This window comes from Candidatus Zixiibacteriota bacterium, from assembly GCA_040756055.1.
GTDB lineage: Bacteria > Zixibacteria > MSB-5A5 > GN15 > FEB-12.
Genome location: JBFLZR010000003.1, coordinates 1 through 57,671 on the forward strand (window position 1 = coordinate 1; position 57,671 = coordinate 57,671).

General features: G+C 52.2%; 48 protein-coding genes and 2 tRNA genes (1 of these 50 running past the window's edge). 15 read left to right on the forward strand and 35 right to left on the reverse strand.

All coding sequences use genetic code 11. The features are described 5' to 3' along the window. Positions 1 to 789: 789 nt before the first annotated feature. The 18 genes from AB1483_06370 to AB1483_06455 all read right to left on the reverse strand — a co-directional run bounded on the left by AB1483_06370 (position 790) and on the right by AB1483_06455 (position 18,286). Positions 790 to 1,995, reverse strand: a complete 1,206-nt coding sequence (locus tag AB1483_06370; protein ID MEW6412086.1) for an ATP-binding protein — start codon at positions 1,993 to 1,995, stop codon at positions 790 to 792. 91 nt (positions 1,996 to 2,086) lie between these two features. Then, positions 2,087 to 2,725, reverse strand: coding sequence for a DUF4390 domain-containing protein (locus AB1483_06375; protein MEW6412087.1), 639 nt, complete (start codon positions 2,723 to 2,725; stop codon positions 2,087 to 2,089). 27 nt (positions 2,726 to 2,752) lie between these two features. Further along, the gene (locus tag AB1483_06380; GenBank protein MEW6412088.1) at positions 2,753 to 4,495 is read right to left on the reverse strand and encodes a BamA/TamA family outer membrane protein; all 1,743 of its coding nucleotides are present in this window, start codon (positions 4,493 to 4,495) and stop codon (positions 2,753 to 2,755) included. A 130-nt stretch (positions 4,496 to 4,625) separates the two neighbouring features. Beyond that, positions 4,626 to 5,966: a sigma-54 dependent transcriptional regulator gene (locus AB1483_06385; protein MEW6412089.1), complete on the reverse strand. Its 1,341-nt coding sequence runs from the start codon at positions 5,964 to 5,966 to the stop codon at positions 4,626 to 4,628. Continuing rightward, entirely contained in the window at positions 5,959 to 7,407 is a 1,449-nt protein-coding gene (locus tag AB1483_06390; GenBank protein MEW6412090.1) for an ATP-binding protein, read from the reverse strand. Before AB1483_06390 ends, AB1483_06385 begins: the two co-directional genes overlap by 8 nt. Positions 7,408 to 7,411: 4 nt before the next feature. After that, positions 7,412 to 7,978: an NUDIX hydrolase gene (locus AB1483_06395; protein MEW6412091.1), complete on the reverse strand. Its 567-nt coding sequence runs from the start codon at positions 7,976 to 7,978 to the stop codon at positions 7,412 to 7,414. Beyond that, entirely contained in the window at positions 7,962 to 10,229 is a 2,268-nt protein-coding gene (locus AB1483_06400) for a GAF domain-containing SpoIIE family protein phosphatase (protein MEW6412092.1), read from the reverse strand. Before AB1483_06400 ends, AB1483_06395 begins: the two co-directional genes overlap by 17 nt. Before the next feature lie 26 nt (positions 10,230 to 10,255). Next, a complete protein-coding gene (locus AB1483_06405; GenBank protein ID MEW6412093.1) occupies positions 10,256 to 10,678 on the reverse strand; it encodes an ATP-binding protein in 423 nt (140 codons plus the stop codon). 87 nt (positions 10,679 to 10,765) lie between these two features. Continuing rightward, positions 10,766 to 11,104 carry an STAS domain-containing protein gene (locus AB1483_06410; GenBank protein MEW6412094.1) on the reverse strand — a complete coding sequence of 113 codons (339 nt, stop codon included), beginning with the start codon at positions 11,102 to 11,104 and terminating at the stop codon, positions 10,766 to 10,768. Between the two features lie 224 nt (positions 11,105 to 11,328). Further along, positions 11,329 to 11,766: a 4Fe-4S dicluster domain-containing protein gene (locus tag AB1483_06415; GenBank protein MEW6412095.1), complete on the reverse strand. Its 438-nt coding sequence runs from the start codon at positions 11,764 to 11,766 to the stop codon at positions 11,329 to 11,331. Then, positions 11,763 to 12,539 (reverse strand): 2Fe-2S iron-sulfur cluster-binding protein, encoded by a 777-nt coding sequence (locus AB1483_06420; GenBank protein ID MEW6412096.1) that lies wholly within the window; start codon positions 12,537 to 12,539, stop codon positions 11,763 to 11,765. The genes AB1483_06415 and AB1483_06420 overlap by 4 nt, the downstream gene beginning before the upstream one ends. An 8-nt stretch (positions 12,540 to 12,547) precedes the next feature. Further along, the gene (locus AB1483_06425; protein ID MEW6412097.1) at positions 12,548 to 14,401 is read right to left on the reverse strand and encodes an NADH-ubiquinone oxidoreductase-F iron-sulfur binding region domain-containing protein; all 1,854 of its coding nucleotides are present in this window, start codon (positions 14,399 to 14,401) and stop codon (positions 12,548 to 12,550) included. A gap of 1 nt (position 14,402) precedes the next feature. After that, on the reverse strand, positions 14,403 to 14,858 hold the full coding sequence (gene nuoE, locus AB1483_06430; protein ID MEW6412098.1) for an NADH-quinone oxidoreductase subunit NuoE: 456 nt from the start codon (positions 14,856 to 14,858) through the stop codon (positions 14,403 to 14,405). Further along, complete coding sequence (locus AB1483_06435; GenBank protein MEW6412099.1) at positions 14,855 to 15,418, reverse strand: 2-oxoacid:acceptor oxidoreductase family protein; 564 nt, start codon at positions 15,416 to 15,418, stop codon at positions 14,855 to 14,857. Before AB1483_06435 ends, nuoE begins: the two co-directional genes overlap by 4 nt. Before the next feature lies 1 nt (position 15,419). Beyond that, positions 15,420 to 16,181 (reverse strand): thiamine pyrophosphate-dependent enzyme, encoded by a 762-nt coding sequence (locus AB1483_06440; GenBank protein ID MEW6412100.1) that lies wholly within the window; start codon positions 16,179 to 16,181, stop codon positions 15,420 to 15,422. Between the two features lie 8 nt (positions 16,182 to 16,189). Further along, positions 16,190 to 17,281 carry a 3-methyl-2-oxobutanoate dehydrogenase subunit VorB gene (gene vorB / locus AB1483_06445; protein MEW6412101.1) on the reverse strand — a complete coding sequence of 364 codons (1,092 nt, stop codon included), beginning with the start codon at positions 17,279 to 17,281 and terminating at the stop codon, positions 16,190 to 16,192. Between the two features lie 25 nt (positions 17,282 to 17,306). Next, on the reverse strand, positions 17,307 to 17,540 hold the full coding sequence (locus AB1483_06450; protein ID MEW6412102.1) for a 4Fe-4S binding protein: 234 nt from the start codon (positions 17,538 to 17,540) through the stop codon (positions 17,307 to 17,309). Positions 17,541 to 17,557: 17 nt separating this feature from the next. Beyond that, positions 17,558 to 18,286, reverse strand: a complete 729-nt coding sequence (locus AB1483_06455; GenBank protein MEW6412103.1) for a cobalamin biosynthesis protein CbiA — start codon at positions 18,284 to 18,286, stop codon at positions 17,558 to 17,560. 296 nt (positions 18,287 to 18,582) lie between these two features. Between AB1483_06455 and AB1483_06460 the strand changes: the two genes are divergently transcribed. From AB1483_06460 to AB1483_06485, 6 genes are all read left to right on the forward strand, one after another. Beyond that, positions 18,583 to 19,452 (forward strand): hypothetical protein, encoded by an 870-nt coding sequence (locus AB1483_06460; GenBank protein ID MEW6412104.1) that lies wholly within the window; start codon positions 18,583 to 18,585, stop codon positions 19,450 to 19,452. A gap of 29 nt (positions 19,453 to 19,481) precedes the next feature. Further along, positions 19,482 to 20,246 carry a citryl-CoA lyase gene (locus AB1483_06465; GenBank protein ID MEW6412105.1) on the forward strand — a complete coding sequence of 255 codons (765 nt, stop codon included), beginning with the start codon at positions 19,482 to 19,484 and terminating at the stop codon, positions 20,244 to 20,246. A gap of 38 nt (positions 20,247 to 20,284) precedes the next feature. Beyond that, positions 20,285 to 21,490, forward strand: coding sequence for a Xaa-Pro peptidase family protein (locus tag AB1483_06470; protein MEW6412106.1), 1,206 nt, complete (start codon positions 20,285 to 20,287; stop codon positions 21,488 to 21,490). Beyond that, on the forward strand, positions 21,487 to 22,329 hold the full coding sequence (locus tag AB1483_06475) for a hypothetical protein (GenBank protein ID MEW6412107.1): 843 nt from the start codon (positions 21,487 to 21,489) through the stop codon (positions 22,327 to 22,329). Before AB1483_06470 ends, AB1483_06475 begins: the two co-directional genes overlap by 4 nt. A gap of 210 nt (positions 22,330 to 22,539) precedes the next feature. Continuing rightward, the gene (locus AB1483_06480) at positions 22,540 to 26,226 is read left to right on the forward strand and encodes a S8 family peptidase (protein MEW6412108.1); all 3,687 of its coding nucleotides are present in this window, start codon (positions 22,540 to 22,542) and stop codon (positions 26,224 to 26,226) included. After that, positions 26,223 to 28,373, forward strand: coding sequence for a T9SS type A sorting domain-containing protein (locus tag AB1483_06485; protein ID MEW6412109.1), 2,151 nt, complete (start codon positions 26,223 to 26,225; stop codon positions 28,371 to 28,373). Before AB1483_06480 ends, AB1483_06485 begins: the two co-directional genes overlap by 4 nt. Positions 28,374 to 28,411: 38 nt before the next feature. On the opposite strand, the gene AB1483_06490 is transcribed toward AB1483_06485, so the two are convergent. Continuing rightward, positions 28,412 to 29,524 (reverse strand): hypothetical protein, encoded by a 1,113-nt coding sequence (locus AB1483_06490; protein ID MEW6412110.1) that lies wholly within the window; start codon positions 29,522 to 29,524, stop codon positions 28,412 to 28,414. Between the two features lie 241 nt (positions 29,525 to 29,765). Here AB1483_06490 and AB1483_06495 point away from each other — a divergent pair, with 241 nt between their 5' ends. The 3 genes from AB1483_06495 to gatD all read left to right on the forward strand — a co-directional run bounded on the left by AB1483_06495 (position 29,766) and on the right by gatD (position 34,700). Continuing rightward, the gene (locus AB1483_06495) at positions 29,766 to 31,181 is read left to right on the forward strand and encodes a DASS family sodium-coupled anion symporter (GenBank protein MEW6412111.1); all 1,416 of its coding nucleotides are present in this window, start codon (positions 29,766 to 29,768) and stop codon (positions 31,179 to 31,181) included. A 158-nt stretch (positions 31,182 to 31,339) separates the two neighbouring features. After that, positions 31,340 to 33,325, forward strand: coding sequence for a Glu-tRNA(Gln) amidotransferase subunit GatE (gene gatE, locus AB1483_06500; protein ID MEW6412112.1), 1,986 nt, complete (start codon positions 31,340 to 31,342; stop codon positions 33,323 to 33,325). Further along, positions 33,318 to 34,700 (forward strand): Glu-tRNA(Gln) amidotransferase subunit GatD, encoded by a 1,383-nt coding sequence (gatD, locus tag AB1483_06505; protein ID MEW6412113.1) that lies wholly within the window; start codon positions 33,318 to 33,320, stop codon positions 34,698 to 34,700. Before gatE ends, gatD begins: the two co-directional genes overlap by 8 nt. A 62-nt stretch (positions 34,701 to 34,762) precedes the next feature. Here gatD and AB1483_06510 read toward each other — a convergent pair whose 3' ends face one another. After that, positions 34,763 to 35,041: a hypothetical protein gene (locus tag AB1483_06510; GenBank protein MEW6412114.1), complete on the reverse strand. Its 279-nt coding sequence runs from the start codon at positions 35,039 to 35,041 to the stop codon at positions 34,763 to 34,765. Positions 35,042 to 35,521: 480 nt separating this feature from the next. After that, positions 35,522 to 36,154 (reverse strand): hypothetical protein, encoded by a 633-nt coding sequence (locus tag AB1483_06515; protein MEW6412115.1) that lies wholly within the window; start codon positions 36,152 to 36,154, stop codon positions 35,522 to 35,524. A gap of 386 nt (positions 36,155 to 36,540) precedes the next feature. Between AB1483_06515 and AB1483_06520 the strand changes: the two genes are divergently transcribed. Continuing rightward, positions 36,541 to 37,395, forward strand: a complete 855-nt coding sequence (locus AB1483_06520) for a choice-of-anchor V domain-containing protein (protein MEW6412116.1) — start codon at positions 36,541 to 36,543, stop codon at positions 37,393 to 37,395. A 75-nt stretch (positions 37,396 to 37,470) separates the two neighbouring features. Here AB1483_06520 and AB1483_06525 read toward each other — a convergent pair whose 3' ends face one another. Continuing rightward, positions 37,471 to 38,841 carry a right-handed parallel beta-helix repeat-containing protein gene (locus AB1483_06525; protein ID MEW6412117.1) on the reverse strand — a complete coding sequence of 457 codons (1,371 nt, stop codon included), beginning with the start codon at positions 38,839 to 38,841 and terminating at the stop codon, positions 37,471 to 37,473. A 200-nt stretch (positions 38,842 to 39,041) separates the two neighbouring features. Between AB1483_06525 and AB1483_06530 the strand changes: the two genes are divergently transcribed. Beyond that, positions 39,042 to 40,751, forward strand: a complete 1,710-nt coding sequence (locus tag AB1483_06530) for a C1 family peptidase (protein MEW6412118.1) — start codon at positions 39,042 to 39,044, stop codon at positions 40,749 to 40,751. A gap of 223 nt (positions 40,752 to 40,974) precedes the next feature. Then, a complete protein-coding gene (locus tag AB1483_06535; GenBank protein MEW6412119.1) occupies positions 40,975 to 43,119 on the forward strand; it encodes a hypothetical protein in 2,145 nt (714 codons plus the stop codon). 59 nt (positions 43,120 to 43,178) lie between these two features. On the opposite strand, the gene AB1483_06540 is transcribed toward AB1483_06535, so the two are convergent. From AB1483_06540 to AB1483_06595, 12 genes are all read right to left on the reverse strand, one after another. Continuing rightward, on the reverse strand, positions 43,179 to 43,646 hold the full coding sequence (locus tag AB1483_06540; protein MEW6412120.1) for a hypothetical protein: 468 nt from the start codon (positions 43,644 to 43,646) through the stop codon (positions 43,179 to 43,181). Between the two features lie 26 nt (positions 43,647 to 43,672). Next, on the reverse strand, positions 43,673 to 43,993 hold the full coding sequence (locus AB1483_06545; GenBank protein MEW6412121.1) for a hypothetical protein: 321 nt from the start codon (positions 43,991 to 43,993) through the stop codon (positions 43,673 to 43,675). An 82-nt stretch (positions 43,994 to 44,075) separates the two neighbouring features. Continuing rightward, on the reverse strand, positions 44,076 to 44,912 hold the full coding sequence (locus AB1483_06550; protein MEW6412122.1) for a nitroreductase family protein: 837 nt from the start codon (positions 44,910 to 44,912) through the stop codon (positions 44,076 to 44,078). Positions 44,913 to 45,682: 770 nt separating this feature from the next. Further along, complete coding sequence (locus tag AB1483_06555) at positions 45,683 to 46,792, reverse strand: protein DA1 (GenBank protein ID MEW6412123.1); 1,110 nt, start codon at positions 46,790 to 46,792, stop codon at positions 45,683 to 45,685. Positions 46,793 to 47,156: 364 nt separating this feature from the next. After that, positions 47,157 to 47,513, reverse strand: coding sequence for a cupredoxin family copper-binding protein (locus AB1483_06560; protein MEW6412124.1), 357 nt, complete (start codon positions 47,511 to 47,513; stop codon positions 47,157 to 47,159). A gap of 264 nt (positions 47,514 to 47,777) precedes the next feature. Continuing rightward, positions 47,778 to 48,635 (reverse strand): DUF5777 family beta-barrel protein, encoded by an 858-nt coding sequence (locus AB1483_06565; GenBank protein ID MEW6412125.1) that lies wholly within the window; start codon positions 48,633 to 48,635, stop codon positions 47,778 to 47,780. Continuing rightward, entirely contained in the window at positions 48,632 to 49,222 is a 591-nt protein-coding gene (locus tag AB1483_06570; protein MEW6412126.1) for a YceI family protein, read from the reverse strand. The genes AB1483_06565 and AB1483_06570 overlap by 4 nt, the downstream gene beginning before the upstream one ends. 229 nt (positions 49,223 to 49,451) lie before the next feature. After that, positions 49,452 to 49,525: transfer RNA gene (locus AB1483_06575), tRNA-Arg, on the reverse strand. Positions 49,526 to 49,724: 199 nt separating this feature from the next. Beyond that, positions 49,725 to 50,879 carry a cytochrome c3 family protein gene (locus AB1483_06580; GenBank protein MEW6412127.1) on the reverse strand — a complete coding sequence of 385 codons (1,155 nt, stop codon included), beginning with the start codon at positions 50,877 to 50,879 and terminating at the stop codon, positions 49,725 to 49,727. Between the two features lies 1 nt (position 50,880). Further along, complete coding sequence (gene nrfD / locus AB1483_06585; protein MEW6412128.1) at positions 50,881 to 52,152, reverse strand: NrfD/PsrC family molybdoenzyme membrane anchor subunit; 1,272 nt, start codon at positions 52,150 to 52,152, stop codon at positions 50,881 to 50,883. Further along, positions 52,152 to 53,048: a 4Fe-4S dicluster domain-containing protein gene (locus AB1483_06590; protein ID MEW6412129.1), complete on the reverse strand. Its 897-nt coding sequence runs from the start codon at positions 53,046 to 53,048 to the stop codon at positions 52,152 to 52,154. The genes nrfD and AB1483_06590 overlap by 1 nt, the downstream gene beginning before the upstream one ends. Before the next feature lie 263 nt (positions 53,049 to 53,311). Then, positions 53,312 to 53,388, reverse strand: a tRNA-Pro gene (locus AB1483_06595). Positions 53,389 to 54,123: 735 nt separating this feature from the next. Here AB1483_06595 and rlmN point away from each other — a divergent pair. Genes rlmN through AB1483_06610 form a run of 3 tightly spaced genes read left to right on the forward strand, consistent with a single transcriptional unit; the run spans position 54,124 to position 57,030 of the window. Beyond that, entirely contained in the window at positions 54,124 to 55,188 is a 1,065-nt protein-coding gene (gene rlmN, locus AB1483_06600; GenBank protein MEW6412130.1) for a 23S rRNA (adenine(2503)-C(2))-methyltransferase RlmN, read from the forward strand. Beyond that, the gene (locus tag AB1483_06605; protein MEW6412131.1) at positions 55,188 to 56,591 is read left to right on the forward strand and encodes a hypothetical protein; all 1,404 of its coding nucleotides are present in this window, start codon (positions 55,188 to 55,190) and stop codon (positions 56,589 to 56,591) included. The genes rlmN and AB1483_06605 overlap by 1 nt, the downstream gene beginning before the upstream one ends. A 1-nt stretch (position 56,592) precedes the next feature. After that, positions 56,593 to 57,030, forward strand: a complete 438-nt coding sequence (locus AB1483_06610; protein ID MEW6412132.1) for a hypothetical protein — start codon at positions 56,593 to 56,595, stop codon at positions 57,028 to 57,030. 74 nt (positions 57,031 to 57,104) lie between these two features. On the opposite strand, the gene AB1483_06615 is transcribed toward AB1483_06610, so the two are convergent. Then, positions 57,105 to 57,671, reverse strand: partial view of a S41 family peptidase gene (locus tag AB1483_06615; protein ID MEW6412133.1) — the 3' end only. It continues 1,245 nt past the right edge of the window; 567 of the gene's 1,812 nt are visible here — the last part of the coding sequence; its start codon lies beyond the right edge, outside the window; its stop codon occupies positions 57,105 to 57,107.

Genomic DNA, 57,671 nt, shown 5'->3' on the forward strand with positions numbered 1-57,671 from the left:
AGAATTCAATGGCCTGGCAAATATGACTGGTGAAAGCAGAAAATAAACAGTTTCAGGAGGTTTTGAGATGGTATACGAACTGAAGTTGGAAGAGCTGGAAGCCCGCGTCGCTCCGTCCAAGTACGGCGCCGACGGCTAAGTTGCCGGCGGTCTTAAGGACCGGCGAATGAAAGCTTCAAGGCAGGATTATCATCCTGCCTTTTTTTGTGGCAGGGAGTCGGTGAAAAAGCCTGATGAGTGCAACAAACTCTGTAAGAAAGCGGCTCGAAGTCAAATAGGCTAAGTGAAAAGAGCAAATCGGCTACGCAGCCGCTCGACGTTCACGCTAGTAAACATTACTAGGAGGTTTTGGAATGGTTTACGAACTGACTTTGGAAGAGTTGGAAGCTCGTATCATCCCGTCCAAGTACGGCGCTGGTTGAGATACCGGGCACAGAGGCACCTTAGCCTTTACTGTAAATTCCAAGGGCAGGATCATCACTCTTGCCCTTTTTCTTTTCTCGTCGAAAACATCTCTCCCGGTAAGAAATCCGACTGTGAACAAATAGGGTAGTCGGACGAAGTTAATTAAGGTTCCCGGATAACCACGGCAATAAACACTTTCCGGAGGTTTAAGATGGTCTACGAATTGACACTGGAAGAGCTTGAAGCTCGTATCATTCCGTCAAAGTACGGAACCGGATAAGTTTTTTGCACAACAGGGGCGTTGAGCCCTGAGCCCTATCGGATGCAAAAAAGAGAGGCAGCCTCAATGGCTGCCTTTTCTTATTTCATTACGAGAACTCGTTTCTATTTCTTCTTCGGCTGGAAACGTGGAAGAGTAAGGGCTATCGTGGTTCCTTCAGAGTATACCGAGCTGGCGACAAGGTCGCCGCGATGCTGCTTGACTATCCTTTTGGCGTGATACAGACCCAGACCGTGACCGCTCTTCTTGGTCGAGAAATGCATATTGAAAATCTTGCCCATTGTCTCCTCGGTCATACCCACCCCGTTGTCGGATATTTCGACTGTCACCTTTTCTCTAAGCTTATCGTAAGATGCTCTTATCTCTATTTCCCTCTTAAGCTCCTGTCCTTCGGCCTGATACTCGACTGCCTTTTCTTCGATCGCATCGGCGCAGTTGTTCAAAATGTTGAGTAGAACCCGTTGAATCTGACCCACATCCATTTCGAGGTTGGGAATCTCCTGGCTCATTTCGATAGTGAAATGTGTTTTCTTAAACCCCGGCTGCATCCTCAGCGAGAATAACAGGTCTTCTATCAAGTGTTTGATATCATAGCTGATATAATCCGGACCGGGCTCGGAGAAATCAATAAGACTGTCCACGAACTGCCTGATTCTGACGATGTTCTCGGTAACCTTTTGAATGCTGTCTTTGGCCTTAGCGTATTTCTTGCCTTCGATTTCCCGTTCGGCGTCTTCACTCCCGCGGCTGGCCCCGCGAAGGTACTCCTCGAGTTCTCGGGCTACCGAAGATGCTACCTCTCCTTTGGCCGCGAGTTTTTCCGAAAGTACAAGATATTTCTCCATGAGGACTTTATCCGTGATGTCCTCGACTGTTATAACCAGCCCGCCGCAATCGACGCCCTTGAGCGGCGACATCCTGATGGATATCACTTTTTCCACGTAGCCGGTGTTGTGGTAATACCTGTCATGAGAATAATCCTCCTGCGTGGACAGGGCGATATTGATCATGTACTGCCAGCGAGACTGCTCTTTCTCAGGCAGAAGGTCACAGAAAATTGTCGGCGTGGTTCCCCGTGATACCAGGCTCACGCGGTCCCGGTTGATATCAAGTACTTCCAACGCGGCGGAATTAATCGCCACAACCTGACAATGACTGTCTATCGCGATGATGCCGACCGGAGTCCTGCTGATAATATCGCTCAGAAGACCGGCTTCCGCATGATCCGCGGCCGGTAGAGTGTCGTCTTGCCGAGAATGAGCGACTGTTGCCTTTTTCGCCGCCCCGCTTTTTTCCTCAGTTTTGCGCATAGCTGTGCTCTTCTCCCGGAAAATGCCTTAGTTATATATCGGTAGAAAAGCCGGCTAGATTTAACCAAACTGTCTCGCAGTGGTCGAGTTGTTACTGGCGGGGTGTGATTTCAGACAACAAGAAGTCGCGCGACTTGACTTTCCAGTCTTCGCGGCCGAAATCGGTCAGGTCGAGAAAACCCCTGAAAAGCCACCTGATGGGGGACTCACCGGTCGTATCAGCCCGCTCGATATCAGCAAGATTCAGCCCGGTCAGCGAGATACACGTCACAGCGATCTCGACAAAATAGCTTTTGCCCCGCTCGAGTGAGTCAATGACCGCAAGTCCTATGTTTATGGAATCAACCATGAACTGGTGCAGCCTCGCCAGGGAAAGAAAATTGCGCTCAACAACGCTGTCTGTGGAAAGGTCAGAAAAGAAGTAATCTTCGGTAACGATACGATAGCCGAACTTGTTAACACCTGTGACCTCGGAAATTTCCCTGGACCCCCAGAACTTTTTGGGACGATGCAGCGAGATTGTATACTCAATGGCGTGATCAACGCCCTCCCGCATCAAATCAATCCTTCGAGATGATATCAGCGGAGACAGATTAAGCCAGACTGTCATCCCGCCGTTGTTGTCGAAAATATCAAAGTTAATGACATCCGGCTCCGATGTCTGCGTCCGTGCCACGGAAGCAAGCATAAGAACCAGAGCGATTGCCAATAAACAAAACCTGCTGCTCATCGCCGCCCTTACCGGTGGCCGCGCGGATCAGAAAACATGATCCAGGCGCACATAAAATATCGGGTTGTCATCGTACGAACGATCCAGTCTTTTGGCCAGACTGATCCGGAAGTCATCCTCGAAATAAACGGCCACCCCCAGATCGTGCTTTACGTCGATTTCACCGCTTAGCTTCGTTTCATTGGCGATCTGGCCGGCATCCCAGAACAAGGCCAGCGCTGTCTCGACCCGTGGGAACCTGAGTCGATACTCGAGATTGGCCATCCAGAATCGCGTGCCCATGAATCCCTTGTGATCATACCCCTGCAGGGTTCCCAGGCCACCCAGGAAAAATCTCTTGTACATGGGAAGATATCCATCGCTGCCGCCGTACATGACGCGTGATATGACCATCGCGTACCGGTTAATTTTCTGATAACGTCGCAACCCCAAAGTGTACCGGCGATAATCAAAATCGGAATTGAAATTGTCGGATGACCATTCCAGGTCCGCGGTAGCGTACCACGCGGAGTGGTCAAAAGGTTCTTCGTCATCGCGCGTGTCCCAGATCACGGAAGAATACCAACTGCCGTTTGAAGTGGAGTCTATTTCACTAATGCCCGCCGTTCGAAATGGTTCAGATACGGTGGAGAAGTTCTCCGGGAAAAGTTTGCTGCCGCCGAACAGCGACCAAAGATGGCGCCGGGCGTCGAGCCATTTGGTGTCCTCAAAGCGGTATCCGGTAAGGAGCGTGAGATGTTTAACCGGATGCGATTTCAAATATAACGTGCCGCCCTCAGCTTCATAATAGTCGCGGAAGTCTTCGGTGGCCAGAAGCGCGAAGGTGGTGTTCTCGAGGGTGCCCAGCAGCCACGAATCATCTGTAGCCAGCCGCCGATACAGAGAGCCGCCGACCATGATTGCCGGGTCGCGAAGAAGCGCCTGCTCGGCATCAAAACGATAACGCCATCTTTCCGAGTTGAATCCATAGCCGATCTCGGCGGTAACGCTGGGGAGAAGGGAATCAGGATCTTTGTATGAGACTCCGCCGTAAAGCCCCAGGCCGTCAACACGGTCATATGAAATATTAACGAGGGGATTGAAGTCGCTTGCGTCACGTTCGAAACGCCAGATGCGCTTTATACCGCGCCGGTCGACCTCAAAGGTCTCACCATACACCGAAGCCTCTCCGGCAACATCGATACGACCCTTGACAGTGGCGATATCCCCACGGGCCGTCGCTTTCGGGCCGACATAAATATCCCCGAGAATCGAAACGATATCTTTGTTGACCTCACCGTAAATTTCAATATTACCAGCGAGCGAAAATATGATGCCCCTGATAAAGTCGCCTTCTTCCACGGTAACCGATCCGCTAATCGCGATAAGATTTCCGCTACGGAACTCTGTTACCCTGGTCGAATCAGACCTGCGAGAATAAAATGTCACCGTTACCGTGTTGCCGTCCTCGGTGATTCGGCAGTCGGAAATCTTCTCATACAGGTAGCGCTTGCCGCCCAGCACCAGGCTTGCTTCATCGAACAATACGGTCTTCTCAGACACAATAGTGTTCTTATCAGACTTCAGGCTGCCGCGAGAGACTGCCAGCGTAGTCAACTCGTCTCCATCAAACGCCCGGATTGTGACATTCTCTTTGTCATAACTGATCTCAAAGTACTCTTCAGAAAGCCGGGTTATCTTATAGTCCTTGTAGTCAACGGCAAACATTGGCGAAGCTGCCAGAAGAATCAGAGCCGACATTAACGCAATCACCACGAATGTATTTCTCATTTTATCCTCCGTTTTACAATGGTAGAAAACAAATACCGTGCCGCAAAGTCAAGTTGTGAATTATCAATTGGTTACCAATTCCGTCGGCAGTTGACCGTGTTAGAAATACACACCCTGACACAAAAACGGTTCAATCCTTTTTGAGGCCGAGTTCTTTAATCTTGCGCGAAAGATTGGCCCTATCCACGCCCAATCTGCGAGCGGCAGCCGAGATATTCCAGTTCTGCTCACGAAGCGTCTGTTCTATCAACTGCCTCTCGAAGCGTCCGAGACTGTCTGCAAGCGACAACTCATCGTCAAACCTGACCGGTGGACGTCTTAATGATGAGCGGGTTATCACATCCTCCAGAGCGATCTCCGGTCCGGTGCACAGTATGGTCAGTCGCTCGATTATGTTTTTCAACTGGCGAATATTGCCCGGGTATTCCAGTGTCGTGAGAAATGCTATCGCCTCAGTCGAAAGTCGCTTTGTGCCACCGGGATCAAACCGCCGAAGGAACTCTCCCACAAGAGCCGGAATATCGTCCACCCGCTCGCGCAAGGCCGGCACTTCAATTATTAGGACCGATATTCGGTAATAAAGGTCTTCGCGAAACATCCCTTTCGCGATCAGCTCAGCGAGATTGCGGTTGGTGGCGCAGATGACGCGCACGTTCACCTTTTTTCTATCCGTTGAACCAAGTGTTTCCACCTCGCCTGTTTCAAGTACTCTAAGTAACTTTGCCTGACATTCCAGGGGAAGATCCCCGATTTCGTCAAGGAACAGCGTGCCGCCATCAGCCATGACGAATTTGCCCGGATAGTCTCTGACCGCGCCCGTGAACGACCCCTTTTTGTGCCCGAAGAGCTCCGACTCGAAGAGAGTCGCCGGAACTCCGGGACAGTTAACCTTCACGTATGGCTTATCGCGGCGAACGCTTTCGAGAAATATCCTGGCGGCCACGAGTTCCTTGCCGGTTCCGTTCTCGCCGGTGACAAGGACGGTGGCGTCGGACGAGGCCACTCGCGAGATCAAGTCCCGCAGTTTTTTTACTATCCGGGAATCCCCGACAATTCTCGTGTGAGCATCGAGGTCATCAACCATGATATTGCGCTGCCGTTGAGCGGCTGCCAGCATCAATAGAGATCGAACCGATGAAACAAGCCGCTCCGGTGAAACCGGTTTCTCCAGATAATCAATGGCGCCCAGTTTTACCGCTTTCAGCGCGGTTGGAATGTCGGTCTGCCCGGAAATTACGAGCACCAGCGGACAATGAGGGTTATCTTTGATGTCACGCAGCAAATCGATGCCTGACTTACCCGGCAGATTCAAATCGAGCAGCACCAGAGCGTACGAGTCTTTTCCTATGGCACTGAACGCTTCTTCGGCTGTGGCTGCGGTATCACAAGCATAACCCTCATCGCGCAAAAGTGAGCTGAATGAAAGGGTTATATTGGGCTCGTCATCGACGATTAGAATCCTGTCAGCCATCGCTCCTCCCGAGCGGTATGCTCACCCTTACGGTGGTACCGGCACCGACGATCGATTCTATTGACAGATCGCCCGACATTTCGCTGACTACTTTCTCGACAATGGCCAGCCCAAGACCGCTGCCCTTTTCTTTTGTCGTGAAATAAGGTATGCGTGCCGATGCCATTATCTCCGCCGACATGCCCTTGCCGCAATCACGAACCTCGACTATTGCCTTGTCACCGGACACCGATAATTTCAGAACAATGGTTGCCCCTTCTGTCGAGGCATCCACCGAGTTTTGCAGCAAGTTATTCATGACTTCGCGGAAATAGGTCGTGTCAACCTTGGCGACGATATCTTCAGTGGGGAGTTCGAGCCGGAAGTTAAAACCCGAAAGCATTTCTTCATATAATTTGGCTGTCGTGCTCAGCAGTGAATTGAGACTCGCTCGTTCCAGATTGGGGGGCGGAAGCTTCGCCAGTTGTGAGAATCGATCAGCGAGTTGCGAGAGATGCTTTATCTCTTCGGAGGCGGCCTTTAGGGGTTCCCGAAGCCTTTCGTAGTGCTCGGAACCCTCCATGATTTTTTCGATGCGATATAATGACACCATTATGGGTTGAAGCGGGTTTTTCAGTTCGTGCGCGAACCGTCGGGCAATGTTTCTCCAGGCCGCCACGCGTTCCGTTTGAGCCAGGCGCGCGGTGGTGGTTTTCAACTGCCGGGCCATCGCGTTGAAGTTTTCCACCAGCATCGCTATTTCGCCAGCACCGGTGGTAGTAATGCTCTGGTCGAAATCACCGGCCGCGATCTTCTTCGATGCTTCACTGAGCCTGATCAGGGGAGAAGCCAGATTCTGAGACATCCTCGCCGAGAAATAATAGGCCGCGACGGCGGTAATGATGCCTATCACCACAAGGACTAATGCGGCGAACAGGATATAGTTGGAGATAAGGTCTTGTTCGATAGCTACCGAAGACTGGCTCGTTTGCACCTGCCGAAGAAGTTCGGCGTACCCCGGACCGTGTATGATTCCGCCGAGAACACTGAAAGTATCACCCTCATCAAAACGACAAAACTGGACATATGTCTGTCCGTCAGAAACTATTCCGCTGGAAACGTCGCGCGACGACGCTACCAGTTTTTCGATAAGCGTATCTGACAACGGAGTGCGGGAGAAGAGCATTTTGTGCCCCGGATCGTCAAAACGCAGCAGAAAATCAAGCCCCCCGACCGTGTCCCGGGCCGTCCACATTGATTTCTCCAGTTGAAGCTTGATCCGCGCATAAAGAAAGTCGTTGTAATATCCGGCCAGATCGGTGACCCTGGCGGCTTTGGCGCCGCCGGATGCCAGACGTGATTCTGAAGAGAGAAAATAGCCGGTCAGAGCCAGAACTGTGGCCGGAATGAGCGCGAAAAGAAGAAAGAGACGAAATAACTTTTTGCCGAAAGATGAGTTCATATGACTATCGACGAAACCGGGCGGTATAGTCGGCGAGAGCCTGAATGTGCGACTCGAAGGCGATCTTTTCCGGAAGGTCATTGAAGCTGAAGAATCGTACCTCAGAGGCGTCATCGGAGGCACGCATCTCACCGCCGATAACTTCCCCGAGATACAGCATCAATACCGCGTTGTTTCTGGGGTCGTCATTACCGGAATAAACCTCGAAAAATGACTTCAGCCTGACTTTTAATCCCGTTTCTTCCTCCACCTCTCTTACGGCCGTTTCCGCCGGGTGTTCGTTCCACTCCATAAATCCGGCCGGAATGCACCACCAGTCTACTCTGGGTGGATGCGCTCGTCGCACCAGAAGGATCTTGTCGTCTTCGACTATCATGACGCCTGCCGCCGGGATCGGGTTGTGATAAAAAACAAAATCGCAGTCGTTATCGGAACACACCAGACGCTGGCGACCATCGAGCATTTCAGGTCTCAATTTGAAGGCACAGAGGGGACAGAATGTGTAGCCGGACATCTGCTCTTTGCGTCTGAAAAGTCTTTCAGCATCGAAATTGTCATATTTGTCGGGCATAGCCTTGAAATCCATTGTTGACTTTGAGAGCGATTATGGTCGTGTCGTCTTTCGGCGGATAAGTGGGATCAAACGACCGGACATCTTTCAGTATACCGTCGATCAGGGTCTGCGGGTCGTCGCCTCGGTGCTCCACCACGTACTTACGAATCCTATCCTCGGTGTATTCTTCCTCTTTTTCGTTCATGGCTTCCGATAGCCCGTCAGTGAAGAAGAAAAGCACGTCATCTGAGTCGAGTTGAACCGAGTCCGACTGATAGCGCATCATGGGAAGAGCGCCGATTACCGGTCCGCCCGACTTAAGAAGCTGCATCTGGCCGTCGGATTTCACGAGTATGGGATAATTGTGGCCCGCGTTGGCATAGCAGAAGCTGCCGCTCGCCGTATCGAGCTCGCCGTAGAAGAGAGTGACGTATTTTTCGGCCGACGACGAATCGACGATTTGCTGGTTCATATTCCTTAATACAAGATCAATGGCGTTTCCGTTGCAGACTTCGCTTCGAAGAATCGCCTGCGTTTGGGCGATCATCAACGCCGCCGGCATCCCTTTGCCGGAAGCATCGGCGATGACTATGCCGATACGGTTCTCATCGATCTTAACGAAATCGAAAAAGTCTCCTCCCACGGTTCTGGATGGCGTTGAGTGGGCCGAAATGCGGGCGCACTTCAATTCCGGCGGTCGCGAAGGCAACAGATCGAGCTGAATCTGACGCGCCATGGTGACTTCTTCTTGAAGTCGAATGCGCTCCAGGGACTCAACATAGAGGCGCGCGTTTGTCAACGCGGTCACCATCTGATTGGACAGCACACCGAGAAGATTGATATCCTCGGATGAATAAGTATAACCCGCCGCCTTGTCAGTCAGCGCCACGAAACCGAGCAGGTGATCAGCGTCTTTCATCGGCAAAATGAGCTTGGTCGAACGCTCCTCGAGCAGGGTCGCCAGAGTTGACCCCTCCGCATAATCACTGAGCGAATGGAAATATGTGGGCGTGTCCAAAAGATTTATACCACGCAACATCAAATCATCGCGAGCCACAACTACCCGCTTGGCGTTGTCCTCGCTCTGGAGCATCACGTATTCGCTGACGTGGTCGTCATACAGGACGAAATAAACCTTCTCAACCAGAAGAGTCGTCTTAAGGGTTTCCTCAATTATGTTGCGCAGGCGCACGGGGTCAAACAGCGAAATCACCTGACGCGAAAAGCGTTCAATTACATTACGATGGTCGGTGCGAGTGCGAATGAAGAGTGAACGGATAAACTCGTCTATCCAGTTGTTTATCGGCTGGAAGAATAGAAGCACCAGGATGATAAAAGCATAGCTGATTACCTGTGCCTGTTCGCCGAATATGGGTTCGAGCATCTGCTTCGACTTGACAACGAGCAATACGTACAACCCGACGAGAATGGCCGAGGTGATTGAATATATGAATGACTGGCGGAATATCAGGCGGACGTCGAGGAACTGGTATCGTATCGTGGCAAAAATCAATATCCCCGCACCGGCGGCCACGGCAAGAATCATCAGGACCGATTTAGCGGTGTCCGGAATCGAATATGGCAGGAAAGTCGGGCCGAGGTGAGCTACCAGCAGAAGCCCCAGACCGGCACGGGTTCCCCACAACACAACTTTGGTTTGGGTGAGCAGCCGCGGGTTGTTAACATATCTTTTCCCCGTTTCGAGAAAATAAATCGCGGCCAAAACATATATGGTGCTCACCACCCCGAAAATATTGGTGTCAAAAGACCTGACGTAACTAACCAGCAGATACAACCACGAGACCACCTTCGCGAACGGCTGCAGCACAAGACTGGAGAAACCCTCGGTGGTCGTGTCGATTCTGATGTTGCCGAGGAAATCAATCAGATCGTTGAAAAATAGAACGATCAGGACGTGAAGTAGCTGCGGGACGAATATGATATAACGCAGGCGAGGATGCCTGAAATCTCTCAGGCGGTCGACCGGGAAAATCCATGAGAACAGCAGAAGCGACGGGAAGAAAAATTCCCATATGTAGTGAAGCCCGTAAGTAACGCTGTCTTCAAAACTGGCCTGGGATGTGATGGAAATATCGACCATTTTGCCCAGAGCGATGAAGATTGGTCCAAGACCGGCAAACAGCAACATGGCTCCCGTAACACGGTTGAGCCGGTTGGAGAAATTGTCACGGGTGATCGTTATGGCCAGAAAGACCAAAAACGCTCCGGTCAAAAAGAACAGAAGAGTTTGAAGCAGCTCGACACTCATCTCTGAATCGATTGCCTTTTCACTTTCTAGTTAAGGCTCTTGGTGATTGTAACGGCAGTACCGCCGGCAACATCACCGAATTCAACGCTGTCCATCAGGTTTCGGACAATAAATATCCCGCGGCCGGCCTCCTTTAGTAAATTCTCGTCCGCAAGGGGATCTTCGATATTATGGGGGTCAAAACCACCTCCCTGATCGGTAATGGTGATCGATACCTTACCGCCATTGCGTCCGATCGATACCTGAACCGTCTTTTCGCCCGAGGATTTATTTCCGTGGCAGATGGCGTTATTGACGAGTTCGGATACCGATATGGCGATGTCGGCTATCACCGACTCGTCAGCGCCGTATCCCCGCAGAATACCCTCAATAAAAACATCTACGTCGGTGAGGTATTCCTGGCTTGACGGTATGGTGATGGTGTCCCCAGATATGATTGGTCTTTTCATTGGGGCAAGCTCTCCTAAAAAAACAGGCAGGACTCTGCGAGGCCTACCTGCCAAAATGTGATGTTTCTTCTCAGCTAAACAACATGGTTACTTGAATGACCTTACAGCTTCGTCAACGGACTCGTAGGCCTCAAAAACGGTAACCAGTTTGGTAATTGTGAGCAGCGATTGGATCTTGTCGGTTACATTGGCCAGTTTGAGCTCGCCGTCAGTGTTGCGAAGAGTGGTGTAGCCGGAGATAAGAATGCCCAGCCCGGTCGAGTTCATCCAATCCACCTGAGATAGGTCGATTACGACCCGCTTTTTGTTCTGCTCTATAAATTCGTAAAGCTTATCGTGCAGTAGACTCGCATCTGGCCCCCCCATGATCTTTCCCTTTGGTTCCAAAATCACCACGCCGTCTTGTTCGCGGTCACTGAGTCTCATATATCTGCCTCCGATTGCGAGATATTTTAAATACGTTTCGTTCGAATTCTGAGTTCCAACCCGACGGAATTTGGCTGTTTCCGCGGATCAGGACCGTTGCCCGTAACGCGAAAGCTAAGTCTTTAATTAGCTTATTATTGCCAACAGTGTCAAGACTAATTTAAAGGGCTTCGGTTCCCTCGACAACAAGAACCGTCGCCACCATAAGGACGAACGAGAACCGTTTATCCGGCAACCCTTTTTTGAGTCGGCAAGACCGCCTTCCACTCGAGAGCCTTGGTGGGGCAGAAGTGGGCGCAGGCCGGATCACCACTGCACAGGTCACATTTGACAACGATGTTGTGCTGTTCATCGAGAATCGCGCAACCAAACGGGCAGGCCGCCACACAGGCCATACACCTTACGCACACCTCCTGGTTAAGCTCGATAGCTCCGGTCTGTGGGTTGCGGCGCAAAGCATCAACCAGACACGACTTCACGCAGGAGGCGTCGTCGCACTGAAGGCATACCACCGGGACCCACAGGTCTTTATGCCCACCGGCGAGAGGATATATTCGAGTCTGGCCGCGTAAACCATCGACGGCATGCGTGAACGAGCAGGCTAATTCACAGGTACGGCATCCGGTGCACAAATTCGGTGTTACCATAAACCGGTATTTCATGATTGTGCCTCCCGTTCCCAGACAGCGATTCGGCCCATTGTCGTTGCCAGATCCTTGCGGTGACAATCATCACAGAGCGAGAAATACTCGACCGGGATATTCCGCTCCGCGCTCAACCGCTCGGCGAATTCCTTCGTTATGGTCGGCTTCCCGCACTGGCCACAGGTCATAAGCTCAAAGGTGCGATCCCAGATGGTAAGTTTTGTACCCTTAATCTTGTATTCTATGAAATTCGTCGGGCAGTTCTTGGCGCACGATAAACACCCGACACAATCCACCGGGGCCTGACGAAGGGGAGGAGCCACCTCCTTGCCGTGTCCGCGCCCGACGGTAGATATCGCCTTGAAGCCCATACGATCACATATCCGGGTACAGAGAGCGCACAGGATGCAGTTATTGCCGTCTTTAACCGTTTCATAGCTGGTTTTGATTACCCCGTATTCGCCGGCCAATTGAATAATCTCCGGACACTTCGGGTGTCGAGCCAGAAACAGGTCCAGTATCGTTTTGCGAAGTTCGTTTACTTTCGGCGCGTGCGTATTTACAATCAGACCGGCCGAAACAGGGTAGAGGCACGAAGTCACATAGTCGCACCATCCGTCCCAGGATTCACGGGTAATTTCCACAACGCACAGGCGACAGGCTCCGAAAGGCTCAACCGCCTCATGGTGACACAGCGCGGGAATGTCTATCTTCTCGCGCCGCAGCACCGACAAAAGCATCTCGCCTTCCTCGGCCTGAACGATCTTTCCGTTTATTGTCAAACTGACCATTCTATCTCCTAACTAACCTCTATAGCGTCGAAGCGACAGATGGCAAAGCAAGCTCCGCACTTGGTGCACTTCTTCTGGTCAAGTATGTGTACTTTGTCTTTCTTTCCCGTGATGGCGCCGGTGGGGCAGACCGCCACGCAGGCGGTACAACCCGTGCAGCTGTCCAAAATTTCATATTTTATGAGATCGCGACATACGCCGGCGGGACAGCGTTTGTCCCGAATATGCGCCAGGTATTCGTCTCTGAAAAACTTCAGCGTACTCAGCACCGGATTCGGACCTGATTTCCCCAGCCCGCAAAGCGAACCGATAATCACCATCTCCGAGAGTTTCTCGATCTTGTCGAGATCCGACTCTTTACCCTTCCCCTGGCAAATCTTATCCGTCAGAGCATGAAGCTGGTACAGACCCTCACGGCAGGGAACGCACTTGCCGCACGATTCGGCTACAAGAAAAGACAGGAAATAACGGGCGACATCAACCATGCACGTCTTATCATCCATGACAATCATGCCACCCGAACCCATCATCGAACCGGCCTCGGTGAGCGAATCGAAATCTACGGGAAGGTCGAGCTGTGAATCGGGAAGACAACCGCCCGATGGTCCGCCGGTCTGAACTGCCTTGAACGGGCGATTATCGATTATGCCCCCGCCGATATCGTAAATAATCTCGCGCAGGGTGGTGCCCATGGCAACCTCAATCAAACCGGTGTTGCGGACTTTCCCGACGAGGGAGAAGACTTTCGTTCCCGAGCTTTTCCTGGTGCCGATACTCTTGAACCAGTCCGCGCCTCTATTTATGATCAGCGGAACATTGACAAAGGTCTCAACGTTGTTCAACACGGTCGGCTGATCATACAGCCCCTTTATGACCGACCGGATATACTTGGCTCGCGGCTCACCGACTTCGCCGGCGACAGATTTCATGAGAGCCGATGATTCGCCGCATACGAAAGCGCCCGCCCCCCGGGCAATATGAATCTCGAACGAAAATCCGGTCCCCAGAATATCGTCTCCGAGCAGACCGGTTTCTTCGCAATCCTTAATAGCCTTGGAAAGATGCGTCACCGCCAGCGGGTATTCCTCGCGAACATAGATATATCCCTGCCTCGCGCCAACTGCGAAAGCCGCAATCATCATCCCTTCCAGCACGGCGTGAGGATCACCCTCCATTATGGAACGATCCATGAACGCGCCGGGATCACCCTCGTCGCCATTACAGATTACATACCGGACATCCGACTCGACATCGCGGCAGGTACGCCATTTTTTGCCGGCCGGGAATCCACCGCCCCCTCGTCCGCGCAAACCCGACTTCGTGATCTCGTCTATTATCTCATCGGGCGTCATACCGGTCAGGGCCTTGGCCAGCGCCTGATACCCACCAACGCTGATATATTCCCTGATATCGTTGGCGGCTATCTTGCCGAGATTTCTCAGGGCCAGGCGACGCTGGTGCGAGAAGAATCCGACATCGTCGTATTTCTCAATCTTTTTGCCGCTCTTCGGCTCGGTGAACAGAAGTGATTCCACTACGTTCTTATTTTCAATCGACTGCTCAATAATCGCGTCTACATCTTTGGGCTTGACCCTGGTGTAGAAGATTCCCTCGGGTTCGATAATTACCAGCGGACCCTGCTCGCAAAAGCCGTGACAGCCTGTCTCCTTGATGGCTTCAACCGCGAAATTCTTTATTTCACGTTTATCGAGAGCGCTTTTAAAGGCCTCAACAATCTTCCCGGCTCCGTTGGCAAGACATCCCGTACCGCAGCAGACCATCACCTTGCGGGGGTATTTTTTCTGTCCGGCAAGGTACTTATCTCTGACTTTCGCTAATTGCTGTGGGTCTTTTACCTGCATATCACTTTACCTTCAGAAGTTTCTTGACGTTGGATACCTTGAGAGAACCATGGTACTTGTCATTCACAATCGCGACCGGCGCCATGGCGCACGCGCCGACACAGGCGACCACCTCGATGGTGAACTTGCCGTCCGACGTGGTTTCGCCCGCTTTGATTCCCAGCGAACTCTCAATCTGATCCTGAATCAAACGCGCCCCGCGAATATGACAGGCCGTGCCAACGCAAATCCGAATAACCGTCTCACCGCGGGGATTCAGGCTGAAGGCGTTGTAAAACGTTGATACCGAGAAGACTTTGCTCAACGGCACGTTCAGAACCCTCGAAGTCTCCTCGAGCGCTTCACACGGAAGAAATTGAAATTCCTTTTGAATATCCTGCAGCACGGCAATAAGCGATTCCTGTGACTTGGAATATCGCTCGAATATTTCCGGTAGTTTGCTCATGTCGTGATTCATACTTTTTCCTTCTGAGCCATCAATTCCAGAGCCAGGTCATACCCCTGTTTGAGCACAGCGAGATTGATTTTAAGCAGGTCCTTCTTGGCGCCCATCTTATCAACTACGATCTTGTTGACGGTGTCGTATTTTATCACTTTCGAAGCACCGACAAAAGCTCCGAGCATCACGATATTGGCCGCTTTGGCATTACCCGCCTTCATGGCGATGTCGTTAGCCGGGACCAAAAGCTCGGTGATATCCTTGCGGTCGGAGGTGAGGTTTATCAAAGAACTGTTGACAACCAGCAGCCCACCGGACTTTATCCGCGGAGCGAATTTCTCAAACGATGGCCGATTAAACACGCACAGCGCCATCGGGTTGTTTATAATCGGAGAGCCGATACGTTCGTCCGAAATGACCACCGTACAATAAGCAGTGCCGCCGCGCATCTCGGGGCCGTACGATGGCAACCAGATCACTTTTTTCCCCTCCGCCATGCCGGCGTACGCCAGAAGCTGCCCGGCCGTCATAATCCCCTGACCTCCGAATCCGGCAAAAGTAACTTCAAATTGCTGCATTCTATGTCTCCGAACTGCCGGGGTCCTTTTTGCAGCCCAGCGGATAGTAAGTCATCATCTTGTCGGCAAGCCAGGCCGTCGCTTCAGTCGGGGTCATACCCCAGTTGGTGGGACAGGTGGAAAGCACCTCGACCATCGAGAAACATCTGCCTTCAACCTGATAGGTAAACGCCTTCTTTATCGCGCGCTTGGCCTGAATAATATGCTGCGGGGTATGTACGGCCACGCGCTCAAGATATGCCGGTGTGGCCAGCGAAGAAAGCAGTTCCACCATCCGAATCGGCTGACCCGTGAGTTCCACATCTCTTCCCGCCGGACTGGTTGTCGTGATCTGCCCCTCAAGAGTGGTGGGAGCCATCTGACCGCCGGTCATCCCATACACCGCGTTATTGACGAATATCGTCGTGAATTTTTCACCGCGGTTGGCCGAGTGAATTATCTCACTCATGCCTATCGAAGCCAGATCCCCGTCACCCTGATACGTGAACACTATCATGTCCGGCCGAAGTCTTTTAAAGCCGGTGGCCAGTGCCGGAGCACGACCATGGGGAGCCTCGAGAAAGTCGCAGTTGAAATAGTTGTAAGCCAGCACGGAACATCCAACCGGCGCCACACCAAGCGACCTCTCTCGCACTCCCAGGCTGTCGAGAGCCTCGGCGACCAGACGGTGTATCACGCCGTGTGTGCATCCCGGACAGTAGTGGGTAATGGTATCTTGAAGAGCTTCCGGTCTGGCAAAAATCGTATTTTCCGTAATTTCCATGGCAGACCTCAAGCTTTCTTTTTGGTTTTCGGTTTTCTCTTATCGATCAGCTTCTTTACCTGATCGATAACCTCCTCCGGCGACGGTACAATGCCGCCGGTGCGGCCGTAAAAACTGATCGGCTTTCTGCCTAGCACCGCTCGCTCGACATCCTCGCACATCTGAGCCGTGCTCATCTCCACCACGAGAACATCGTCGATATTCTTCTTCGCCGCTTCGTCGCCGATTTGCTTGAGAGGGAAGGGGAAGAGGCTGATGGGTCGGAACAACCCCACGGAGATGCCTTCTTTTTCGAGCTCATCGATAGCGGTCTGACAAATTCTTGCCATGGTGCCGTAGGCGACAATGATAATTTTGTTTTTGGCCGATATCTTATATTGCTCGAAACGAATCTCTTCCTTTTTCATCTGCTCGTATTTCGCGTGCAGAAGCCAGCTGTTTTTCTCAAGCCCGACCGGATCGAGAAAGAGCGATTTTATGATTACCGGTTTGCGCCCTTTCGCCCCGGTAGCCGCCCAGTCCTTGGGGGGAAGCTCCGGTTCTTCGTACTTGTCCGGAAATTCCACCGGTTCCATCATCTGGCCGATCATTCCATCGCCTATCAACATTACCGGATTACGATACTTGTCAGCCAGGTAAAACGACAGCATCATAAGGTCAACCGCCTCCTGTATGGTCGATGGAGCCAGCACGAGCACCCGATAGTCCCCGTGCCCACCGGCCTTGGTGGCCTGAAAATAGTCTGATTGCGCCGGAAGGATGCCGCCGAGTCCCGGGCCACCGCGCATGATATTAACTATCACCACCGGCAGTTGCGCCCCGGCCATGTATGAAATCGCCTCCTGCATAAGGCTGATACCAGGGCTGGATGATGTCGTGAAGACCCTCTTGCCGGTCGAAGAAGCTCCGAAGAGCATGTTGGCCACCGCCAGTTCGCTCTCGCCCTGCAAGAAGACGCCACCCACCTGGGGCATACGACGGGATAAATACTCGGCTACCTCTGTCTGCGGCGTGATCGGATAACAGAAGTAGTTGGTCGCACCCGCCTTCAACGCCGCTTCAGCGATCGCCTCATTACCTTTCATCAGTACTTTCGCCATTGGTTCTTCCTTCAATCCCGGTTAATCAGTAATCAAACAGCGCAAATGAGGTCCCGTGGGTGTGAACCTCGATCGCCACATCAGGGCAGGTGATGGCGCAAATCTTGCAGCCGATACAGCGGGAGCTGTCTGCCATTTCCGCGTAGAAGTATCCCTTGATACCGATCTGTTTGGACATTCTCAGTATCTGCTGAGGACACGCCTTCACGCACAGCTCACAACCTTTACAATGATTCTTATCTATGGTAACGCCGGGCATTAACAAGTCCTTTATTCTTACTTGGTCCCGCTTTGTTTCTTTCTTTCCCAGGGCTTCAAAAGCGACCGGTTGAGCGCGAGCACCGGCACGTCAATCCTGGCCGGGTCTATTCGCTCGAGCACTTCATCGGTGGCGCTCAAAAACACAATCGGCAAGCCCGTCTTTTTACTCACCCGGTGAGCCAACTCAAGGCCCGCCAGAATCGTCGCTTCGTCCGTATCATCCATCAAATGGGTGTTGGAAATTATACCCGTGAATTTCAGACGCGACGAAGTCTCAATCTCTTTTATCATCTTCAAACAGCCATCGACAGTCGATGTAAACGGGCGATTCAGGTTGAGCACCATCAACAGCTCATATTCGTCGGGCGTAAAAGCATCCGCCAGGGAACTGAGCACCCTCGCGCCCGCATCATCACCACCCACATCGACGACAGTCGTACCACGGTGTTCTTTTAGTCTCGATTTTATCTGGGGGAGTATTATCGGAAGGTCGGCATAGAATTGTCCGCCTTTGGGATTGATGGCGTCAATACCCAACTTCTCGAGTTCCGCCGCCGCTTCTCTGGACCGGAAGTACGGATTGACAATATCGAGGTCCACTATCGCAATCGATTCATCAGGCGTGGCCCGATTAGCGACCAGATAGCGGGCGAGATTAACCGAGACCTCGGATTTGCCACTACCATAACCGCCGACTATTATGATAATGCCGGTGGAAACATCTGGAGATCGAAACGCTATCACTAATTCATCCGACAACACTGTTTGATAACCTGTCTATTAACCAAAGCAGGATAAGCAATTTAGCGTGCTTTATCAAGGTGCCCCGCCATCATATCCCGACAAAACACCCTAAAATTATCCTATTTCATTTCAATATCGATAATATCACGTCTTGGGTCAACAGTCTTTGTGAAAAAAATAACTATGCCATTCAATTTGACACATCTCGAACTGACCCGTATATTCGTCAAATATCATAGATTGTAATAAATTAACCGAACACCGAAAAATCAAGCCATTTTAGGGTTTTTATGAAAATGCGCATATCTTGGTCTGACATCCTGAACACTGTCGTGACAATCGTGCTCTGTCTTACTCTCAACTCCTGTGGAAAGAATGAAGTAGCCGATAAGCAGACAGTAAATGACTTGAAAACCGACTCCACGGAGAGTGCCTCCCAGTCAATCAGGGTAGGAGCCGATCTCGATCCCGGCGCTGAGCCAATAGAGGCGGACTATAGCGAATGGCAGGAGACGACGGTTGGCATGGTGAAAGTCTTTTACCCGCCGGATCATGCCCATCGAAACAGCATCAGCGGACTGGCGCAGACTTATGGTGGTGCTCTGCGAAGCGCCTGCCGGTTTCTCGGCATAAACACACTGCCGGATACTCTCTTTGTCTTTTATTATACCGGCCCGGGGCAGGGCAGGGGCATGACGGGTCAACAATATCCCTTCTACGTTGGTGATACTCTGCATCAATGGCCTCCCTTCGCTCTTGGCACACCGCTTGTAAAATACCTTTTACCGAAATGGCAGTCGGAGCCGACAAAACACATTTTCCTCGAACACGGGTTGAAGGCCTTGCTCGATAACTCGGGAACCGATTATCACGCCCGGACTCTTGAAAAGCTCGAAAACGGAACTTTCATGCCCCTGCGGGAGATGGCTACGGACACCACTTTCAACAGCAATGTAGAAAGAGCCCAGTCGGCGGTCGCCGCCTCGTTTGTCGACTTCGTTGTCTACGTCTACGGAATGGATAAATTCAAAGAGCTGTGGACCTCGAAAGGAAACTTCGAGGCTGATGTCAAGGCCGTTCTCGGCATCGATATCGATTCGCTGCAGGAGCAATGGCTGACTACAATAAAACAGGCGGTTGCTCAATCAAAGCAAAGCAATGGGTAAAATATAACCTGCCCGGCGGGGGAATGGATATGGCCGATAACAAATGGAAAACAGCTATTACCGATGCCACCAGGGAAAACATACGGGTACGCGGTTACTCCGTCACGGCTATGATGGAGAAACTGTCCTTTGCCGAAGCAGTATTTCTGGTTCTCAGGGGTGAGTTACCGTCGAAAGCCGAAGCTGTGATGATGAATGCTATCCTGGTCGCCACCGTAGATCACGGCCCCACGCCCCCATCGGTGCTGGCCGCTCGCACCTCCATGTCGGGCGGCAACCCTCTGAACGCCGCGATTGCTGCCGGTGTACTTGCGATAGGCGACACTCACGGTGGCGCTATCGAACAGGCTGCCCGGATTTTGCAGGAGTGGGCGCAAAAAGGGTTGGAAAGCATTGAAGCCGCGAATCAGCTTGTCTCATGGCTCGAGGAAAACAAAAAGCGCATGCCCGGCTTTGGGCATCAACTCCATGAGCGCGACCCTCGCACAACGAAGTTATTCGAACTGGCGACAACACAGGGCGTAAAAGGCAATCACGTTGAACTATGCCTTGCTGTCGAAAAGGTTCTGGCGGAGAGGACCGGCCGCGCTTTACCGATAAATATCAACGGTGCCGTTGCGGCGGTTATCTCCGATATGGGCTTCGACTGGCGTCTGGGAAAGGGGCTGTTCGTCATCTCCAGAGTCCCCGGGCTTGTCGCGCACGCCTACGAGGAGATGACGCGCGAAAAACCGATGCGCAAACTCGGCCCCACCCCTTTCGAATACGATGGTCCCAAAGAGAGAGATATCTGAAAAGGGTTTTCGTCCGCCCGGTCGTTGCCGGAAAATCCTTGTTATATCTTCAAGCCCGTCGTATTTTGCCCACCATGGATATAGTCAAAGGCAAAATCGATCAAGCAATCAAGATCCTTGGTGAACTTGAGCTTGACTGCTGGCTGGTTTTCGTCAGAGAAACCGAAATGGCCTCCGATCCGGTCATGCCTCTGGTGGTCGATCACAGCGTCGTGTGGGAGTCGTTTTTTATCTATACCCGCCACGGCGACGCCATAGCGCTGGTAGGTAATTTCGACGAAGAGGATTTCAAAAAGTCCGGTCATTTCACCGAAGTTCTCTCCTATACCGAAGGCGTCAGCCAGGATTTTCGAAAAATTCTCAACCGGCTCGATCCCGCCCAGATCGCCATCAACTACTCCGTCAACGACTGCGCCGCCGATGGTCTCTCTCACGGTATGTATCTGCAACTCGAGGGCTATCTCAACAAAACCCCATATATCGAGCGGCTGATATCCGCCGAGCCAATCATCGCGCGCCTGCGTAGCCGTAAACTACCGTCGGAAATAAAACTTCTGAAAAAGGCCGCCGAGGTGGCCGACGAAGTCTGGCATAATGCCGTGAAGAAGATCCATTCCGGCATGAGCGAAATCGAAATCGCGGCGCTGATCGATGACTTGATTGACAAAACAGGCAATGCCCGTTCGTTTGTGACCATCGTGAACGCCGGTGACAAAACTCGCCCCGGTCACTCCAGGCCCACCGGAGCCAAACTGGCGGGCGGTGATTTGCTGCACGTCGATTTCGGAGTTAAGCACCAGGACTACTGCTCTGATATACAACGCCTGCTTTATGTTAAACGTCCCGGAGAATCCACACCACCGGCGGAACTGCTCGAAGCGTTCCAGATGGTCAATGAAATCATCACCGAGACGGCAACAATGTGCAGGCCGGGTGCAAAGGGTTTTGAGATCGATGCCCGCGCCAGAGAGATGCTCGAGCAGAACGGCTATGCCGTCTACGAACACGCCCTTGGACATCAACTCGGGCGCAGTGTTCACGATGGTGGAGCGATAATCGGGCCGAAATGGGAGCGATACGGCCTTACACCGACAATCCCTCTTGAAGAGAACAATGTTTTTACACTGGAACTCGAAATAATCCTGCCCGGTATCGGCTGTGTCGGTCTGGAAGAAGACGTAAAAGTTACGGAGAACGGCGCTGTATTCCTCAGCCCCAGACAAATGGAGCTTGCTGTCAAATGAGACGAAAACTTCTCTTGATCATCTGCATCGTGATTGTCGGTTGCTTGGCGTTCGGTTGCGCCCCTAAGCCAATAGTGGAAGAACAACCGACCGTTTGTCTGGCCCGCGACCTCGGTGTCGATGTTAACACTCAGACAATGGATGTCCACTGGAAGACAGACTGCGCCAGCTTGATAAGCGGATTTAATATTTATATCAGTGACACCCCCCTCAATGACAAATACCCCGGCGCCGATCTCCCGGCAATGGTAAAGCCCTTCAATCCGGCTCCATATCCCGGTGATACTAATCCCGATGACGCTGTTGAACACTTTATCGCCGATGGGCTTCAGGACGGCAAGAAATACTATGTTTCGGTTCGAGTGGTTATGCCAGATGGAACGGTGTCCAAACCATCCAACGAGGTTGTGGCTGTCTGCGGCCCAAGCGGTGAGATGGAACTGAGCATCAGATACAAATCCGACCACGATGGTTTTGCGTTCAGTCTCAACGATTATGTGCGCGCCGATGACCTCAATAACGACCTGTATTACTTTTCCAAAGACGGCAAAGACTACCTTAACTCACCGGTTAAGCTTGATGGTTTTCTGAAGGCTAATCGCCTTCGCAGACTACCCTTCAGGGGAGACTTCAACGATGTCAGGGAGATGCTCAACGGTATAACATCAGAGTCGAATGAAGATCGCCTGGAGGTGAGCAAAGGGGATTGGATTCATTTGCAGACGCCGACCGGGGAGAACGCCGTTATCCGGGTTTTAGGGTTTAGCGGTGAGGGTTCAGACCGTAAAATTAGACTATTTTACGCTTTTAGTCCATATTCGCAGGAAATTCTATTCTGATCAACCGGATCACGCGCCACCTGTAACGTTTTGCTCAACAAGCGATTATAGCTTGACAAAAAGGGGTTTGGTATTATCTTGAGGACAGCACTTTGAACGAAAATACTTCCTCAACGTCTGTATTTCGGGAAATAGATAACCGCCTCCGAATTTGTAGGGTTAAAACCGCCGGTGTTATTTTGTAAAAACGTAAGAATCAAAGGACTCTTGATGAGAACAGTTGGATGGTCTCTGTTCTGTCTCGCTACTGTTTTTGTCCTGGCGGCTTCAACTTTTGCTTCTGGAATAAATGACCAACCCGAAGGTCCGGTTCCGGGTCGATTTATTGTAAAACTTGCTGAGGGCAGGATCCCGGCAGCTATCGCTGCGGCGCAGGATGATCACGGGAAATTCCGTAAGGCGTTCAGGATGATACCGGATCAGAAACTTGTCGATGGAAACAAGTGGGACAGGTATTACGTTTTTCAATCGGACGACCCCGGCACTACCGCCGACGAGGTGCTAAAGAAGTTCGGCAGGGACAACGTTGAATACATAGAGCCGGACTATTACGTTCAGTTTCTTGAATTCCCTCAGGACTCACTTTTTTCCAATCAGTGGTATCTATATAACACCGGGCAGGAGTATCTCGGCATCGAGAGAGTGATTGGCGACGCCAACGATCTGCTGGTCTACAAAACCGGGACTCCTGATGTGGATGTCAGGCTCGTTGAATACTACACCAATACCCCGACCGACAAAACCGAGGTGGTCGTCGCCATAGTTGATACCGGGGTTGATTCAAAGCATCCGGAGCTTCAAGGGAAATTCTGGCAAAATCCTGACGAGATCCCCGATAATGGCATCGACGATGACCACAACGGGTATGTCGATGACGTGATTGGTTTCGATATCACCGGAGACTACGAGACTCCCCTTGAGCCCATTGGCGACAACGACCCCAACGACCTTATCGGCCATGGCACGCACATCGCTGGCATCGTAGCCGCCAGCGCCGACACCAGGGGCATTGCCGGAATTGCTCCCAACGCCAGGATAATGGCAATAAGTATTAACCCCAACACCACGACGAGTGCCGCTACCGAAGGTATTCTCTATGCGGTCAATTCGGGCGCGAGAATTATTAACGCGAGCTGGGGCACGATCTTCGAGTCATCCATGCTCCGCGAGGCCCTCGAATTTGCCCGCCTCAATAACGTTTTTGTCAGCATCGCCGCCGGCAATAGCGGCGACAACACTCGCGATTATCCGGCGGCGTATGACTCGTCGTTCGTGGTTACCGCGGGTGATTCCGATGGCTTCCTTACCCCATTCGCCACCTGGGGAGCGCACATCGATATCGTAGCCCCCGGATTGGATATTCTCTCGCTTCGCGCCGACGGTACGGATATGTATAGCTCCGTTGAACCGGGTGTGCGAATAATCGGTGATGACTCCCTGTATTATCTCTCCGATGGTTCATCCATGTCCGCTCCTATGGCCTGTGGAGCGGCCGCGCTGGTGCTCGCGAAAAGCCCCGGTCTTACGGTCGCCGAATTGGAAAATATTCTCCTTGAATCAGCAACGGACATGCTCGACCCCTTCAATACTGGCGATAATCTGGTCGGCCCGGACACGTTTTCGGGGCACGGCTATCTGAATATCGATGCTGCCCTGGCGTCGCTTGTCCCCGGTACTATCGCAATAACGCAACCCGAGCGTTGGCAGAGATATACCACGGCGCTGGAAATCAAAGGAGCCGCCGTCAACAGTTATTCTGGCCCCTGGTATCTGGAGTATTCGGTGGGGTTCGACGAATATGATTGGCAACCCCTCGCCGACGGGTCCACACTACCGGCGGATTCGGTCCTGTACGTTTTTGACAATCCCGCCGTTGAAGGACCGGTTTACCTGCGCCTGACCGATTTCTGGGGCAACCAGTATGTCACGGGGTTCTATAACGTTCGTGCCAACACCGTGCGGCTCGATCACCCGACCTCTGGTGAAGACGTTCAATACAATGTGGAAGTCAGGGGCTCGATGTTCGGCCCGACATATGATTCACTGAGATTGTATTATGTAAATGGATCGTCTCCGGTGCTGCTTTTGTCTTCGACCGCTGAGTACTTTGATTCACTGATCTACAACTGGGCGCTTTCCGGAACTGATACCGGTCAGTTCACGCTTTATTTGCAGGGTTTCTTTGACGGCGAAGAGATAACAGAATCCGCTGATATCCACGTATCCTCGGCCTTTGCCGAAGGCTGGCCTCGAACTCTGGGCGACGTGCCTGCCCGGTCTCCCGTTAGCGCTGATCTGGACCACGACGGTAGCTGCGAAATTATCCTTGGCACCGCCAGTGGACTGTACGTGTTCCATCCTGACGGAAGCATTGTCGACGGTTTTCCGGTGCGTTGCGACGCGGATATGCGCAGTATTCCGGCAGTCTACGATGTCGATCGCGATGGGTACGACGAGATTATATGTACCGGCGATAGCGGCATCCATGTCTTCAATGGCGATGGGACCTATGCTGAAGGTTGGCCGCGAGACTGCTTCACCGGTGGCATCCCCTATGGATATGGCTACCCCAACCCGATTGTCGCAAAACTCGGTCTGGCGGAAGACTCGGCGATAGTGATCATCAACACTCTGGGCGAGATTCTTGCCTACGAGTTCAACGGCGATTCTTATTTCTATGCCATGGACGGCTTCTTTGCTACTTTTAATCCGCGTATATCGGATTCGTATTCCAAAGGCGGAAGTACATCACCGCTTGTGACAACGGCGGATTTGAACGCAGATGGACTGCAGGAGGTTGTCGGTTCCTACTCTGCTTCCGCCCCCTATTGCGGTGTCGGCATATTCGATGGTCGTACCGGACAGCCGGCTTTCGATCTCGAAGATCCTGTTGTAACCAGAGTGAGGATGGTTTACGGCACGGAATTGGCCGATCTTGACGGCGATTACATCCCGGAAGTCATTACGGCCGGATACGATGCCGATGTAATCCCTCACATCTGGATAAAGACCCGCGTGTTCGATGACTTTCCGGGTTTTCCCATCGCTCTGCCAGAGATGCAGGGTTGGGTAGGGTTGTATCCGATATTGGGTGATCTCGACCTCGATGGTATTCCCGAAATTCTCATCTCGTTTCACGAGTATGACATATCGCGCCTGTATATCTTCCGGGCCGATGGTACGGCCTACGCGCAGATGTCCGGTATGCCTTTCGGTGTCGCGTTCGCCGACTTCAACGTCTTCGGCGAGCCGATAGTTGCCAATGTCACCGGCGATGAATACCCCGAAATCATATTCAGGTCCGGTTACCTGCTTCCCAGCACTGGACGTGAACGCCTGTATATTCTCGACCACAATGCCGACCCTGTGCCTGGCTGGCCCGTCACAACACCGGCTCTGCCTTCTCAGGTCTTTTCGACCAGATTTATTCCGCTTGTCGATGATATCGACGCCGATGGGCTCGTAGATATACTTCTGGTCAGCGACAATAACGATTTACTCGTGTGGAATTTCGATGCTCCAAGCGAAGATGGCGCCAATCGAGGTCGCTTTCTGGTCGATAATCTGAATTCGAACTACTATCGATCGCTCGATATACCGACTTCAACAGACGATCTTCGAACGCTGCTGCCGAACCGGGTGTCTCTGGCGCAGAATTATCCGAACCCGTTTAACCCGGCCACATCCATTCGCTTTCAATTGCCGGCGAGGTCTCGGGTCGCTCTCGAGGTGTTCAATATCCTGGGGCAGAGGGTAAGCATCCTGCTCGACGAAGAACTGCCCGCCGGAACTCATATTGTTGACTTTGACGGCGCGACCCATGCCTCTGGAGTTTACCTCTATCGTCTGAAAACAGATAGTGCCACCCTGACTAAAAAGATGGTGATGCTGAAATGAAGTATGTTATTTTGACAATCTGCGTTCTCTTGTTGATAAGCGCGACGGTTCAGGCGCAATATGATACTATCCCGGATCAGACCATACTGATAAGCAATCTGCAGGATATCGTATTTGTCGATACTTACGCTGTTGCGGTTACCGACCAGGGCGTCGCCAGCTACTTTTACGACGCGCGATTGGGCCAATTCGTCTTCGAAGAAATAATCTTCATGAATGTCTCCCAGTCTTCGATAAAACTTTATGGGGATATGGTCGCTGTTCAGACAGATTACAGTCGCCTTCATCTTATCGATATCTCGGCGCTGCCACATCTTGAATACCTGGGCGAAATTGACTTCGGGGTCTATTTCGCCGACTTCGCTATCAGCGAAGAAGACATTTATATCTCGATGTGGTTCGACGGTGTCTGGCGCTACCGACTCGATGATTTGAACAACGCCGAATTTATCGATTCCAGCATGATCGGTATTCTCGCGACACAACTCGAAGTATATGATCAGGACCTTTATGTCCTCGACGAATACAACGGATTGCTTCGCTATGATATTTCCGCCGACGGCTTCGGTGAGTTCATCGACTACCTTTATGTTCCCCGCCGGCCATCGTCATTTATCAAGCATGACCCGGGCTTCGTGCTGACGCTTTACGACGGTGGAGCGTATATCGGTGAGTTCTTCCCCGATGGCGCCGAAATAACCGATTCTGTTTATGGAATACCGGCAACTCAGGCCGTATATGCTACCGACTCGCTGCTGGCTTTTGTCTGTGGTCGAGAACTCGTTTTAACTGAATGTGACGACCTGACCAATTCGAGCTATATAGAGGCGCCCCTCATCCGACCCTACGGTGATCTCTTTCGGGTCGGCAATCATGACTGGTTGATTTTACCCGAAATAGACGGTGGCGCCACCATGTTTGACCTCTCCGATTCGGCCAGGCAGGAGCATGCTCTGTATCGCGAAGGACAGATAACCTCGATGGAGATATTCGACGGTCGGCTGTTCTTGGGCGGCGTGTCCTCGCCGGTTGATGTTTACCAAATTGGCGCCGATAGCAGGGTCTCATGGGAATACACGATATATGACGAACTCGACAGCGTCGCTCTGATGACTCACAACGGCGATACGCTTCTTCCACTGTACGCCAACATGAACATGGTGGGGTTTGTCTCTCAGGCTTCAAGTCCGGATTCGTTTTTCCTTGACTATGCCGTCTACGCCAAAGCAGCCGGAGCGAACGACGTCTTTTACATGACAGAGAAGATCAACGACCTCCGTGTCCTGCTTGTTTTTCGCGATTATGAGATAATTGTCTGCGGTATCTCGGACTCAGCCACACTGGAAGTCTACAGAACCTGGAACCCGAGCCGCGAACTGATTCGCTCGGTTGCGGTGAACGGCGACGCAGTTTTTATCGATATGGGCAAGGTCGACCAGGTCAAGTCCTATAAGTTTGATTCCAATTTCGATCTGCAGGAGATAGCGGGTATAGGTCTTCCGACAGCTTCAGTCAAACTCCTGACCGCGTCTGACCGGTTATTCGTCGTTCAGGCCAATACCTTACAGGTACATGATATATCCAACCCCTATGACCTTGACTACCTCGCGACAGTGAACCTGCCATCGGCTATCTATGACCTGGCGGTCGATGGTAACCGGCTCTATTGTGTAGGCGACGCCGGCATTCTCGTCTATGATATCTCGGAGAACATTCCCGTTCTGGTTCAAACAGGGGGGAGAGGGGCTCAACGGGTGGTGGCGGGTGAAGGCATTGTGGCCACCGCGGGTGTCGATGGCGTTTTTATCTATTCTACGGGCTATAATCCGAACGCTTTCACGTCGGTACCGGACAAAAGCGATATGCCGACTGATTTCGTGCTCGGACAAAACTACCCCAACCCGTTTAATATGGAAACCGTAATCGCCTACAATCTGCGTCGCGCCGCGAACGTGGAATTGACCGTCTACAACGTGCTGGGTCAGAAGGTGATTACACTGGTTGACGGGCCGCAATCCGCAGGTCATTATGTCGTCTCGTGGGACGGCACTACTACCGCCAATACGGTTGTCTCAAGCGGCGTCTATTTCTACCGCCTCACCGCGGACGACTACATTGGCACGAAGAAGATGATGTTGGTCAAGTAGGCTGCTATAGCGGCTGCAAAGTTCACGGAAAAAGTGACTCAGTTGTCAGTGTCCAGTCGTTCCAGTTGCCGAAGATCCACTTCATAATTCAATTCATCACTTCGAAACCCCGAGTCTCCCGTCGGCTCTATCGGCACCGCTCCGGGGATCCATGAGGCATCGGGAAGAACCGCCCCGACACCCCAATAACTGGTGGGGAAATAAACGGCGGTCAGCACATGGTCCCATGTCCGGGCTGTCGCAGGCAGATCATTATTTGCGCGCCCCTCCAATCTGAAAGTGTACGTACCCGCCGACTTGTAGTAAACACGACTAACGAAAGCCGGGAAATAGTTGACACCTGTATTAACATAACCGGATAGTCCGGCTACGGTGAAATAGGGGTACTGTGTCCCGCCACCCTCGTTTTCGTCAATCTGCACTATCGCCGTATTGGGCCCAACAGTCCCGCTGAGCATTATGTAACACTTCCCGTAGAGCACGATATAGCCCTTGTCGGGTGTCGTGATTGTGACCGTGGCCAGGTCCGTCATCGAACCGGTTGTCAATGTCATCAGGTAGATATTCACACTGCCGGCGATACCCGGCTCGGACGCCAGTTCAGTGGCGCTTATGGACGACCCTGGCAAAACCACCGCGCCATCACCATCGGCGTCGCGAAGTACAATGCGCTCCGTACCCGATGTGTCGACGATCGCCAGCTTTCGTTGGTCGGATGACGTGACGATCATTTGGCGGCCACTGGTGTCAGAAACATTCAGGCCCCCGGCCGCCAGCGCGAATGGAGTCGCTAGCAGACGGCTGCGAGGAGCCGCAACAGCGCCGTCTATTTCGGTCTCAAGGAACAGATTTTCGTTGTCCGTGAACATTCCGGCTGGAAACTCGGTTGTCGAACCGAGTCGGTGCTCGAACAGGCCGGATACCGCAGTGACTGTCGCCGCTTCAGTCCAGATTGGCTGCCCGCCAACTGAGTCCGCGTATATTCTGAATATTGCGGAGTACTCGCCGTCGTTAACCGGTGTTCCGTCAGGGCCGGTAATTCGCCCCTGATAGGAAATCAGTGGCTGAATCGCGATGGCAATACCTGACAGCAAAACCAAGCAGGATAACAGTATAAAGCTTCCCGGACCAATGGATTGTAGCCTAAACAAACTGTGACTCCATCAAATAATTGACAGCAACTGCAGTACCTTGACTTGTCCCTGTAATATCGTAGAATCTCCGCTTTTGCGCAAATGGTATCCTGCAGGCTGTCTTTACCTTGCGCCGGCACCAAAATCGCCGCCGATTGCCCCAGCGCGATGTTGACATATCTATCTAAATTATATATGCTCCGGCGACAAAAAAACTGAAACTGGCGGTTTCGGCCGCTTAATTGTCAAGGTATTAAAAATGGCTCACGAAATAAATTTCGACTCGGATGGCAACATCGTCCTGAGGATCAACTGGAAAGCCACACTCAAGGTTTTCATTATCCTGGCCCTCGCTGTTGGCGCCGGGTTTCTGCCCTTGGAGGGTATGACCCTCGGGGCGAGAATCTGTCTGATGATTTTTGTAGGTGCCGCCGGCCTCTGGGTGACTGAAGCTATTCCGCCCTTCGCTACGGCTATCATGGTTATCGTTCTTTCTGTGTATCTGCTCGGCACGCCCGGCGGACCTCTTGGCTTGGAACCATCAGGGGTGGAACGCAGCTACCAGATTTTTCTCAACCCCATCGCCAGTCCGGTCCTGGTCTTGTTTTTTGGTGGTTTCATTCTCGCTGTTGCGGCCACCAAGCATGGCCTCGACGTAAGGCTCGCTAGAGCCTTCGTAAAACCATTCGGAACACATCCCAAAATGGTGTTATTGGGCGTGATCTGCATTACAGCCCTGTTCTCCATGTTCATGTCGAACACTGCCACGGCGGCGATGATGATCGCTATCCTGACTCCGCTATTCAAGCACTTTGAAGGAAGAGACCCTTTTAAGAAGGCGCTTGTCTTGGCCGTTCCGTTCGCGGCCAACATCGGCGGAATGGGTACACTGATCGGCACGCCACCCAACGCTGTGGCCGCCTCGGTATTGGGGCAACTCGGCCATCCTGTCTCCTTTTTGAAGTGGATGGTTATAGCTATGCCAATCGTTATCATCATGCTGCTGGTTCTGTGGTACCTCCTGATCAAGATTTTCAAGCCGCGGACCGACCACTTCGAAATGCTCTTCCCGGAAAATCTCAAAATCACATGGGATCTCGTAATCGTTGTTGCCACTTTTTCTGTCACCGTATTTCTGTGGCTCACCGAACCTCTGCTCAAGATACCGTCTGCCGTTGTCGCTCTCTTGCCAATTATGGTCTTTACCATGTTCGGCATAATCAATCGCGAGGACCTCAGGAAAATAGAATGGCATGTCCTGATACTGGTGGCCGGCGGACTGGCGTTGGGAGTCGCCATGAAACAATCCGGCCTGTCCGATCTGATTGTCGGATACATCAAATTCATGAAACTGCCTCCATCCGGATTGCTGGTAACGGTCGCTATTTTTGCCGTTTTTGTCTCGAACTTCATGAGCAACACGGCCGCAGCCAACCTGATGATACCAATCGTCACCTCGCTGGCGGTGGTTTCCCCGGGACTCGGAGCGGTGGTTGTGGCGCTGGCCTGCTCTCTGTCGATGAGCCTGCCAATCAGCACACCCCCCAACGCCATCGCCTTCGCGACCCAGGCCATCGAAACGAAAGATATGGCCCGCTATGGAACGCTCGTCTCGGCCTTTGGTATCGTCGTCATGCTGGGGATTCTCTATCTTTTTAGGGGGCTGCTGGATTAGCAATACCAAAAAGACTATAGGGCGGATAACTGATTAAAAGCGGCGCGTCCGAAAAGCTTCCGGGCGCGCCACGCCATTATTCTGCCAAAAGAATTGCTAAAACCCCGGTTGTTGATTATGTTCCCACAATTGATTGAAAAAATTAAGGAATTCAGTTGATGAGCGAGCAATTTGACCCGATTCGAAATAACGAAAATACCAAAAAGAGAATCGGTTACATAGAATTCGGCCACGCCAATCCATCCGATTATGAAGCTATCGGCTTTAAGTGCGGCCTCGAGATTCACCAGCAGCTTCTAACTCAGAAGAAACTCTTCTGCCGCTGTCCGGCCGGGTTGTACCAGAAGGACGGACAATACGATGCCGAGCTTATACGCCATATGCGTCCCACCCTCAGCGAGTTGGGTGAATATGACGGTACCGCTCTGATGGAGTTCAGAACTCGCAAGAACATTATCTACCACATCAAAGACGAAACGGCCTGCACCTACGATATCGATGACACCCCGCCCTTTCCCGTGGACCGCGAGGCTCTGGATATTGCCATCGAGGTGGCTTTGCTCGGGAAGTTGAATATAGTCGGTGAACTTCACATCACCCGAAAACAGTATCTTGATGGAAGTATCCCTACGGGGTTTCAGCGCACCGCGATTGTAGGAATCGAGGGAGAATTCCCGCTATCAAACAAGAAGATAAGACTCATTCAGCTCAGTATCGAAGAAGACTCGTGTCGCGAGGTCTCCGACATCGGCCACGAGCGTGTCTATACCACCGACCGCCTGGGAATGCCGCTCATAGAGACCGTTACCTACCCGGATATGACTACACCGTTCGAAGCTGCCGAGGCGGGACACTATCTGCGTTTTCTGGCCAGAAGTACCGGTAAGGTTCGTGTCGGTATTGGCGCGGCCAGGCAGGATGTGAATGTCAGCGTCACCGGCGGGCAGCGCGTGGAGATCAAAGGTGTCGCTCACATAAGCTGGATCCCCCGGTTGACCCACAATGAGGCGTTCCGCCAGAGAGCGCTTATTGAAATCAAGAACGAATTGAGCAGCAGGGTCGGCAACCGGGAAAAGTGGCAGACAAACCACCAGTTGATCGATTATGACCTGCTTGATTCCGGCTTCGAACCTCTGCGCGACGCCCGCACGAGAAACTACAAACTGGTCGCCGTGAACTTGCCGTCCTTTAAGGGGCTTCTATCGTTTTTCCTGCAGCCCGGCAAGGATTTCGCCGACGAAATCAGTGGACGCCTGAAAGTCATCGCTTGCCTCGAACGCCCCAATATGATCCACTCGGAGCAAGCCGATTTACCCGACAAGGTGAGAGGTAAATTCGGCAGGATCGCCGACCTGCTCGGTGCTGATAAGAACGACGCCCAGATAGTCTTGTGGACATCGCACGAAGACCTCAAGACCGCAATTGAAACCGTCGAGGAACGCTGCCGGCTGGCTTTTGATGGCGTCCTCAATGAAACCCGAAAATCCCTCAGCGACGGCACTACCGTTTTTGAACGGGTACTCCCGGGGCCGGACCGCATGTATCCCGACACCGATTCGGCTCCCATCCCGATCACCGAGGAGATGATCGAGCGTAATCGAAAACTGTTGCCCCCCGATGTTCACACTCAGCTGGGGCAACTGTGCACCTGGAACGTCCCCTCGGATACCTATCACTATATTCTGAGAAATAACCTCATGCCGGTCATAAGGCGGATTGTCGACGAGTGCGGCTACCAACCGGTCTTTGTGGCGACAACCTTCGGACATACTCTGAAAAACATCAGCGGAAAACTTGTATCGGCCGATGGTTTTTCGTTCAACAAGGTATACGGTCTGTTCAAATACGTCCGGGATAATAAACTCGAGAAAGAGATAGTAAGGGAGATGCTTCCGGTAGTCTACGAACATCCGAACATCCTGTTCGATTCTGTCCTTTCATCGATTGACTACACGAAAAACAGTCGCGACAAAATCCTTTCCCATATCCCGATTTTGAAACAGAAATTCACCGGGCATCGGCAAGAAAGAGCCCGTGAGGCGGAAATCCGTTGGATTATGGGTTATTTGAGGAAGTGGGCCCTCGGCAATGTTCCGCTCAGAGAACTGCGGTCGATAGTGGAAAAGGAGCTGTCTAATGACTGATATATTTAAAGGATACAAGGGCAAAGCTCTTGACCTGCTGAAACAGTATAATATCCGCGTCTGGAGCGATACCACTGTCAAGACCACACGGGGTGATTTCAACGGAATCGTATTGCCGCGAAGTGAAAACGATGATGACTGGCACATTGTCCTTAAAGTCGCCACCGGCTACAATGTCGGTATCGCTGTGGATACGGTCCTCGACATGAAAGAGAAGGGGTACAAGGAAGCCCATTACAAAATACCCGAAAAGGAATTCCCGTTCTCCGAGAAGTTGCCGAATGTAAAACTGTTCGGAACCGGCGGAACCATTGCCTCGCGTCTCGACTACCGCACCGGCGCGGTTATTCCGGCCTTCTCGCCGGGTGAGCTCTATGGCGCTGTTCCGGAACTGGCGGATATCTGCAATTTAACTACCGAAAAACTCTTTGCTGTTTTCAGCGAAAACATGGGGCCGCAACAGTACATGAAACTTGCGGTTTCTATCGGCAAGGAAATTGAGAAGGGCATCGATGGCATCGTGATTGGGCACGGTACCGATACCATGCACCACACGGCCTCGGCATTGGCCTTCATGGTTCAAAACCCACCGGTGCCGATAGTTATGGTTGGCTCACAGCGCTCCTCCGACCGACCGTCGTCCGATGCGGCCCTGAACCTGATGCACGCCACCAAAACCGCCGCCGAGTCGGATATAGCCGAAGTTATGGTGTGTATGTTCGGCCCGACCTCGGACGAGTACGGACTGCTTCACAGCGGATGTCGCGTGCGCAAAATGCACTCCTCCTATCGGTCTACCTTCAGAACGTTGGGAGATATCCCGCTGGCAATGGTCGACCGAAAGAAAATCACCCCGCTGAGACACAACTACAACAAACGTCGAACCGACAAAAACGTCAAAGTTCAGCCATATTTCGAAGAAAAAGTCGCTCTTGTTTACTATTACCCCAACATGATGCCCGATATCATAGATGCTCTCGTCGACAATGGTTACAAGGGTATTGTGATTGCGGGTACCGGGCTGGGTCATATAAACAAACCGGTTTATCCGGCGATAGAGCGAGCCACCAAAGCCGGCGTGGCCATCTATATGACCGTGCAGACACTCTGGGGTTATGTCCACATGTTCGTCTATGATACCGGCCGCGACCTGATGGCCAAGGGTATCATTCCTGCCGCAAATATGCTCCCCGAGGTTGCCTATATCAAGCTGGGCTGGGCTTTCGGGCAGACAAACGATCTGCAGAAAGTCAAAGAGATTATGCTCACGCCGGTTTGCGATGAGATAACCGAGCGGGAGCCTTACAACGGCTACCTGGTCTACCAGGGCGGAATTCCCGAGGTAGAAGACTTCCTCAAACGAGTTCACAAGTGATACAGCAAAAGCAGAGGCCGGATAGCCTCTGCTTTGCTAAAACTTATCAACAGCTGTGACTGTTACGGGCCGCAGTATCCGTTGCCGTTACCACCCGGTTCTTCGATCATCTCGCTATGGCCATATCGCTCAGCGCCTGCCCAGGGGTCCATATAGCGCTCACGATGCGGGTCGTCATTTGATGATCTCAACTGGGGACCCGGAGGCGGCGGGTCACATGGGGCCAAGCTCTGGTGCGAATCCACCGTGGTACCGGGTCCAACAATGCTGTCGCCTGGACCACTGCAGCCGACTAAGGCGGCCAGAAGTATTGGTACGGATAAGTAAAAGAGCTTCTTCATCAATGCCATCCCCCAAAAATAACGGTGACGCGGTCTGAAAGACGATTATTCCTATCTGTCTTAAAACTAAGACATTACGCGACAATTGTCAAGAAACTTATCAACCCTTCACCCTCTTCGGGGTTATGACATGAAAGGCAAGATTCCGGGTAATAAAAAAGGGCCAAGCCTGCGGGGAGGGGAAACAGACTCGGCCCGTTCGAAGCTGTCGGCCGGAGCCGACAGACTTCTGTATTTATATTATAATGCGAAAAGCATACTTTCTCAATAGTAATATACGAATTTTTTACACTTCTGCGAGTCTTTTTTTTTCATGTTTCACCCCCTCTGCGAACGCCAAAAAAGCGGCCAGGCCTGCGGGGAGGGAAACAGACCTGGCCAAACCAGAGTGTCAATCATTATAGATGATCAAGCAAACTTAATAACCTTAACTTGCGCGAATAGGTTCCCCGCCACCAACAATTTTTTTCTGCGCACGGACTACTTTTTCCCCTTGTCCTTACTGCTCTTGGTTTCAGCCTTCCTTGACTCATCGGACTTCTTTTGAGCTTTAGACTTCTTAATTTTATCGTTGATGGCTATAAAACTCTGTCCTTCCGCTCTCATCTTTGCTACTTCGTCGGCCCTAAGCCCATGATAATCACTGACAAACCTCAGATTGACGAAGTTCACTACATCAACATCGGAGAGCGATATTGAACCCCATTCGTTGCGGTGCCGGTGTCTGAAATGGCCATAAGCCTTGCCATACGGCGGTCCAGGGTCCTTTTCAAACGACACATAGAAGATTTCGGCCGTAAGCCCAAAATGGCGAGTGATTTCCATCCATGTCTTGCCGCTGAGCCGCAAATCCACAACCACTGTTGGACTTACCCTGGCTTGCCGGGCGAGGTAAAAAACGACCACAAGATCGTCATCGGAAATCTGTCGCTTTTTGACCACCACCAGGTCTTTTTCAGGAACATTGTAGTGGCTTCCCACAGCCAGATAGAAATCGGCTATTCTACCATCCTCAATGGAAAGAGCTGCGCTGACGTCAGCGTAAGCCCTGGAACCCAAAGCAACTAATACCAATGCTACGAATGTGCAAACGATACGAACAAGTTTCATCATCAACCTCCGTGCGCTTTAGCCGCTCAGTCTGTGCTGGATGAGCAGCCAATTAATCTTTTCTCTTATGTTTTTCGGAATATTCCGAGCCCGAGTTGAGCACTTTGTTGATAGACTTGATTGGGTACTACCTCTCAATACCGGAATAATTCTCCCCCAAAAATCTGACAAATTGACAGCGTATGATAGTCAGACATCAGGGAAAGGCACCCGATGCTGCTTTAGGGGCGGTCACGCGGCATCGCCGCTTTTCCAACACAGGGCAAAACGCAAATTCCGGGAATAAACAAAAATGGCGAATGGTGCAGAAGCCGGGCACTGATCTATTCGTGCGGTAACAATCCGTAAAAAGGGGGCCAAACAAGCCACCAGGGAACAGGAGAGTAATAATGAAAAATCGACTATTTGGTATCCTGCCGGTCGCCACAGTTGTGGCTCTGGCCACCATGGTCTGGGCGTTTCCCAGTGGAAGCAATTTCACGGGTTCCACCGGTGCGCCAGGCGAGAGCGCATGTTCATGCCACGGGAATCTGAATACCGGCCCCGGCTCAGCGTTCATCTCGGCTCCGGACGGTTATGCGCCGGGGGAGACAATCGACATAACCGTATCGGTGGAAGAAAACGGAAAATCCAGGTGGGGATTTGCTGTAACCGTACTTGACGGTTCCGATCAGCCGGTGGGACAGATGATGGTTACGGACGGTGCGCGGACGCTGATGACCACCGAAGGCAGCGGGCGGGAATACATCAAACAAACGTCGACGGGAACCGACGCGGGAACGGCCGACAACACGAGTTGGAGTTTTCAGTGGATGGCGCCGGCTTCAGATGCCGGTCAGGTCACGTTCTATCTGGCGGGACTTGCAAGCAACAACGGGGATAACCTGAGTGGCGATAACACCTACACGACCTCGAGGTCGATGCTGGTGACCGATGTGCGTGAGGTCGCGGTCGGGCAGTTGCCGACTGAAGTGTCCTTGTCCCAGAATTATCCTAACCCCTTCAACCCGACCACAACCATAGAATTCAGCCTCCCGAAGAGAGTAGAGGTTGAACTGGCCGTTTACAATGTTCTCGGGCAAAAAATCAAGGTTCTGCATAGCGGGGCGCTTGCTGCCGGCACCTACGCTACCGAATGGGACGGCACTAGAGCAGATGGAGCTGCGATGGCTAGCGGGGTGTATTATTATCGTTTACAGGCCGGCGCTTTTGATGAATCCCGCAAAATGACGCTTGTAAAATGATGCACCCGCTGGGGCCTGATCAGCGTTGAACAAAGTCTGCATGTGAGCAAAGTGTGATCCGGGACGAACCACGAGCTATTTGAGCAAGAGCATCTTTCTCGAATCCGCGAAATCGCCGGCCTTTAGACGATAGAGATAAACACCGCTCGCGAATCCGGAAGCGTCCCATGATATCTTATGTTTACCCGCCGACATCGGTTCGTCAGTGAAGGTAGTCACCTTCTGCCCGGCCATGTTGAAGATCTCCAGTTTGACTCTGGCCGCCGCCGGAAGCTCAAATACTATTTCTGTGGTCGGGTTAAATGGGTTCGGGTAATTCTGCCCGAGCGAGAATGTCGATGGTACCGGTTCGTCTGCCTGACCCGGTAGATCAGTGTAAGTACAGGAATCGCCGAATGCTCCGACCAGCAGTCCACACGGACTGTTCGCGGGGGCGCATGGTGAATAGGTACTTATCGTGAAGTCACCGGCATCCATATCACAGAACATTGGATCGGCCGAGAAATTGTCAAAATCGTCGTCAGGCCCAAATCCTTCGTAGTGAAAGTCCTCAACCCCATTACCATAAGCATCGCTGCAACGCACCATCACCGGGTCTGCCCAGACATAGCACAGCGTTCCGTACACATCGTTGAACGCCATGATGCAATTTTCTACCGTAGAAGTATCGACTGAGACGGAAGCCGCGGTTGCCGACTCTGCTTTCGGGAAATTCCACTCGTGGTAAAACCCGGTCTCGTTGCCCACCATAGTGCAATTCTGCACGTGAAACTGGCCCGACCCGATAAACAAGTACACCCCGACGCTCCCATTGCCGACAACCAGACAATCCATGACCTCGGCCCTAAAGCCATACCATTGGGCATTCCAGTAGAAACCGCACTGACCATTGTATGATATTTCGCAGTCGCGTATGTCGATCGCTCCCTCATTAGAAGTGATCCCATGACCAGTGTTGTAGGAGACTACACAGTTGTCAATCCGCAACGTGTCATTGGCATACATCACGCCATGACAATTATTCTCCGTGATAAGGCAGTACCTGAGGCGCGGCGAGGCGTTCTCGCAACGAACAGCAGCGTCAAAATAGGATCCATCGCCATAAGCCCCAGAGATCGTAAATCCCTCAATTACCGAAAACTCAGATTCCCCGGAGTGGAGATAAAACGCCCGACGAGGTTGATACTCTGTGGCCGCACAATCGATCGTAGTCTGTTCCGCTCCATTGACAGACATCAGATAGACATCCTTGCCGCCAAAATCGATATCCCTGTTACCGTCACCGACATAGTAACCGTCGGTCACCAGTACCGTATCATAGCGCGAAGCGGCATTAATACCAGCCTGGATTGTCGGTTGTTCAGAAGGCACCTCTATAATCGACGCTATAGTCGTTGAGGCCAGGACCAGCCCTATCAGGCCGCCAAGTGTGGTGAGGTTCTTCATAACTCCCCTGAAATTCAACTTTGCTTTCTAATTAACGGCAATATAACCCTATGCCACTAAATGTCAAACATATGTCATAAGACTCTAATCCCTTAAATGTCAATAGCTAAAGAACGCGGCGTTCCTGACGAAACATATATTATCCGGTTTGCGATCTACCAGCGGGCCGGAAATTAACTGCAAATGGCAGGAGATTTACCATGTTTAAAAGACAAGTTTTGATCGCGGCGGTCGTAGCCGCTCAGATAATGGCCGATTTCGCCCCGGCCCGTGGACAAACCCAACAGCCGCAAATGGCGCCCCTCAAACCAAAAATCGAGAGAGAATTGCCTCCCGGCAGAGGTTTCATCCCGCCGTTGAGAGACCTATCTCATCTCGATGGAGCCAGCGCTCAGCTGACGGCGCTACCGACAGCCCTGCCGACCAGTTTCGATTGGCGCACTTCAGGCATGATCACCTCGGTCAAAAACCAGAGCAGCTGCGGTTCCTGTTATGCTTTCGCGGGGCTCGGTAATCTCGAAGCCTTGATGCTGATTGACGGCGCCGGCACATACGACTTCTCCGAAAACTACGCCAAGGAATGCAATTTCTATCAGTCCAGTTGTGGCGGTGGCACCTACGAGTATGTCGTCAATCTGTTTTCCCAGCAAGGCGCCGTTTTGGAGGCGTGCAATCCGTATGTTGCGGCCGATGTCGCCTGCAACAGCAGTTGTCCGAAAATTAAGACCATTCTCGACTGGTGCATCATTTCCGATGACGCCGTACCAACCGCGACCGACCTCAAGCAGTATATCTACGATCACGGCCCGGTGTACACTACGCTTTATGCCGGCGATGGCGCTGCACCTTCGTGGGAAACTGAATACAACAATTACGACGGTTCATACACGCTGTACTACACCGGCACCAATACTCCAAATCACGCGGTTCTGATTGTCGGATGGGATGATGCCCTCACGCACGCAGGTGGGACCGGTGGCTGGATCGTCAAAAACAGCTGGGGTACCGGATGGGGCGGTACCTGCGGCTACGGTACCGAGAGAGGATATTTTACAATCGCCTATGGATCGGCGAGTATAGGCAAGTTCTCGTCCTACTCCACGGCATGGCAGGACTACGATGCTACCGGAGAACTTCTGTACTACGATGAGGCCGGCGCAAGTGCCAACTGGGGTTTCACAAACCCTACCGCCTGGGGACTCTGCGGTTTCACAACCACAATTACCGCCTATCTCAATCGTGTCGAGTTCTGGACGAACGATATTACCACTGATGTTGACGTTTATGTTTATGATGATTTTGACGGTAACAGTCCCTCGAACCTGCTTGGCAGCAAGCTCAACCTCTCGTTCACGGAAGCGGGTTACCACTCGGTGGTGCTGGATTCCCCGCCACTGGTCCCCGCAGGAGAGGACATTTTTGTCGTTGTCAAAATTACCAATGATAGCTACGGAAACCCGATTTGTGCCGACGGTGACGGATATACGGAAAACGGTCTCACCTACATGAGTCCTACCGGGACCAACGGTAGCTGGTGGGAGATGGGCGCCGGCTACGGCGTGGATGTGGCCATACGCGCGCGCACCAGCGGTACGATGGATGTTTATGACTCCGAACCCGATCAGCTTCCCACCCAATTCCGGCTTGGCAAGAACTACCCGAATCCGTTTAATCCCTCCACGATTATCGAGTACTCGCTGACCAGCCGGGCAACGGTTAAGCTGGATGTTTATAATGTTCTCGGGCAGAAGATAAAGACTCTCGTAGATGCCACCATGCCCGCCGGCAACCATTCGGTTGTCTGGAATGGCACCGATGATTCCGGCAATCCGGTAGCCTCTGGAATGTATCTCTATCAGATTCAAGCCGGAGTCCAGACCGAAACCCGGAAAATGCTCCTGCTCAAGTAAAATGCAGCAAATGACAGTCAAGGGACCGGAACTTCGCTTGTTCCGGTCCTTCACTCAGGGTAACTTCCTTTGATTTTCTCGTTGAATAGTATTATTGTCTCAACAGTGACTTTCGTGTATAATACATGAAATCGCGGGGTAGGGTAAGCCCGGAAGGACCGGACAGGTTGGCCCGGCGGGCAGTGACATTCGAAAATAGCAGCACTAATCCAAGAGGTCCCAAATGCTTAAGAAATTCTGGTTAATATCCACAGCCACGATGCTTGCTTCGGCGATTCTGGCGGTCGCGCAAGTGGGGGCTGCCTCCGAAGTCGTTTTTGACAACCACGATATCAAGCTCGTTTTGGACGTACCCACTCACAGCGCCACCATCGAAGACAGCGGTCGTATGAACGTAAGTGCCGGTGGAAATATGTTCATGATTGCCGGCGGAGCGAAAATAGAGAATTTCACGGTCGATGGCCAACCTGTCGAATACGTTTCCGTGAAACTCGCCGACACGGCGACTCTCACGGATAATTATCGAGGTAGTCTTCCGGAAATCGAAGCCGCTGGCCAGCCGCTACTGGTTTTCTTTGACTGGGGTCAGCAGGCAAACGTGGAGTTCACCATAAAATTCTCGGCCGAGTTTTTCGAAGATGTCGAAAATATCCGGTTCTCCAATGAGAAGGTCGGCACCGAGGTCACGGGCACGATTCTCGATAAGGGGGCCTATCTCAGTTCGGATGCTTACTTTTATCCTCAGGGAAGTGAAGACCTCGTTGCCTTCAAACTCACAGCCGATGTACCTGAGAAGTGGGAAGCGGTAAGCGATGGCAACAAGCTTTCCAGCGAGACCGCCGGCGGCCGCAAGGTTCAGACGTGGGGAAATCCATACAAGTGTGATGGCGCTACGTTTTTCGCGTCTCATTTTGAGGTCGGCACTCTTGGCATTGAGGACGGTGTTTCTGTCACGTGTTATTTCTTTCCCGAGGATGTAGCTCTCATGAACAATTACCTTTCAGCGTCGGCCAACTATATCCGGATGTACAACGACTTGATCGGGCCGTATCCGTTCAAAAACTTCAGTGTCGTCGAGAATTTCTTCCCGACTGGCTATGGAATGCCGGGCTGGACTCTTCTGGGTCAGCAGGTTCTCAGGTTGCCGTTTATCATTCGGACATCGCTCGGTCATGAGGTTCTCCACAACTGGTGGGGCAACTCGGTGTATGTGGACTATGACCGCGGCAACTGGTGCGAAGGAGCCACCGTCTACGGCGCGGATTACCGCTACAAGCTCAGTGAGGCGCCCGATGAAGCGCTTGATTATCGCAAGGATATTCTCAAGCAGTACATCAGCTATGTCAATGCCGAGAACGATTTCCCGCTGCGCGCTTTCAAGTCGCGTACCAGCCCCGACACACGGACTATCGGCTACAATAAGGCCATGATGGTCTACCACATGATCGAAGAGCAGATCGGCTCTGACGCGTTCTTCGCCGCCTGGAAGCTCATTTACAACCGAAACCTTGGCAAAAAAGTCTCGTGGGAGGACTGGATTGCCGCTTTCGAGGAAACATCGGGTCAGAAGATCTACTACATTATTCCGCAATGGATCGACCGTGCGGGGGCGCCGAAGCTCGATGTGGCCGTTATCGAAAGCAAGCACAAACCGGAGAAGAAGACTTACGAAGTCAAGCTGCAGCTGGGACAGATGCCGGGCGACAAGTATTTGCTTCAGGTGCCGATACGTTTCTCAGGGACAGATTACGTGTTCGATACTACCGTGACGCTCAGGGACGACAAGACTACTTTCAAATTCAAGGTGCCAGACGTTGCGACTTCGGTTGAAGTCGACCCGGATTATCACCTTTTCCGCAGGCTCTATCCGGAAGAGGTTGAGCCCGTTGTTTCGGCGATTCTGGGCAATCCGAACAAACAGTTCGTGACGTACAAGGCTGACGATAGTGTCCGGGCTCTGTTTCGCGTATTTGGAACGAATCTGACCGAAGACTCGGTGTCGGTAGCGTCAGCCGAGATTCTCGCTACGATGGGCGGTGACGAATACGCGGTGCTTCTGAATCCAAGTGAGGTGCCCGAATATCTCAAGAACTCGGTTATCGTCAAGGGTGACTCTGTCAAAGTGGACGGTGTCAGTTATTCGCGGCTTGGCCACACGGTTGTAGCGGCCGGGCAGGACCTCGGGCAGGTGAAGAAGTACCTGGTGATAATCACCCACGCCTATCCCGACCTTCCACGGCTGGGGCAACTTCTCATGCACTATGGCCGGTATTCTTACCTGGTCTTCAACGGTACGCGCAATGTGGCCAAGGGTCAGTGGAAACCGGAAACCTCCCCGCTCAAAATACAACTCACTCAGACCAACTGATGGTCGCGGAAATAAAAGCACAGTAAAACGAGGCGGGAGCCTGAAGGTTCCTGCCTTTATTAATGACGATACTTATGCCACTCACTCTCAAGTTTGGCGACATGGGAGTGAGTACCATCTTCCAGCACTTTGCGGACCGCCTGCGCTTCGGATGATGCCGTGTCAAATATGCCGAAGAATTTCCGCTCGATCATGGCCTTCTCAACATCAAGGGCGGTCGACAGCGCTTCCGGCAGGGGGATAGTCGCACTCCTGGCACGGGCGGCGCTCTGCCGCAGGTAATCGATGGAAGTTTTCACGGCGATCGGTTTGAAATTGGCGGTGTTGATGATCTGTTTGCCGCTATCGATTATATCAAGCAGTCGCTTGATGGTATCGGCGTGTTCGCGTTCTTCTTTGGCAAGGGACTGCCAGTACTCGCGATGGTCCACGTGAAAATTCGCATATGTAGCATACAAATCGCTGATTGCCAACTCATGGTCGATCAGCATCTGAAGAGCTTCTTTGTCACTTCCTCTGTATTGCATGGTCAGAAAGTATCGCAGTTAGAGGGTTACATTTGCGGCGTTCCCGAGTGCGATTGTTCGTGCTCGAATTCCATCCCGATACCGCCGACCCACGACGTAACGAGATTGAACAGAAACGCCACAATCAGGCTTCCGACGAAACCAATCACACCGTAGAAAATGGGCAGGAAGATGATTGATCCGACGCCGAAGATTTCTCCGAACAATCCCATATCCTGTGAGCCTCCAAACGCCGATCCAACAACAGCCGCCAGACTAAATAGTATGCCGACAAGCAGTCCGAGGATGGCATAAAGGATAGCACTTACTTTGGCCAGCGAAAACGGTTCGATTCGTTTTAGAATCATGATTCCCCCCATGATTTCAAGTTATACTGAATTTTGTACTTTAATCCGCCCTCTGGCAACAAAAAAGGCTGCCTGACTGAAATCATTGACCAAGGAATTTTTCGGTCGGCTTGCGTTTAGGGGCGGCGATATTTCTTTTCGCGGGATAGCCCACCGGCGTCACGGTCGCCAGGTAATGGGTCTGCGGAATGCCCAGCCGGTCCTTGATATCCTCGCGGTCCATGCCGCCCATCCAGCACGTTCCCAGCCCGAAATGCCAGGCCGCAAGCATGAAATGATAAGCGGCGATGCAGGCATCCTGGTCGGGTCGGCCGGTGATGTTGGAGTCGGCGCAGATGGCTACAGCTACTGGAGCTTTGGCGATTGGGGCCGTACTTGACTGCCGCGTATGCGCAAGCCAGTCAATCAGGTTGCAGTCGGTTATAATTTTGTAGTAATAGCCCTGGGTGTTGCGCGAGGTAGGGGCGAAACGGCAAATATCGAAGATTTTATTTAATAGGTCGCGGGGGACAGGCTCAGGGCGGAATTGTCTCACGGAACGACGGGTTAGAAGAAGCTCATCGCCAACGAGGTATCCGCTGACCGGGTCGTTGAAATACTGACACTCGATAGTGCGGCCATCGGGGTCTTTGGCGAAAAACTGGTAGATATTGTATTTTTCGTTTTCTTTCGGTTCGATTATGGCCGTGTCTTTCAGAACGCTATACATGCGGTCGACTTCGTCCTTGCTCTCGTAGAAGAATGTGAGCATGGCTTCGTTTTCGATTTTGTCGCGTTCGCAGAACCCCAGCAGGAAATTGCCGTGTCGGAAGATGATACAGTCGTTTTGATCCTGCCAGATTTCGCATCCGATTTTGTCGGTGTAGAAGTCTTTCAGGGGACCGAGGTCTTTCGTTTTCAAGAATAGTATGCCGCTCATTTTCACCTCATTCTGTTTTCATTGAAGATAGGCCAATTGTCTTTGAAGCGAAAGTAAAAGCCGGATTTTTTGTCGTATTCGCATGTCAGTTTGTTGGTTACAGGGATTTGGGTTCGTTTCCCATGCTTTGCATGGTTTTTGCCTGACGTAGTTTGTTGCAGCAGCGCAAACCCAGCATTTGATGAATCAAATGCCTACCGGCAGCTTGCGTTGTCAAGCCCAAAGCGTGTTTGAGCCTGCCACCCGGCGAAGTGTTTCTGATATTTCCCTGTATTTCATTACTCATCATATGATTGCATCGATTTGGGTTCGTTTCGTTATTTTAAACCCCTCACCCCAACCCTCTCCCTGAGGGCGAGGGAGGAAGAGAGGTGATGTCGCCTTTGATAAATCAAATGGCTACCGGCAGCCTTTAATGTCAGGCCCAAAGCAAGTTTGAGCCTGCCACCCGGCGGAGAGTCTGTGAATATTCCCTGTATTTTATTGCTCGTCATATGATTGCATCGATTTGGGTTCGTTTAGTCATTTTTAGGGATCCTACAAATATGGGTATCAGGTTCGAAGCCGGTTGGCTGCCAGTGCTTAGCAGTATTTAGCGGTGCGTTATTCGGGCATTTCGTGGCAGAAAGACTCAAGCACGTCGGGCCGATTACATATCCTCGATAAATGATGTCCATACAACAGCAATCAGCGGGGATTTTTGCCCTGATGTTGTAGTGAAAGTGCGGGGGGAGCTATGTAGTTATTTCCTGAGAAGGGAGAATACCATCTCACTCCCAGGGTGGGTTCTTGTGCTTTCTCAGGTACTCGAGCCAAGCGTGAATGCCGACTTCACGCACATAAGCCTCCACTCTTCTGAGCCCATCGCCGTAAATGGGATCCCTGCTTTCCCAAGTTTGAACCCTTAGCATGTTTGTCTCCTCATCCTCATATTTGCTGATTGCCAGTATGCCGGCATACTGGCAGCTTCCTTCAGTAAGTATAGAAGACATATTGTGGTCGCCATTTTTGAACAGCCACACATGCATCAACTCGTGGCCCAAGGTCAGAATGAAGTCCTGGCGTGGCATTCCCTTGAGGACAAAGATCTCAAAATCTTCGTGTGATATCACTCCGGCTAAAATGGACTCTTTGCGGTAGGAAGTATATCCCGCAGGGTCGTGCGGCATTGCTCCTTTCTGGCTGGTCAAGCTTGATCGATCTACAAGCCGAAGAGGAATTTTCTTCTCTCTGATTTCAATGCCGTAGGAAGCCAGATCTTCTATTATGTCGGCCATCAGGTCCTCAGCTTCTTTGATATCATTTACGGCCGATCTGAGACAGAGGCCGCAGACGTGTCTGCCGTCGGGATACGTGGTTCCCTCTCCGGTGGTCTGGGGAGCGATAGGGCAGCCGCAATATTCGCATATGGGATATTCGTCCCGGTGATGCTTGTGAAGGGTGTTTCCTCGCGGGTCAATTAGATACTTGTCGTAGAGCACTTCCCCGCACATGGCACAGCGCCGTCCAACGTGGTCATCATAACACTGTTGATGGTAGAGATTGGAGTCGACTTCTATATAATTGCCTTGGATCGGTTCGCCGCACCAGTCGCATTTGGGGACAAACAACTCAAAATAGCACACGCTATCATATATCTTTCCATTCTCGACATAAACCGGACCATTTTTGAGGTCGCCTCCACAGTTGGAGCAGAGAAAATGATCGGGATGATAGTATTTACCGTCGAATTCGATCCAATTGGCTTTAGATATTTTCTTGCCGCAATACTCGCAGATCTTATCGCCGGCATAGGTAGTGAAGGGTATAACCAAGAGTAATCCGAGGGCAATGGTCAGGACCGATGATGAGAGTTTTTTGCGGTTTGTCAGTTGGCTCATAATTCGGAAAATACTTTTCGGCAGCACTCGAACCTGCTACCCTCGGCTTAAAAAACAGATACTTTATCCGTGTGAGCTACGGGGGCACACGTTGTGTGATTTATCGTGTTTCGGAGGGGAAACAGGCAAACCACGATTCCGCCCGAATGTAAGCTATTTGCCGGGAAATGGTCAAGATACAAAAATGGGGACGGGCAGATGGGGACATCTGCTGCGCACAATAATGGTTGGGAGAGGCTAAAGACGCCGTCAGTTCGCATCTCCAACTTCGTCGGCGACAGGAACTGACGGAACGGGGCCAGCAGACAAAGTGAGATGGAAAAAGGTTAGCCACCTTGGCCGTAATCGTGTCAAAACTCCGGGCTCATGGCTGAACCGTCACGGTTCCTTTCATATCCGGATGGGGAATGCAGTGGTAAGGGAAAACGCCGACTGTGTTGAAAGTGTGCGAGTAGGATCGTCCCTGTTGCAGCAGGCCGCTTTCAAGTTCATCGCCGACATCAGAAGTAACAGTGTGCCCCACATTTTGATTATTTGTCCAGACGACAGTCGTGCCAACGCTAACAGTCAGGTTCGCGGGTGTGAAGGCGAAATTGTCTATAATCACGGATTCGCTGGTGCCGCCGCCTGAACCGGGCGGAGGCGGATTGGTAGACGGCTCTGTTGGACTACTGTCCCCACTGCAGCCCATGCCGAAAAGCAGTACCGGGAAAGCAATCATCAGTAACACTTTAAGTGTGTTTAAATAATTATGGATCATCGCTTGGTCCTCATTTTGTTGGATGTTTGATTAGATATATCCTAAACAATGTCTTTTTCGGCAAAGTTCCATTTCAGGGTCTATGTTGTCCTGAATTGGCAGGAGATGACATTCGTATGACATTCGGTCGGTGGCCCGCGCCGGCTTCAGGTTTAGCACCTCTCGAAAGCGGGCATAGCGCATCAACGCCACAGGCCCTGAAATTCTCGGCTGCCGGATGGAAACTTACCAGAATTTCAAGAGGCGGGTAATACTGAATCCGAGGTGCCAGTACCGGCCACCGGCGGGATCGTCTGAACCCGCGATATACTGCGACGGGTTCAGCCGGGTGGAGTTTGAAGCTCCCAATTTGAAGAAGTGTCCTCCGGTTTCCAATTCAATGCCCCATGACACCGGATCGTGGAGGTAGTCATCGCCGCCAAGCGATGGATCCCACTCGATCATGAAACTGAATGACCTTGAGACATAATATTGACCAATGATGCCCAGGGTGAAGATGTCTTCGGTGTCGGCACTACGGACGTTGGAATTGTTCAGGTAGGCCGGTACCAGCCCGAGTGCGATTTTCCGGGCAATCATTGTATTGATCATAGCGCGAAGATAGAACTGGAAAGCCCGTGAATCAGTATCCGACAGCCCGAAGACTTCGGTATTCCAGCCGGTTCCAGCCTGAATCCCGACCAGAAGCGGGAAGGGCGTGCCGATACGTTCGAATAGGCGGGCTTTGAGGTGTAAATCGATATTGTCATCAAGATTACCTCGTCCCAGAGCGACTGTCAAGCGATCGGAAATGCCATACGCCAGAGCGAAACGAATTGCCGCGGGACCATCCAATCCGAACAGGACTTCGTGTCCATCTTTTATAGTCGGGTAGAACCTATGAGCGATCTCGAATTCGAAGGTCTGTCTTCCCAGCATAGAGGCAGTAGGAAGGTTGAAGGCGTGATTGGCGTGGAACAACTGCGGCGTGTTGGAGGATCCGGGTGTCTGGCGTTTCCATGAGGATTCAGCCGCCTGTACACGGGGAAATGAAGCCACGATCGCAACAAAAAGCAGGATAGCGGCAATTCTCATTTTTCTCATTGCTGATTCTCTTTCGTTGATTTTTTGAGAAAAAAGTCCATAGTGAGACGGATATTCTGATCGATTTTCAGAAACATGAGTTTTGGAACCTTAATCCGGTGGTCCTCCAGTCTCACAATGAACTCACCCGTTACGTGGTAACCATCGGGGATGGCCGTTGCTTTGACGGTGATCGAGCGCTGCCGGGTGACCCCGTGGAGGTCAAAGGCGCCTGCGCAGTCAATTTCCAGTGTGGAATCAATGTCGTTTTTGACACCGTTAATGGATCCCTTGAATGACACGAAGGGATATTTGTCGGTTTCCAGGTAGTTTTCGCGCATGTGGCGGTTTCGCAGCCCGATGCCGGTGTCGAGGTCATCGAGATTAACCTCGAAATAGAAGCTTCCGCCGGCAGTCGGTGTATCGCCTGCTTCCCACAACACGTAGCCATCGATTTGATCGGTAACGCCTTCGAAGTCTTCCAGCGGGGCGCTGGAATAGAAGGTAACGTTGTTGTCGGCGTCGCGGTTAACGTGGTATTCCGCGGCTGAGGCAGCTGACGGCTGAGTTGCCATGATGACGACGAGTAGATTGGTGAGGTATTTCATGGCACGAATCTCGCGGCTGTTGCTTTTTCGCCTGGCGTTTCGGTGAGGGCGAAGGCAGACAGTTGGCCGGTCCTCCAGAATAAAGATTGAATCGAGTTCCGCTATTGAGCGGTCTCGGCAATTTGCTTGTGAAACAATTTTTGAGAGGGGTTCGTTCCAACGGCGACGGAATTGGTCTATTAAGCGGGCGGCTCTGGCGTTGGAGTCGGATTGAAGCTATCCAAAATAATACCCCCGGCAGGACTCGAACCTGCTACCCTCTGCTTAGAAGGCAGATGCTCTATCCGGGTGAGCTACGGGGGCACACACTTTGTGTGATTTATCGTGTTTCCGAGGGGAAACAGGCAAATCACGATTCCGCCCGAATGTAAGCTATTTGCCGGAAATGGTCAAGATACAAAAATGGCAACGCGGATGGGGACATTTGGCGCGCACAGCGCACAAAAAAAAGCCCCCGGAAATCCCGGGGGCCTTAGCCTAACTTCAATGAAGCACTGAGACTCTATTGAAGAGATAATTTCTGGACATACTCGCCGGGAGGGGCATCCTCGGCCGTCCGGCCATCATCGTGACATCCCGAACAGTCCGGTTTGTTGGAGTACTTCAGGTCAACGTGGCAGTCGCCGCACTCGAGCTCACCGTGGATTTCGTCGAGCTTAAGCCCGGTGACAACGTGGCTGAAGTTCTGCTGGTTCCATCCGGCGTGACAGGAAGTACACTGGTTGTTAAGACGCGCGATCTGTTTGCCGGTCGGGTGACAGGCACGGCAGCTCAGGTCCTTGTGAAAGCGGTTCAACGGCCATCCGGTCGACGCGTGCGAGAAGCCCGGTTTCTCTTTATGGTCGTGGCACTTCGAACAGGCGTCTTTGATGTGGCAGTCGTTACAGATGGCGTGAATCTCTTCATCCGTTTTCGACGGTCGGGACTGGGCCTGGAGATCGTGGCAGTAGCTGCAGTTTTCTTCTTTGTGGCAGTCCACGCAGCGCAGGCCAAACAGGTCTATATGCTGCTGGTGGTGAAGTGTCACTACCGGTCCCTGCTCATAGGGAGTAGTGTAAACTTTCTTGTCGGGAACGGTTATGACCGGGTGAGAGATACCAATAATATCGGTGGAGTCCATTCCCGGTCTGGCGAGAGCGCCGCCCGGGGTGGGGAGGTGACAGATAATGCACTTGGTATCGTGGCTCCATTCACGGTGACAGGAGAGGCACTGACGATGATAGGCTCCTTTTAATGATGGCTGCCTCAGGTTTTCCGGGTTTTTCTCACCGCCGTGGCAATCGGCGCACGGGGGGATGTGACCGGGAGGGCTGTAATGGTGACAGGTTTCGCAGCCTTTACCCATTTGAGCCATGTCGGCGTGCAGCTTGTGGTTGAAATCGACCGGCTGATAAAGGTCACTCAACTCGCCAATCAGAAACGTGTCAGGAGCCTCGGATAAATTGTGCTTGGCGTGGGCGGTCGGCATTCTCAGAGTGGGACACGGTTTAAGACACATGTCCTGCGCTGTCGGTTGCTCACAGGTGTGACACTCAAGACAGTTGAGCGTGTCGACCTCCTGGTGCTTGGTCTGCTGGGCGGCTCCCAGAGCGATCATGGCGAAAGCAGCAACCAGGACTACTGTTGTCATTACGAGTCTTATATGTATCTTCTTCATTTTACTCGGCCCTCGAAAAGTTGCTGACGTTGATGCGGTCGTCGTGCTTGATATGGTTACCGTTCTCGTCAACCGGGACCGTGATGACCGGGAAGACCATGACGAACGCCCGGTACAACAGAACCAGGGCGCAGATGAATCCGGCCGTGACGAGAATTTCCATGAACGACGGGAAATAGGTCTTGGTGGCATACAGCGGTTTGTAAGCAATCAAAAAGACATTGATACGATTGAGCGCCACCCCGAATACCACCAGAGAAGCCGCCGTGAACAGGCCGCCGACAGTGTTTCGAAGTCGGTGGCTGGCGAGGATAAGTATGGGCAGCAGGACTCCGCCGACAATTTCGACGAGCCACATGATCGACTGGGTCGACATCTCACTGACATACGGCCAGGCGTTACGGAGAGTGATATCACCAATCTTCAGGGCGAAATAGATGCCCAACAGCACCGGTGTGTACCGAGCGATTGATGACAGGACACTCAATTCGGGTTTGAGTTTAAACGAGCGTGAGGCCAGTATTGATTCGAATATAACCATCGGGAAACCGACCGATATCGCCGAGAGCAAGAAAAGCAGGGGAGAAATGGGCGTATACCACAGCGGGTGGAGCTTGCTCGGCACGATAACCATCAGGGTTCCCAGCGACGACTGGTGCAGACACGAGAGCACCACTCCGGCGATAATGAACAGCGAGACGAATCGGCCGAGGGTTTTGTCGGCAATCGACAGGAATGACTCGATCAGTTTGTTGAAGCCGCCGAGTATACCGGGCAGGTTGACCTTGCCTTTGAAGCGTTCCACCACGATTGGCAGGAACTCGATATACAGCACGGTGAGATAGATCATAACGCACATACCGACTTCGAAAAGCACCGAGTTGCCCTGCCAGAAGCCGGGAAGAGCCACGTGCCACATGTTGTAGTAGCGTCCGAGGTCGGTGAGAACGCCGATAGCCACAAAAGTGTAGCCCAGCAATGCGGTGAGCAGGGCGGGCCTAACGATCACGTGGTATTTTTCTTTGTGGAAGATATCGGCGAGGGCGGCGGTGGTGAAACCACCGGCGGCCAGAGCCACGCCCGAGGCAACATCGATAGCAATCCAGATACCCCAGGGGTACTGGTCATCGAGGTTGGTCACGGCGCCCAGTCCGGCGATAAAGCGGTAGACGAATACCGCCAGGCCGGCAAGCATGATGGCGAAAAGGACCTTGGTGCCGCTGGTAAAATACGGCGCCTTGATCGGAACAGGAACTTCATGATGGTGTGCCATTATTGATCCTCCTGTCCGTTGTCGGTCTTGCGCAGTGAGTGCATCACCAATCCCAAAAATCCGTACAGGGCCAGCGGCGGTACGAATGATTTAAAGATACCGTGCTGGATGGTCTCCGTATGCTGCGGAATCGCGTCATCGGGAAGGGTAGGCAATTCAGTGTTCTTGAAATCGGCCGCCGCGAGATACATCCAGCTGGTCCCGCCGATTTCGGTTTCGCCGTAGACGTGATCTTCATAGCGATCCGGCTGCATTCTGATGCGGGTATGTCCGAGGTCGATCAGCTCCTGGCGGGTGCCGAAAGTCAGGGCTTCGTTGGGGCATATTGAGACGCAGGCGGGGCGGTTGCCCTCGTCGAGGTGGCGCTCAATGCAGAAGGTGCATTTGCGCACCTGCGGATTGAGGGCGTTATCGTACTCGTAGGCCGGAATCTGGAAGGGGCAAGCCACCATACAGTAGCGGCAGCCGATACATTTCCAGGCTTCGTAAACCACCGGACCGTTGTTGGCCTTGTTGAGGGCGCCGACAATACAGGCTGAGACGCAGGCCGGTTCGTTGCAGTGCATGCACTGGACCTTCATGGTGTAAGCCTTGCTCGTGGCCGGGTCGCTATACTGATTGACAACCGTGTAGGCTTTTGAGTGGGGACGCCGATGTGTTTCGAATACGGATTTGTCCTCGAAAGCCGTAATCGGCTCTGTTGAGAGGGAGTGCTGGTTGTTGCAGGCCCATTCGCACTTGCGACAACCGATGCATACGACGGTGTCTACCAGAACGCCGTATGTCGCCCTGCAGTCGAGGACCTCTCCGTCATCTGTTGCAAAGGCGCTGTTGGTGGCAAGGGCGGCGGAGCTTAACGCAGCAAGTTTGAAAAATTCTCTTCGTTTTAAGCTCATGTTTCTACCTATTTATACCTCTTGATGTTTGACTTCAAAGCAATGAATGTGAAGGATTTCACATATTTTACTCAATAAAGACCGCATTGTGGGTTGAATTTACCTCGTTAAACGAAATTTGTCAATAAGAACTGGTCGGGTTTGATTGGGAAACCGGGGGGCTATTAGCTTCGCGCCTTACCGGTATATCCGCTTTTCAAGCTGCTGACGGGGGGTAGCAGGTTTTTGGCAAGGTTGGGCGGAGACATTTTCTTGGAATGAAATGGTCGGGGTGAGAGGATTTGAACCTCCGACATCTTGCTCCCAAAGCAAGCGCGCTACCGGGCTGCGCCACACCCCGAACAACCGGCCCCATAATAGTCCAACATGGCGTTTTAGTCAAGGCGAATGTCGGACCGGCGTAAACCGGGCGGAGACGGGAATTGGGGGAAAAGGGCCTTTTCGACAGCAATGGCAGATCCTTGGCTATCTGTCGATGGGCGGCAGGCTCAAACCCTGTTTGGGACTGACACTTTCCGTACATTCAGTTGTTCCTATCTGACCGCTGGATTACATCCCCGATTTGCGGGACTCGGGAGTTTTCAATGGAATGACGCGATCTTGCCGATCGCATCTGGCCAAACCTAAAACGCCTCTTTCCCCCTCGCCCTCTGGGAGAGGGTCGGGGTGAGGGATTTCAAAAATAATGAAACGAACCCAAATCGTGGTAGCGATATGGAGGCGAAAAGAATACTGGGGATTTTTGTGGCAGAACCGCTCACGATTATAGTCTTTCGCGGAAGAGGGTTCTGCGACGAAGATTGACTCCGGTACCCCACCTCACAGGTTAGTTTTTCTCGAATCATCTCCCACCTGCCGCTGACGCTCTAGGTGGGGTACCATCGTTCAGGAAATCAGGTCTTGTAGGGGTTCAAAATTTTGAACCCCTGCGGTTCAGGCCGCAAGCAAGTTTGAGCCTGACACCCGTCGAAGACTGGATTCAGTTATTCAACGGGATGACGCGATCTTGCCGATCGCATCTGGAGCGCCCATTGGGGCTTGCTAAATGGCGAATTTGTGGTAAATTTACGCAACTATGACGAAAATCAACCTGCTCGGATATACTTCCAGCGACCTCGAAAAGCTCATGCTCGAAATGGGCGAAAAGCCCTACCGGGGAAAGCAACTGTTCAAGTGGCTCTACAAACACCGTCAGTATGACTTCGAGATGATCTCCGACCTGACCAAGAGGCTCCGCCAGAAACTCGATGATTTGTATTATGTTGAAGGTCTCAGGTTGGCGCGCGAGGATGTATCGGCTGATGGTACCCGGAAGTTTCTGTTTGGGCTCGATGACGGCTGCAGTATCGAGTCGGTGCTTATACCCGAAGAGGATTCGGACCGTCGGACTATCTGCGTGTCCACTCAGGTGGGTTGCGCGCTCGGTTGTATATTCTGCGCGACAGGGTCGATGGGTTTCAGCCGCAATTTGACGGTGGGTGAAATCGTGGGGCAGCTTTTGTTTGTCCGGGATAATTTTGGCGAGGACGCGTTTACGAATATTGTCATGATGGGTATGGGCGAGCCGCTCTTGAATCTTCAGAATGTGGTCGAGGCGGTGAACATAATATCCGCCGGGGATGGGCTTTCGGTGGCGGCCAAGAAGGTTACGATATCGACCGCCGGTATCGCCCCGAAAATCGTGGAACTGGCGGATTTGAAACTGAAATCCCGTTTGGCGGTATCATTAAATGCAGCCACCGATGAGAAACGTTTGAAAATAATGCCGATTGCCAGGTCATATTCCCTCGAGCAGCTTCGCGAAGCGTTGCTTTATTATACCCGTCAGACAAAATCGAGGGTGACGTTTGAGTATATTCTCTTTGAGGGGTTCAATGACACGAAAGCCGATGTCAAGGCTATCGCGGAGTTTATAAAATCGATACCGTGTAAGATAAATCTTTTGGCGTATAATCCGGTTGAGTCGTTGGCGGCGGTCGACGGGCCCCAGTTGCGAAGGCCATCGGACGAGAAAGTGGACTGGTTCGCCAAGCAGCTTTATCCCCGCGCCCCGGCCGTGACTGTGCGCAGAAGCCGGGGAGTGGATATTAATGCCGCCTGCGGACAACTCGCGGCGAAGCACAAACTGAGGAGCACCTGATGAGTAGAATTGTCGTGATGATAACGTTTCTGATCTGGCTGTGCGCCGGAGTACTTTCCGCTCAGGAAGTGAATGTCACCGTCGGTGAGTTGAAAATACCCGGGTTCAAGTGGGGTGCGCAGCCGGTCCAGCTCACGGTGACCAATAACAGCGACTATATGAAGTTCGTGGTTTCTATCGTGCATGTGGAATTCAGTGAGGCCGACCCGCCTTATAGTCGCAACGACCGCTTTCATGATCTTGTGCAGCCGGGGATGACCGAGACAATCGAGCCGCTGGTATATATCCCGGGCAGTTATGGTCCGGCGACGATAACGATAGATTTTTACGATGTGGTGGATACTCTGGACGCGGTTTCGGCCGGTGAACATATTCTTCACAAGGTGATTGAGGCGGACTTTCCGAAGCCGGATACGCTGAAGCAGGTATTTGACACGCGGCTGGTGTTTCCCAGCCGGGTGGAGGAACATCCCTATTTTGAGAGCGAGTTCTCCCGGTTGACGCTCGGGTTGCTTGCCGAAGGCAAATCGCCGGAGGAGATTCATGAGCTAACCGGCGCGGACCGTCAGTTTGTATTGGAGCAACTTCGGTTTTTTGCCGGGCAGCGTCTTATAGTTCAGAAGGAAGATTCCATAGATGTCGCTATTCCTGTGATATCAAAGGAGGAAGGGTCGGTTCAGGCCAAACTTGCCGACCGGGCGGCTCAGTCGCTGGCGGGGATCATCGCCGGCAATATGCCGGCTTATCGGGCGGTCCTTGACTCGCTTGTCGCGGCCAAGGTTGTTCCGACCGACAGCACTGATGTTCTCGATGACGCGGTGGTTTTGTACAAGCCATATCCGGTGGTTACGGCCTTGGTGCTGTGGAATCTGTTGGGAACGCAGTTTATCGCGGGGGGAAATCAGCTGGATATGTTCTGGGGATTGGATATCTGTAATTTGCCGAAGATGGAATATCTCTATGCCGCCCCCGAGGGGCCGGAGTATAACGGACGATTTTTTTACGCCTTTCTTTATGATGGGCGCAACGTGCGGCTGATTTCGAGTAATCATCCGCCCAGGATACTTTGTAGCGGCAATTTCCCTCCGCAGCGCGGCTCCACCGGGGCGGCCAAATGGAGGCACGATGAGAGTGACCGTCCGGAATATATCATGCTCGACCCGGTTAAGGTGGTTCCGGCACTGGAAACGCTGGCGGCCGGTACATCCGGTATAATCGACACCACGCTCCAGCAGGCGCGCAATAACGCCGAGCAATTCGGGCGAGGGGTGGTGACACGCGGATATAAGCTCTGGCTGTGGAACCTGGTGGTGACAAAGGTGACCGACATACTGATGGAGCAGGGAGTGCTGCCCGATCCGGGAGAAGCTTTATATGTATTCAGTGTGAAGAAAGGAAATTGATATGAGGCTGAGTGTGTCGGTAAAGCTCGCTGTGGTTTTTGCGCTTGTGGTGTCGTTGGTGTGGAGTGGTTGCTCAAAAAAGTCTCCGAAGCGCGACCAGATACCCCTTTTGAAGGGAAAGATATTCGCTCTGCAGGAAGCGGTTAAGGAGCGCAACCGGGCGGCTATCGACTCGCTGTTGTCGGTTAAGATAATCGATAACGGTCAGAGTTCGGATTCGCTTCTGAGTTTCGTGTATGGTCCGGACGGCGGATTCGGGTTTGAAAGATTCGGTAATTGCGAGATTCTTTACACGGCCAATAAGGCGCGCATGGAGTGCTACGTGATGGACTCGACCTCGCAGGAAGACCGTCCGGTCACTTTCTTTATGGCTCTGGAAGATGACATGTGGCTGTTTACCAGTTTTCAGCAGGGCGGCGGGGAAAAAGACAGCCTTTAATGCTTGCGGATTTCCAAAAAAAACAGGCGCGATAAGCGCCTGTTTTTTTATAGTCCATTGACTCTATTCGATTTTTACAGCTCGGCCTTTTTCTCGTCGGCTGTGAGCAGCTCCGAATACTCTCCCGGAGTGGAGAGGATCTCGATCGCTTTCGTGATCGTAGGGTCGGACTTCAGAACGATCTCTTCGTACACGCCGCGTTCACCGGCGACCGCCGCGACGATTTCACGCTTGATCGTGCGGGTGATATAGTCACGGGATTCGTCGAAGTCGTCTTCCTTCTCTTTTGCCACCAGCACGCGCAGACTATCAACAGCGCCCTGGAAGATATCCTGGCGGCCTTCGTCCTTGACCTCAGCTTCAAGTTTCTCGAGGGCAATCTGAAGTGAAGTCTGGTAGTCGAAGTCTTTTTCTTTGATGAACCGGCGGAACTGGCTGACGATATCATCGGTCACCACGAAGTCCGGTTTGACATCGGGGTGTTCGGAGACATATTTGACGGCGAAGTCAAAGAAGAGCGATTTGCGTTCCAGGTTGATTTCGATGGGTTTCCAGGTTTCGCGCTCGACTTCGATATCCGGAACGATACCGCCGCCGCCATAGACGACCCTTCCGCCGTTGGTGTAATAGATTTCTTTCTC

Excerpts from the sequence above, each read along its gene's own strand:
- AB1483_06370 (MEW6412086.1), bottom strand. The coding sequence starts at position 1,995 with ATGCGCAAAACTGAGGAAAAAAGCGGGGCGGCGAAAAAGGCAACAGTC.
- AB1483_06375 (MEW6412087.1), bottom strand. The coding sequence starts at position 2,725 with ATGAGCAGCAGGTTTTGTTTATTGGCAATCGCTCTGGTTCTTATGCTT.
- AB1483_06380 (MEW6412088.1), bottom strand. The coding sequence starts at position 4,495 with ATGAGAAATACATTCGTGGTGATTGCGTTAATGTCGGCTCTGATTCTT.
- AB1483_06385 (MEW6412089.1), bottom strand. The coding sequence starts at position 5,966 with ATGGCTGACAGGATTCTAATCGTCGATGACGAGCCCAATATAACCCTT.
- AB1483_06390 (MEW6412090.1), bottom strand. The coding sequence starts at position 7,407 with ATGAACTCATCTTTCGGCAAAAAGTTATTTCGTCTCTTTCTTCTTTTC.
- AB1483_06395 (MEW6412091.1), bottom strand. The coding sequence starts at position 7,978 with ATGCCCGACAAATATGACAATTTCGATGCTGAAAGACTTTTCAGACGC.
- AB1483_06400 (MEW6412092.1), bottom strand. The coding sequence starts at position 10,229 with ATGAGTGTCGAGCTGCTTCAAACTCTTCTGTTCTTTTTGACCGGAGCG.
- AB1483_06405 (MEW6412093.1), bottom strand. The coding sequence starts at position 10,678 with ATGAAAAGACCAATCATATCTGGGGACACCATCACCATACCGTCAAGC.
- AB1483_06410 (MEW6412094.1), bottom strand. The coding sequence starts at position 11,104 with ATGAGACTCAGTGACCGCGAACAAGACGGCGTGGTGATTTTGGAACCA.
- AB1483_06415 (MEW6412095.1), bottom strand. The coding sequence starts at position 11,766 with ATGAAATACCGGTTTATGGTAACACCGAATTTGTGCACCGGATGCCGT.
- AB1483_06420 (MEW6412096.1), bottom strand. The coding sequence starts at position 12,539 with ATGGTCAGTTTGACAATAAACGGAAAGATCGTTCAGGCCGAGGAAGGC.
- AB1483_06425 (MEW6412097.1), bottom strand. The coding sequence starts at position 14,401 with ATGCAGGTAAAAGACCCACAGCAATTAGCGAAAGTCAGAGATAAGTAC.
- nuoE (MEW6412098.1), bottom strand. The coding sequence starts at position 14,858 with ATGAATCACGACATGAGCAAACTACCGGAAATATTCGAGCGATATTCC.
- AB1483_06435 (MEW6412099.1), bottom strand. The coding sequence starts at position 15,418 with ATGCAGCAATTTGAAGTTACTTTTGCCGGATTCGGAGGTCAGGGGATT.
- AB1483_06440 (MEW6412100.1), bottom strand. The coding sequence starts at position 16,181 with ATGGAAATTACGGAAAATACGATTTTTGCCAGACCGGAAGCTCTTCAA.
- vorB (MEW6412101.1), bottom strand. The coding sequence starts at position 17,281 with ATGGCGAAAGTACTGATGAAAGGTAATGAGGCGATCGCTGAAGCGGCG.
- AB1483_06450 (MEW6412102.1), bottom strand. The coding sequence starts at position 17,540 with ATGCCCGGCGTTACCATAGATAAGAATCATTGTAAAGGTTGTGAGCTG.
- AB1483_06460 (MEW6412104.1), top strand. The coding sequence starts at position 18,583 with ATGCGCATATCTTGGTCTGACATCCTGAACACTGTCGTGACAATCGTG.
- AB1483_06465 (MEW6412105.1), top strand. The coding sequence starts at position 19,482 with ATGGCCGATAACAAATGGAAAACAGCTATTACCGATGCCACCAGGGAA.
- AB1483_06475 (MEW6412107.1), top strand. The coding sequence starts at position 21,487 with ATGAGACGAAAACTTCTCTTGATCATCTGCATCGTGATTGTCGGTTGC.
- AB1483_06480 (MEW6412108.1), top strand. The coding sequence starts at position 22,540 with ATGAGAACAGTTGGATGGTCTCTGTTCTGTCTCGCTACTGTTTTTGTC.
- AB1483_06485 (MEW6412109.1), top strand. The coding sequence starts at position 26,223 with ATGAAGTATGTTATTTTGACAATCTGCGTTCTCTTGTTGATAAGCGCG.
- AB1483_06495 (MEW6412111.1), top strand. The coding sequence starts at position 29,766 with ATGGCTCACGAAATAAATTTCGACTCGGATGGCAACATCGTCCTGAGG.
- gatE (MEW6412112.1), top strand. The coding sequence starts at position 31,340 with ATGAGCGAGCAATTTGACCCGATTCGAAATAACGAAAATACCAAAAAG.
- gatD (MEW6412113.1), top strand. The coding sequence starts at position 33,318 with ATGACTGATATATTTAAAGGATACAAGGGCAAAGCTCTTGACCTGCTG.
- AB1483_06510 (MEW6412114.1), bottom strand. The coding sequence starts at position 35,041 with ATGAAGAAGCTCTTTTACTTATCCGTACCAATACTTCTGGCCGCCTTA.
- AB1483_06515 (MEW6412115.1), bottom strand. The coding sequence starts at position 36,154 with ATGATGAAACTTGTTCGTATCGTTTGCACATTCGTAGCATTGGTATTA.
- AB1483_06520 (MEW6412116.1), top strand. The coding sequence starts at position 36,541 with ATGAAAAATCGACTATTTGGTATCCTGCCGGTCGCCACAGTTGTGGCT.
- AB1483_06525 (MEW6412117.1), bottom strand. The coding sequence starts at position 38,841 with ATGAAGAACCTCACCACACTTGGCGGCCTGATAGGGCTGGTCCTGGCC.
- AB1483_06530 (MEW6412118.1), top strand. The coding sequence starts at position 39,042 with ATGTTTAAAAGACAAGTTTTGATCGCGGCGGTCGTAGCCGCTCAGATA.
- AB1483_06535 (MEW6412119.1), top strand. The coding sequence starts at position 40,975 with ATGCTTAAGAAATTCTGGTTAATATCCACAGCCACGATGCTTGCTTCG.
- AB1483_06540 (MEW6412120.1), bottom strand. The coding sequence starts at position 43,646 with ATGCAATACAGAGGAAGTGACAAAGAAGCTCTTCAGATGCTGATCGAC.
- AB1483_06545 (MEW6412121.1), bottom strand. The coding sequence starts at position 43,993 with ATGATTCTAAAACGAATCGAACCGTTTTCGCTGGCCAAAGTAAGTGCT.
- AB1483_06550 (MEW6412122.1), bottom strand. The coding sequence starts at position 44,912 with ATGAGCGGCATACTATTCTTGAAAACGAAAGACCTCGGTCCCCTGAAA.
- AB1483_06555 (MEW6412123.1), bottom strand. The coding sequence starts at position 46,792 with ATGAGCCAACTGACAAACCGCAAAAAACTCTCATCATCGGTCCTGACC.
- AB1483_06560 (MEW6412124.1), bottom strand. The coding sequence starts at position 47,513 with ATGATTGCTTTCCCGGTACTGCTTTTCGGCATGGGCTGCAGTGGGGAC.
- AB1483_06565 (MEW6412125.1), bottom strand. The coding sequence starts at position 48,635 with ATGAGAAAAATGAGAATTGCCGCTATCCTGCTTTTTGTTGCGATCGTG.
- AB1483_06570 (MEW6412126.1), bottom strand. The coding sequence starts at position 49,222 with ATGAAATACCTCACCAATCTACTCGTCGTCATCATGGCAACTCAGCCG.
- AB1483_06580 (MEW6412127.1), bottom strand. The coding sequence starts at position 50,879 with ATGAAGAAGATACATATAAGACTCGTAATGACAACAGTAGTCCTGGTT.
- nrfD (MEW6412128.1), bottom strand. The coding sequence starts at position 52,152 with ATGGCACACCATCATGAAGTTCCTGTTCCGATCAAGGCGCCGTATTTT.
- AB1483_06590 (MEW6412129.1), bottom strand. The coding sequence starts at position 53,048 with ATGAGCTTAAAACGAAGAGAATTTTTCAAACTTGCTGCGTTAAGCTCC.
- rlmN (MEW6412130.1), top strand. The coding sequence starts at position 54,124 with ATGACGAAAATCAACCTGCTCGGATATACTTCCAGCGACCTCGAAAAG.
- AB1483_06605 (MEW6412131.1), top strand. The coding sequence starts at position 55,188 with ATGAGTAGAATTGTCGTGATGATAACGTTTCTGATCTGGCTGTGCGCC.
- AB1483_06610 (MEW6412132.1), top strand. The coding sequence starts at position 56,593 with ATGAGGCTGAGTGTGTCGGTAAAGCTCGCTGTGGTTTTTGCGCTTGTG.